The 57,671-nt window shown below is 57.4% G+C and carries 50 protein-coding genes (1 of these 50 only partly in view); 25 read left to right on the top strand and 25 right to left on the bottom strand.

All coding sequences use genetic code 11. The annotated features are described in order from the left end of the window. Positions 1 to 280 precede the first annotated feature (280 nt). On the top strand, positions 281 to 1,495 hold the full coding sequence (locus tag FHT29_RS24510) for a glycosyltransferase family 2 protein (protein WP_113119317.1): 1,215 nt from the start codon (positions 281 to 283) through the stop codon (positions 1,493 to 1,495). A 91-nt stretch (positions 1,496 to 1,586) separates the two neighbouring features. Here FHT29_RS24510 and FHT29_RS24505 read toward each other — a convergent pair whose 3' ends face one another. From FHT29_RS24505 to FHT29_RS24495, 3 genes are all read right to left on the bottom strand, one after another. Next, positions 1,587 to 2,327 carry a phosphodiester glycosidase family protein gene (locus FHT29_RS24505; RefSeq protein WP_047557947.1) on the bottom strand — a complete coding sequence of 247 codons (741 nt, stop codon included), beginning with the start codon at positions 2,325 to 2,327 and terminating at the stop codon, positions 1,587 to 1,589. A 28-nt stretch (positions 2,328 to 2,355) separates the two neighbouring features. Further along, complete coding sequence (locus FHT29_RS24500) at positions 2,356 to 3,048, bottom strand: 4Fe-4S dicluster domain-containing protein (RefSeq protein ID WP_047557949.1); 693 nt, start codon at positions 3,046 to 3,048, stop codon at positions 2,356 to 2,358. Positions 3,049 to 3,149: 101 nt separating this feature from the next. Next, positions 3,150 to 4,730, bottom strand: coding sequence for a trimethylamine methyltransferase family protein (locus tag FHT29_RS24495; protein WP_047557951.1), 1,581 nt, complete (start codon positions 4,728 to 4,730; stop codon positions 3,150 to 3,152). 262 nt (positions 4,731 to 4,992) lie between these two features. Here FHT29_RS24495 and FHT29_RS24490 point away from each other — a divergent pair, with 262 nt between their 5' ends. Beyond that, positions 4,993 to 5,694, top strand: a complete 702-nt coding sequence (locus FHT29_RS24490; protein ID WP_037202864.1) for a B12-binding domain-containing protein — start codon at positions 4,993 to 4,995, stop codon at positions 5,692 to 5,694. 66 nt (positions 5,695 to 5,760) lie between these two features. Here the strand turns inward: FHT29_RS24490 and FHT29_RS24485 are convergent, their stop codons facing one another. Further along, positions 5,761 to 5,919 carry an entericidin A/B family lipoprotein gene (locus tag FHT29_RS24485; RefSeq protein ID WP_037202590.1) on the bottom strand — a complete coding sequence of 53 codons (159 nt, stop codon included), beginning with the start codon at positions 5,917 to 5,919 and terminating at the stop codon, positions 5,761 to 5,763. A 70-nt stretch (positions 5,920 to 5,989) separates the two neighbouring features. Here FHT29_RS24485 and FHT29_RS24480 point away from each other — a divergent pair, with 70 nt between their 5' ends. The 7 genes from FHT29_RS24480 (at position 5,990) to FHT29_RS24450 (ending at position 12,260) form a co-directional block, all read left to right on the top strand. Further along, on the top strand, positions 5,990 to 6,577 hold the full coding sequence (locus FHT29_RS24480; protein WP_047557953.1) for a DUF1638 domain-containing protein: 588 nt from the start codon (positions 5,990 to 5,992) through the stop codon (positions 6,575 to 6,577). A 239-nt stretch (positions 6,578 to 6,816) separates the two neighbouring features. Then, a complete protein-coding gene (locus tag FHT29_RS24475) occupies positions 6,817 to 7,119 on the top strand; it encodes a virulence factor (protein ID WP_037202594.1) in 303 nt (100 codons plus the stop codon). Further along, the gene (locus FHT29_RS24470; RefSeq protein ID WP_047557955.1) at positions 7,112 to 7,690 is read left to right on the top strand and encodes a methylenetetrahydrofolate reductase C-terminal domain-containing protein; all 579 of its coding nucleotides are present in this window, start codon (positions 7,112 to 7,114) and stop codon (positions 7,688 to 7,690) included. The genes FHT29_RS24475 and FHT29_RS24470 overlap by 8 nt, the downstream gene beginning before the upstream one ends. A gap of 3 nt (positions 7,691 to 7,693) precedes the next feature. Continuing rightward, on the top strand, positions 7,694 to 8,800 hold the full coding sequence (locus tag FHT29_RS24465; RefSeq protein WP_037202596.1) for a methylenetetrahydrofolate reductase: 1,107 nt from the start codon (positions 7,694 to 7,696) through the stop codon (positions 8,798 to 8,800). A gap of 95 nt (positions 8,801 to 8,895) precedes the next feature. Next, positions 8,896 to 9,864: a methyltetrahydrofolate cobalamin methyltransferase gene (locus tag FHT29_RS24460; protein ID WP_037202598.1), complete on the top strand. Its 969-nt coding sequence runs from the start codon at positions 8,896 to 8,898 to the stop codon at positions 9,862 to 9,864. Between the two features lie 2 nt (positions 9,865 to 9,866). Then, positions 9,867 to 10,211: a hypothetical protein gene (locus FHT29_RS24455; protein ID WP_037202600.1), complete on the top strand. Its 345-nt coding sequence runs from the start codon at positions 9,867 to 9,869 to the stop codon at positions 10,209 to 10,211. Positions 10,212 to 10,256: 45 nt separating this feature from the next. Continuing rightward, a complete protein-coding gene (locus FHT29_RS24450) occupies positions 10,257 to 12,260 on the top strand; it encodes an ASKHA domain-containing protein (RefSeq protein ID WP_051964446.1) in 2,004 nt (667 codons plus the stop codon). An 18-nt stretch (positions 12,261 to 12,278) separates the two neighbouring features. On the opposite strand, the gene FHT29_RS24445 is transcribed toward FHT29_RS24450, so the two are convergent. Next, positions 12,279 to 13,220, bottom strand: a complete 942-nt coding sequence (locus FHT29_RS24445; protein ID WP_173410923.1) for a LysR family transcriptional regulator — start codon at positions 13,218 to 13,220, stop codon at positions 12,279 to 12,281. A gap of 79 nt (positions 13,221 to 13,299) precedes the next feature. On the opposite strand from FHT29_RS24445, the gene FHT29_RS24440 reads away from it, so the two are divergent. Further along, the gene (locus FHT29_RS24440; RefSeq protein ID WP_168600242.1) at positions 13,300 to 13,524 is read left to right on the top strand and encodes a hypothetical protein; all 225 of its coding nucleotides are present in this window, start codon (positions 13,300 to 13,302) and stop codon (positions 13,522 to 13,524) included. Here the strand turns inward: FHT29_RS24440 and FHT29_RS24435 are convergent. The 5 genes from FHT29_RS24435 to FHT29_RS24415 all read right to left on the bottom strand — a co-directional run bounded on the left by FHT29_RS24435 (position 13,521) and on the right by FHT29_RS24415 (position 21,462). Continuing rightward, positions 13,521 to 15,263, bottom strand: coding sequence for a hypothetical protein (locus tag FHT29_RS24435; RefSeq protein WP_168600241.1), 1,743 nt, complete (start codon positions 15,261 to 15,263; stop codon positions 13,521 to 13,523). The genes FHT29_RS24440 and FHT29_RS24435 overlap by 4 nt on opposite strands. 250 nt (positions 15,264 to 15,513) lie before the next feature. Then, the gene (locus FHT29_RS24430; protein WP_168600240.1) at positions 15,514 to 16,968 is read right to left on the bottom strand and encodes a hypothetical protein; all 1,455 of its coding nucleotides are present in this window, start codon (positions 16,966 to 16,968) and stop codon (positions 15,514 to 15,516) included. Between the two features lie 397 nt (positions 16,969 to 17,365). Further along, positions 17,366 to 18,322 carry an ATP-binding protein gene (locus tag FHT29_RS24425; protein WP_168596858.1) on the bottom strand — a complete coding sequence of 319 codons (957 nt, stop codon included), beginning with the start codon at positions 18,320 to 18,322 and terminating at the stop codon, positions 17,366 to 17,368. Between the two features lie 25 nt (positions 18,323 to 18,347). After that, on the bottom strand, positions 18,348 to 20,627 hold the full coding sequence (locus FHT29_RS24420) for a DDE-type integrase/transposase/recombinase (RefSeq protein WP_168596859.1): 2,280 nt from the start codon (positions 20,625 to 20,627) through the stop codon (positions 18,348 to 18,350). Between the two features lie 22 nt (positions 20,628 to 20,649). Continuing rightward, complete coding sequence (locus FHT29_RS24415; protein ID WP_168596860.1) at positions 20,650 to 21,462, bottom strand: hypothetical protein; 813 nt, start codon at positions 21,460 to 21,462, stop codon at positions 20,650 to 20,652. 157 nt (positions 21,463 to 21,619) lie between these two features. On the opposite strand from FHT29_RS24415, the gene FHT29_RS24410 reads away from it, so the two are divergent. Further along, positions 21,620 to 22,198: a hypothetical protein gene (locus FHT29_RS24410; RefSeq protein ID WP_168596861.1), complete on the top strand. Its 579-nt coding sequence runs from the start codon at positions 21,620 to 21,622 to the stop codon at positions 22,196 to 22,198. Between the two features lie 479 nt (positions 22,199 to 22,677). On the opposite strand, the gene FHT29_RS24405 is transcribed toward FHT29_RS24410, so the two are convergent. The 3 genes from FHT29_RS24405 to FHT29_RS24395 form a co-directional block, all read right to left on the bottom strand. Continuing rightward, positions 22,678 to 22,833 (bottom strand): hypothetical protein, encoded by a 156-nt coding sequence (locus tag FHT29_RS24405; RefSeq protein WP_168596862.1) that lies wholly within the window; start codon positions 22,831 to 22,833, stop codon positions 22,678 to 22,680. Positions 22,834 to 24,270: 1,437 nt separating this feature from the next. Continuing rightward, positions 24,271 to 24,480: a transposase gene (locus FHT29_RS24400; RefSeq protein ID WP_168596863.1), complete on the bottom strand. Its 210-nt coding sequence runs from the start codon at positions 24,478 to 24,480 to the stop codon at positions 24,271 to 24,273. 40 nt (positions 24,481 to 24,520) lie between these two features. Continuing rightward, on the bottom strand, positions 24,521 to 25,234 hold the full coding sequence (locus FHT29_RS24395) for a site-specific DNA-methyltransferase (protein WP_281408390.1): 714 nt from the start codon (positions 25,232 to 25,234) through the stop codon (positions 24,521 to 24,523). Here FHT29_RS24395 and FHT29_RS34980 point away from each other — a divergent pair. The 6 genes from FHT29_RS34980 to FHT29_RS24370 all read left to right on the top strand — a co-directional run bounded on the left by FHT29_RS34980 (position 25,224) and on the right by FHT29_RS24370 (position 29,527). Next, on the top strand, positions 25,224 to 25,349 hold the full coding sequence (locus FHT29_RS34980; RefSeq protein ID WP_281408391.1) for a hypothetical protein: 126 nt from the start codon (positions 25,224 to 25,226) through the stop codon (positions 25,347 to 25,349). The genes FHT29_RS24395 and FHT29_RS34980 overlap by 11 nt on opposite strands. Positions 25,350 to 25,459: 110 nt before the next feature. Then, entirely contained in the window at positions 25,460 to 26,536 is a 1,077-nt protein-coding gene (locus FHT29_RS24390; RefSeq protein ID WP_168600239.1) for a hypothetical protein, read from the top strand. Positions 26,537 to 26,849: 313 nt separating this feature from the next. Further along, positions 26,850 to 27,101 carry a hypothetical protein gene (locus tag FHT29_RS24385; RefSeq protein WP_168600238.1) on the top strand — a complete coding sequence of 84 codons (252 nt, stop codon included), beginning with the start codon at positions 26,850 to 26,852 and terminating at the stop codon, positions 27,099 to 27,101. Between the two features lie 152 nt (positions 27,102 to 27,253). Further along, positions 27,254 to 28,279, top strand: coding sequence for a PfkB family carbohydrate kinase (locus tag FHT29_RS24380; RefSeq protein ID WP_168596867.1), 1,026 nt, complete (start codon positions 27,254 to 27,256; stop codon positions 28,277 to 28,279). Continuing rightward, positions 28,276 to 28,872 (top strand): 7-cyano-7-deazaguanine synthase, encoded by a 597-nt coding sequence (locus FHT29_RS24375; RefSeq protein ID WP_168596868.1) that lies wholly within the window; start codon positions 28,276 to 28,278, stop codon positions 28,870 to 28,872. The genes FHT29_RS24380 and FHT29_RS24375 overlap by 4 nt, the downstream gene beginning before the upstream one ends. Beyond that, complete coding sequence (locus FHT29_RS24370; RefSeq protein ID WP_168600237.1) at positions 28,859 to 29,527, top strand: nitroreductase family protein; 669 nt, start codon at positions 28,859 to 28,861, stop codon at positions 29,525 to 29,527. Before FHT29_RS24375 ends, FHT29_RS24370 begins: the two co-directional genes overlap by 14 nt. Positions 29,528 to 29,533: 6 nt before the next feature. On the opposite strand, the gene FHT29_RS24365 is transcribed toward FHT29_RS24370, so the two are convergent. After that, positions 29,534 to 30,307: a hypothetical protein gene (locus FHT29_RS24365; RefSeq protein ID WP_168600236.1), complete on the bottom strand. Its 774-nt coding sequence runs from the start codon at positions 30,305 to 30,307 to the stop codon at positions 29,534 to 29,536. Between the two features lie 238 nt (positions 30,308 to 30,545). Next, positions 30,546 to 32,144 (bottom strand): reverse transcriptase domain-containing protein, encoded by a 1,599-nt coding sequence (locus tag FHT29_RS24360; protein ID WP_348644884.1) that lies wholly within the window; start codon positions 32,142 to 32,144, stop codon positions 30,546 to 30,548. A 267-nt stretch (positions 32,145 to 32,411) separates the two neighbouring features. Between FHT29_RS24360 and FHT29_RS24355 the strand changes: the two genes are divergently transcribed. After that, positions 32,412 to 35,300 (top strand): winged helix-turn-helix domain-containing protein, encoded by a 2,889-nt coding sequence (locus FHT29_RS24355; protein WP_168600235.1) that lies wholly within the window; start codon positions 32,412 to 32,414, stop codon positions 35,298 to 35,300. 24 nt (positions 35,301 to 35,324) lie between these two features. Here the strand turns inward: FHT29_RS24355 and FHT29_RS24350 are convergent, their stop codons facing one another. After that, complete coding sequence (locus FHT29_RS24350; RefSeq protein WP_168600234.1) at positions 35,325 to 36,245, bottom strand: MBL fold metallo-hydrolase; 921 nt, start codon at positions 36,243 to 36,245, stop codon at positions 35,325 to 35,327. A 333-nt stretch (positions 36,246 to 36,578) separates the two neighbouring features. Between FHT29_RS24350 and FHT29_RS24345 the strand changes: the two genes are divergently transcribed. Together FHT29_RS24345 and FHT29_RS24340 are read left to right on the top strand one after the other, a co-directional pair. After that, positions 36,579 to 37,166 carry a TetR/AcrR family transcriptional regulator gene (locus tag FHT29_RS24345; protein WP_168600233.1) on the top strand — a complete coding sequence of 196 codons (588 nt, stop codon included), beginning with the start codon at positions 36,579 to 36,581 and terminating at the stop codon, positions 37,164 to 37,166. 170 nt (positions 37,167 to 37,336) lie between these two features. Continuing rightward, positions 37,337 to 38,314, top strand: a complete 978-nt coding sequence (locus tag FHT29_RS24340) for an alpha/beta fold hydrolase (protein WP_348644883.1) — start codon at positions 37,337 to 37,339, stop codon at positions 38,312 to 38,314. Positions 38,315 to 39,577: 1,263 nt separating this feature from the next. Here FHT29_RS24340 and FHT29_RS24335 read toward each other — a convergent pair. The 4 genes from FHT29_RS24335 to FHT29_RS24320 all read right to left on the bottom strand — a co-directional run bounded on the left by FHT29_RS24335 (position 39,578) and on the right by FHT29_RS24320 (position 44,410). Next, on the bottom strand, positions 39,578 to 40,378 hold the full coding sequence (locus tag FHT29_RS24335; RefSeq protein ID WP_168600231.1) for a hypothetical protein: 801 nt from the start codon (positions 40,376 to 40,378) through the stop codon (positions 39,578 to 39,580). A gap of 224 nt (positions 40,379 to 40,602) precedes the next feature. Beyond that, positions 40,603 to 41,880, bottom strand: coding sequence for a c-type cytochrome (locus tag FHT29_RS24330; RefSeq protein WP_168600230.1), 1,278 nt, complete (start codon positions 41,878 to 41,880; stop codon positions 40,603 to 40,605). Continuing rightward, positions 41,877 to 43,793 carry a cation:proton antiporter gene (locus FHT29_RS24325; protein ID WP_168600229.1) on the bottom strand — a complete coding sequence of 639 codons (1,917 nt, stop codon included), beginning with the start codon at positions 43,791 to 43,793 and terminating at the stop codon, positions 41,877 to 41,879. Before FHT29_RS24325 ends, FHT29_RS24330 begins: the two co-directional genes overlap by 4 nt. Then, positions 43,793 to 44,410 (bottom strand): NAD(P)H-dependent oxidoreductase, encoded by a 618-nt coding sequence (locus FHT29_RS24320; protein ID WP_168600228.1) that lies wholly within the window; start codon positions 44,408 to 44,410, stop codon positions 43,793 to 43,795. The genes FHT29_RS24325 and FHT29_RS24320 overlap by 1 nt, the downstream gene beginning before the upstream one ends. 331 nt (positions 44,411 to 44,741) lie before the next feature. On the opposite strand from FHT29_RS24320, the gene FHT29_RS24315 reads away from it, so the two are divergent. Next, the gene (locus FHT29_RS24315) at positions 44,742 to 47,465 is read left to right on the top strand and encodes a winged helix-turn-helix domain-containing protein (RefSeq protein WP_168600227.1); all 2,724 of its coding nucleotides are present in this window, start codon (positions 44,742 to 44,744) and stop codon (positions 47,463 to 47,465) included. Positions 47,466 to 47,889: 424 nt separating this feature from the next. On the opposite strand, the gene FHT29_RS24310 is transcribed toward FHT29_RS24315, so the two are convergent. Together FHT29_RS24310 and FHT29_RS24305 are read right to left on the bottom strand one after the other, a co-directional pair. After that, positions 47,890 to 48,762, bottom strand: a complete 873-nt coding sequence (locus FHT29_RS24310; RefSeq protein WP_168600226.1) for an alpha/beta hydrolase — start codon at positions 48,760 to 48,762, stop codon at positions 47,890 to 47,892. Between the two features lie 21 nt (positions 48,763 to 48,783). Then, positions 48,784 to 50,175, bottom strand: coding sequence for an FAD-dependent oxidoreductase (locus FHT29_RS24305; protein ID WP_168596881.1), 1,392 nt, complete (start codon positions 50,173 to 50,175; stop codon positions 48,784 to 48,786). Positions 50,176 to 50,370: 195 nt separating this feature from the next. Here FHT29_RS24305 and FHT29_RS24300 point away from each other — a divergent pair, with 195 nt between their 5' ends. After that, a complete protein-coding gene (locus FHT29_RS24300; protein ID WP_246703093.1) occupies positions 50,371 to 51,189 on the top strand; it encodes an alpha/beta hydrolase in 819 nt (272 codons plus the stop codon). Positions 51,190 to 51,556: 367 nt separating this feature from the next. Here FHT29_RS24300 and FHT29_RS24295 read toward each other — a convergent pair whose 3' ends face one another. From FHT29_RS24295 to FHT29_RS24285, 3 genes are all read right to left on the bottom strand, one after another. Continuing rightward, positions 51,557 to 52,006: a (2Fe-2S)-binding protein gene (locus FHT29_RS24295; RefSeq protein WP_168596883.1), complete on the bottom strand. Its 450-nt coding sequence runs from the start codon at positions 52,004 to 52,006 to the stop codon at positions 51,557 to 51,559. A gap of 23 nt (positions 52,007 to 52,029) precedes the next feature. Continuing rightward, entirely contained in the window at positions 52,030 to 52,407 is a 378-nt protein-coding gene (locus tag FHT29_RS24290) for a cytochrome c family protein (protein ID WP_348644882.1), read from the bottom strand. A gap of 172 nt (positions 52,408 to 52,579) precedes the next feature. Then, positions 52,580 to 53,134, bottom strand: a complete 555-nt coding sequence (locus tag FHT29_RS24285) for an AraC family transcriptional regulator (RefSeq protein ID WP_168596884.1) — start codon at positions 53,132 to 53,134, stop codon at positions 52,580 to 52,582. A gap of 216 nt (positions 53,135 to 53,350) precedes the next feature. Between FHT29_RS24285 and FHT29_RS24280 the strand changes: the two genes are divergently transcribed. The 3 genes from FHT29_RS24280 to FHT29_RS24270 all read left to right on the top strand — a co-directional run. Further along, positions 53,351 to 54,121: an SDR family oxidoreductase gene (locus FHT29_RS24280; protein ID WP_168596885.1), complete on the top strand. Its 771-nt coding sequence runs from the start codon at positions 53,351 to 53,353 to the stop codon at positions 54,119 to 54,121. Positions 54,122 to 54,357: 236 nt separating this feature from the next. After that, positions 54,358 to 57,135 (top strand): winged helix-turn-helix domain-containing protein, encoded by a 2,778-nt coding sequence (locus FHT29_RS24275; RefSeq protein WP_168600225.1) that lies wholly within the window; start codon positions 54,358 to 54,360, stop codon positions 57,133 to 57,135. 167 nt (positions 57,136 to 57,302) lie between these two features. Then, a protein-coding gene (locus FHT29_RS24270; RefSeq protein WP_168596887.1) for an alpha/beta hydrolase crosses the window boundary here: on the top strand, positions 57,303 to 57,671 show its start. 462 nt of this gene lie beyond the right edge of the window; 369 of the gene's 831 nt are visible here — the first part of the coding sequence; the start codon lies at positions 57,303 to 57,305; its stop codon lies beyond the right edge, outside the window.

Below are 57,671 nucleotides of genomic sequence, written 5' to 3'. Positions count from 1 at the left end.
ACTAGATGGGCGCCGGACCTGGGGTATCGGCCATGCTATTCGCCTCAAGCTGCGTAACCGTCCTTCCGGCAACGCGACCTCGGCAAATTGCGATCGCCACCTAGCAAAACTCGCGGGACCGCTCCTCAAAGCATAGGGGTCGGAACTTGCACTGAACTGGTGCGTGGATGCCCTGCCCGATCGGCGGAGGACCGAACTATCCAGCCCCGCGAAAGCAAACCGGCTTATGCAAAAGGACAAAGTCCGCGCCCAGAATCGCGCCGATGCCGTGGAGAAATCGATGTCTTCTGCTGAAATCCCCGTCCTTTCGATTTGCGTTCCAACCTTTAATCGTCAGTTCTTGCTTGAACGGAACATAAATTTCCACCTGGACGCTTTTCGTAAGCTCGATATTCCTTTTGAAATCGTCATTGTCGACGATTGCTCGACCGACGACACCGCCGCCTATATCCAGTCGATCTCGCACCATCCGGAAATCAGCGCCTATCGCCGGGCACGCAATTCCGGCTTCATCAGCAACTACGCCTTTGCCATGCAGCGGGCTCGCGGCCACTTCGCGGTCTTCCTCGGCGATGACGATCTGCTGATCCCGGAAAAGGTCGTCGAATATCTCCACATCATGGTGGACGACAGGCGGATCGGCATGATCCAGGCGCCTTGGCTTCTGGTTGACGGGCGGCCGGGCGGCGGAGACATGCAGCCTTTCTATCACCTGTCCTACCCCTCGCGGCATACCAAGGGCGATTTCCATTCGATGCTGGAATTCATCCTGGAGCGGCATGTCTTCCCAGAATTCATGATCATCCGGCGCGACATCCTGGCGAGATCCATATCCAGCCCGACCCCCTTTATTTTCTGGGCCTTTCTTTACACCACCCGCGCGCTGGACAAGGCCGATGTGCTGTTCATGCCGGAACCCTTCGCTCGGGTGACTGCGGTTTCCGACGACCCCCGTCTGCAACAGGGCAACAAGGAATGCATGTTCCAGTGGGACAGCTACCGAGGCGGCCTCGAATATCTTGCATCGCAGGCGCTTCGCGACAACCGGCTGCCGCCGGAGTATCGCGGCTCGCTGATGCCGCGCATCACGGACTTCATGCTGCAGCGCCAGGCCGTGGCGATGCGCTTGCACGTCAATGCACAGAACTGGGTCGAAGCCTACATCATGTACCACCGCATGGCGGCTTATCATCCGACACCGCTGCCGGCGGAGTCCTACGACCAGATCCGCAAGCTGGCGGGCATCGCAACAGCGGCAACGGAGGCGATCGCATTCAATGGCGAGCCCGTCATCCTTGAGCCGATCATAGACGACGCTACAATCAATCTTCTCTCGCCCTCGATCCGGGAGCATCTCATCAGGGAAGAACCGCAGGCCGGCGGCTATGACAGGAAGCCAAGGGCATATTTGCGCTTTACGGAAAACTTTCCTGCCAATCCGGGGCCCAAGGACGGCATGTTCGACATTCTGACCTACATCGAACAGTTTGCCTGACGATCACTGCCGGGGACCGAAACTGGATCCACTGCCGGTGTCGCATTGCGAACGTCCGGTCCGAATCCTGGCTCGGTCGCCAGGCGTGCATTCAGCCGGGCAATAACTCGGTCACCGCAATGATGGGGCCGAGTGGAAACAGGCCGTCCCGCCTTTGCCATTCAGGAATGTCGAGGCTGGAAATGCTGCCGTCCAGAAACAGCGCGTTCGCGCAGCCGAGGTCGTCGCGGAAAAGCGTCGCAAAGTCATGAAAGCGGACGGGACCATCCGAAATCGCGAAAACGACCTTGCCGTCACTGGTGACACCAACCCCGTTTCGCGTCTTGAAGCTGGTGCTGTCGGCAAGAAACGACGGATGGAGCTTGCCGTCGATGACGAGCATCGGGCCGGACTGGGTCGCGTAGAACGGCTTGATGCCCGAGGTGGCAAAAGCCTTGCTTTCCATCACGCCGGCACGGCCCGGCAGGAGATAAAAGACGCCGTTCGGCAACAGGTGGAAATTGCCCCACCCCTTGTTGGTATTGATCCTCTTCAGCTCACGACCGTTTTCGACGAAGAGGCCGACGGGAGACTGGTCGTCGAGATACATGCCGCCGTTCATGGCGAAGCGGACATAGACGCGGTCCTGACGCAGATCGTTTTCCAAAGCCCGGAACGAACCATAGGGCTTGCCGCTGCGATCATTCTGGAAAAGTTGGATATCGTCGGTCGCCGGATCGAAGGTGCAAACCGTGTAGCCGTCACCGAGATGCTCGACCTTGCGGCAGGCCTCGCCGGCCGATGCCGCGGTGGCGCAGACAAGAACCGCGAGGATGATTATCAATCGAATCAAGCTGACAACTCCGGATGGATATCCGCACTTACAACTGGAGGGCCGCCATGTGAAAGGCAAGCTGCGCGGCAGGATAACGATAGCTGGCACCAACCGGACAGGCATTGCGCGCGCGACAGCCCGCCGCCATGCAGCCCCGTTGCCCTTCATCAGCCCGCAGATGCGTTCGACAGCGCTGAACGTCGAACCCGGCGGGCGCCACTGCATCTATGGGACAAGCATCGAGACAAGGCTTATCCAGGCAATGATCGCAAGGATGCGCGCCGCGCGCCGGCGCGCCGTCATCCACTAGAATATCGGCAAAACCCAGGGCGCCGCGATAGCCGTGCCAGAGGCCGTATTCCGGATGGATCAGGATGCCGAGCGGCGAGGCCTTCAGGCCCTCCGCCCGCATGGCCCATTGCTGGAAAGGCTGCCATGGAGGATCCGAGGGAAAATATGCCGTCGCTGCGAACTCGTCAGCGATCGGCCGGATGATCGCCTTCGACCAGTCGTCGAGCGGATCGCGGCGCAGCATATTCTCAGGCAATTGCCGCCAACGCGAGAAGGGCCGCCAGATGGAGCCGCCGACATTGCCGAGCAGGACGACGCTACGCGCTACCCTTCCGTCGGCCAGCACCGGCCCCTCGCCTGCGTCGAAAGACAGGCTGCCGCGAACGAAAACTCCGTGGACGCCGAGCGCCGCACGGAGCTGTTCGAATGTGGCGGGACCGCGGTTCACCGTGGCCCCTTATATGGATAGTGCGGCCGCCAGACTTCCTTCTGGATCAGATCGGCAACGCGTATCGCACCGCCTTGCTCCCTGGCGGCCTCGGGCTCTCTTCAAGTGAAGGCGTCCGGCATCGAATCCTTGCGCTTCTGGATATAGGCCAGCAGTGCCTCGTCGATCGCCGGATCGAGCGGCGGCGCTTCATATTGGTCGAGCCAGGAGCGGCAAAGCGCATTGGCGCGCTCCTCAACGCGCTTCTGCCCCTCGATTTCCCATTGCTCGAAGGAATTATTGTCGGCCAGAGCCGAACGATAAAAAGCGCTCTGGAAGTTCGCCTGCGTGTGGGCGCAGCCGAGATAATGGCTGCCGGGACCGACTTCGCGGATGGCATCCAGCGCCTGACCGTTTTCGGAGAGATCGACACCCTCGGCCATCTTCTGCATCATGCCGAGCTGGTCCTGGTCGATCATGAACTTCTCGTAGGAAGACACGAGACCGCCTTCCAGCCAGCCGGCCGCATGCAGCACGAAATTCGTGCCGGCCAGCAGCGTCATGTTCAAGGTATTGGCCGATTCATGCGCGGCCTGCGCATCCGGCACCTTGGAAGCGCAGAGCGAGCCGCCGGTACGGAACGGCAGGCCGAGACGGCGCGCGAGCTGGGCGGAGCCATAGGACACCAGCGACGGCTCCGGCGTGCCGAACGTCGGCGCACCCGACTGCATCGAGATCGAGGCGGCGAAGGTGCCGTAGAGAACCGGCGAACCCTTGCGGATCAACTGCGTAAACGAAGCGCCGGCAAGCACTTCGGCGAGAATCTGCGTCAGCGTGCCCGCCACCGTCACCGGGCTCATGGCGCCCGAAAGGATGAAGGGGGAAACGACCGAAGCTTGGTTGTGCCGCGCATAGACCTTCAGCGCGCCGAGCATGGTCTCGTCGAAGACCATCGGCGAATTGGCGTTGATGAGGTTGAGCGTAACGCAATTGTTCTCGACGAAATCGTCGCCGAAGACGATCTTCGCCATCGCCACCGTATCCTCGGCGCGCTCCGGCGCTGTCACCGAGCCCATGAACGGCTTGTCGGAATATTTGATATGGCTGTAGACCATATCGAGATGGCGCTTGTTGACCGGAATGTCGACCGGCTCGCAGACCGTGCCGCCGGACGAGTGCATCGAGGGCGCCATGTAGGCGAGCTTCACGAAATTACGGAAATCCTCGATCGTCGCATAACGGCGGTTGCCTTCGAGGTCACGGACAAAGGGCGGCCCGTAGACCGGCGCGAAGATCGTCGCCTTGCCGCCGACATGGGCGTTGCGGGCGCTGTTGCGCGCATGCCAGGTGAATTCCTTCGGTGCCGTTTTCAGGAGTTCGCGGCAAAGACCCTTCGGAAAATGCACGCGCTGCCCGCGCACGTCGGCGCCGGCCTCTTTCCAGAGCGCCAGGGCCTCCGCATCGTCGCGAAACTCGATGCCGATTTCCTCCAGAACCTTATCGGCATTGCGCTCGATGAGCTGCAGGCCCTCTTCGTCAAGCACCTCGTAAACGCCGATCTTCCGGACGATATAAGGAAGCGAAGGGCCCGGCCCGCCGCCGCTGCGCGACGCGCGCCTTGCCGCTGCACCTCTGCCCTCACCGCGCGAACGTCGTCCGCCGCCATCGCCGCCCGCAGCCGGTTGCTCGTTCATATCGTCCATGATGTTTCCTCGCTCCTGCGCATGAATGCGTCTATCCTCACTCTATGCTAGCCGATTCCGTCGGCCGGACGTTCCTTAATGCGCCAGCAATTAGCATAGGACAGACATGGCCGCGACGATATCGCCTCATTTCCGTCCGTCGCGATTAATCCGCGCGACGTCGCTTTCAAAAAGAATTTTGTCATCGTTGAGGTTTATCGCTTATTGAGGCAGTATTTTATACAAGCCTCTGATGCATTTGCACGAAAACGGGATGGAGCGCATGTCTGACGACGAAATCATTCTCTCGGAACTTTCGGACGAGGAACTCGTGCAGCAGATGCATGACGACCTGTATGACGGGTTGAAGGAGGAAATCGAGGAAGCGACCAATATCCTCCTCGAACGCGGCTGGACGCCTTATGACATTCTCACGCAAGCGCTGGTCGAAGGCATGCGCATCGTCGGCATCGATTTCCGCGACGGCATTCTCTTCGTGCCCGAAGTGTTGCTATCAGCCAATGCGATGAAGGCCGGCATGTTTATCCTGCGGCCACTCCTGGTCGAGACCGGCGCGCCGAAGCTCGGCAAGATGGTGATCGGCACCGTCAAGGGCGACATTCACGACATCGGCAAGAACCTCGTCGGCATGATGATGGAGGGCGCGGGCTTCGACGTCATCGACCTTGGCATCAACAACCCCGTCGAGAACTATCTCGATGCCATCGAGCGCGAACAGCCTGATATTCTCGGCATGTCGGCCCTGTTGACGACCACTATGCCCTACATGAAGGTCGTCATCGATACGCTTAAGGAAAAGGGCATGCGCGACGACTACGTCGTTCTCGTCGGTGGCGCGCCGCTGAATGAGGAGTTCGGCAAGGCCGTCGGCGCCGATGCCTATTGCCGCGACGCGGCCGTAGCGGTTGAGACCGCCAAGGACTTCATGAAGCGCAAGCACAACAGCCTGGCTGCACAAGCCTGATTGCAGCGGATTCCAAACTGGCGACAACCGAAAGGTTGTCGCCGACCCGTTGGCATCCCAAATTGGTTATTGGGCAGCCTTCTTGACGGTATGACCGGCGTCTTCCGTCGCGTTGACGGCATTGGCCGTATCCCTGCCGACGCCGCGAATTGTATTGGCGCATGAAGCAAGTACCATAAGGACGGCAAGCGCGGCGGCGATTTTGCTGAATGTCGGTGCAGTCATGATTTGGAACCCTCTCTGAGTGGATATCGATCAACAAAAAGCGGAGACAAATCCTCCGCGTGATAAACGCATGACAACGCGAAAAGTTCATGTGATCGCGTGCGGCGCAATCGCGCGCGAGATACTGGCGGTCACCAGAATAAATCAGCTCGACCACATCGATCTGCACTGTCTTCCCGCGATCTATCACTCCTACCCTCAGAAGATCGCGCCCGCATTGGAGGAAGCCATTGCGAATGCGCGCGCGCGGGGTTTCGAGAGGATCTTCATCGGCTATGCCGATTGCGGAACCGGCGGCATGATCGACAAGATCTGTGAGCGTGAGGGCATCGAGCGCCTTTCGGGGCCGCACTGCTATTCCTTCTTCAGCGGCAACGAAGCCTTTGCAGCGCGCGAGGATGACATCACCTCGTTTTTCCTCACCGACTTTCTCGCCCGGCAGTTCGAGTCCTTCGTCGTCGTGCCGCTCGGCCTCGACCGGCATCCGGAACTGCGGGACATGTATTTCGGCAATTACCGCAAGGTCGTCTATCTCTCACAGGAGGAGGATCCGGCTCTGCAGGAAAAAGCAAAAGCAGCGGCTGCCTATCTCGGTTTGGATTACGAATACCGCTTCACCGCGTATGGCGATCTTGCCCATGAATTGCTGACCGTCTGATTACGACATTCCACCCCATATCATTGCTTGCCGCCAACGTCGGGCTCCGCCATGTTGCAACGCGTTGAAAGCGTTGAATCGCGGTGGAAAACTCGGGCGTTCGGCATGACGGTGAAGTTTGCCGCTGGTTGCGGGATGTGCTTTCCGCGCCGCGTCGTTTTTTGGCATAGGCCGCGTCGTGGCGAGCGCAGTCTCCGGGTCGATGGACGTGCATTCTTGATTAAAGAGGAGAATTTTGCATGGCGGATCGCATTGTCGTCTATTGGCGGGACATTCCGGCCCAAGTAATCATCAAGAAGGGGCGGCAGACGGCAAAGCGCGAGCTCTCGCTGCGCTTCACCGAGGCGATCGACATGTGCGCGATGCGCACCGGCGCGGCCGAGACCGACGACTACTTGGCCGAATGGCGCAAGGCCGATCCCGTGCCTGTCTCCGACGATCTGGAAGCCGAGGCGGACAAGGCCGCAAGCGAACTCGAAGCAGCCTTTGACCGGGAGCGTCTGATTGCTCTGGTAAAGGCCGGAGGCCGCGACAATGGCTGACGCCATCCAGAAGCCGGGCAACGCGACGCCCGGAGCGAAGGCCGCTAGCGGCGCCTATACGCCCGCCGGCGTCTCGCCCAACCGCCGCGCCCGCCGCAAATACACCGTCCGTCTCTGGGCCGTGCGCCATTCACGCTTCCTCGAATGGTTCTATCATCGCTTCGCCGATGCTTTCCTCCTCCTTCATCCGCTCTGGAAGAAAATCGGCTACGAGCGCGTCGAACGGCCGATCACTTTCGTCGAGCGCAATGTGAAGGGCTTTCTGTTCGACTGTCGCATGTGCGGCCAGTGCGCGCTCTCGTCGACCGGCATGTCCTGCCCGATGAACTGTCCGAAGCAGCTGCGCAACGGCCCTTGCGGCGGGGTACGCGCCAATGGCAATTGCGAGGTCGAACCGGACATGCCCTGTGTCTGGGTGCAGGCCTGGAACGGTTCGCGAAACATGATCCAAGGCGATGCGATCCTGAAGGTGCAGAAACCGGTGAACCAATCGCTGCGTGAAACTTCCTCCTGGCTGCGCGTCACTGCGGAAGCGGCCGCTGCCCGTGAAGCAGCGAAAAAGGAAGCGTGATCGATGGCGCATATCGACGAAAATCCGCTCGGCGTCCACCTGCCGCTCGATCCTCTACCCGGCCATTCATCACTCGGGCGGCTGGAGCGCGTGCTGCGCCGCGGCGAATTCGCGGTCACCGCCGAATTGAACCCACCCGATAGCGCCAACCCCGAAGAAGTCTATGAGCGCGCCGCGATCTTCTCCGGCTGGGTTGACGGCATCAACGCGGTCGATGCCTCGGGTGCCAATTGCCACATGTCCTCGGTCGGCATCTGCGCGCTGCTGACGCGCATGGGCTATGCGCCCATCATGCAGATCGCCTGCCGCGACAAGAACCGCATCGCCATTCAGGGCGACGTGCTGGGTGCTGCTGCCATGGGCGTATGCAACATCATGTGCCTGACCGGCGACGGCGTGCAGGCCGGCGACCAGCCGGGCGCCAAGCCGGTCTTCGATCTCGATTGCATGTCGCTGCTCGAAACCGTGCGCATCATGCGCGACAACGCGAAATTCCTGTCGGGGCGCAAGCTGACATCGCCACCGAAGGTCTTTCTCGGCGCGGCCATCAATCCCTTCGCGCCGCCCCACGACTTCCGGCCCTATCGGCTGGCGAAGAAGATCGAGGCCGGTGCGCAATTTGTGCAGAGCCAATATTGCTACGACGTGCCCATGTTCCGGGAATACATGAAGAAGGTGCGCGACCTCGGCCTGAACGAGAAATGCTTCATTCTCGTCGGCGTCGGCCCCCTCGCCTCAGCGAAAACCGCTCGCTGGATGCGCTCCAACGTGCCGGGCGTGCACATTCCCGATGCCGTTATCAAACGCATCGAAGGCGCACAGGACCAGAAGAAGGAAGGCAAGCAGCTCTGCATCGACATCATCAACGAGGTGAAGGAGATCGAGGGCGTTTCCGGTGTTCATGTCATGGCCTACCGCCAGGAAGAATATGTCGCCGAGATGGTGCATGAATCCGGCGTGCTGAAGGGCCGCCAGCCTTGGAAGCACGAGGCCAACCAAACCGACGCGCTCATCGCAGAGCGCCTGGAACACATCCGTGGGGGCAAGGAAGAGAACCAGCAGGAAATGGCCGAAGCCGCCGCTCATCATCCGCCACACAAGACGCACTGAAATCGAGCAGCGGGCGGAGGAGCCCGGACGGCTTGTAACCCCCATCCCGGCACGATAGACCAGATCTATCGGGCCAACTGACCAGAGGATCAGACATGACGCGCACCATCGTTGCATCCGCCACTCGCGAAATCATCATCGGTTTCGACCAGCCCTTTTGCGTGATCGGCGAACGCATCAACCCAACGGGGCGCAAGAAGCTGGCCGCTGAGATGATCGAGGGCAATTTCGATACGGTTATCAAGGACGCGCTGGAACAGGTGGCCGCGGGCGCGACCATGCTCGACGTCAACGCCGGCGTCACCTCGGTCAACCCGAACGAGACGGAACCTGGCCTGCTGGTGCAGACGCTGGAAATCGTCCAGGGCCTGGTCGACGTGCCGCTCTCGATCGACAGCTCGGTTACGGCCGCCATCGAAGCTGCGCTGAAGGTTGCCAAGGGCCGACCGCTGGTCAATTCCGTGACCGGCGAAGAGGAAAAGCTCGAAGCCATCCTGCCGCTCATCAAGAAATACGACGTGCCGGTCGTTGCCATCTCCAACGACGAAACCGGCATTTCCATGGATCCGGACGTGCGTTTCGCCGTCGCAAAGAAGATCGTAGAGCGCGCCATGGACTACGGCATCAAGCCCCATGACATCGTGGTCGATCCGCTCGTCATGCCGATCGGCGCGCTCGGCGACGCCGGCCGCCAGGTCTTCGCGCTGCTGCACCGCCTGCGCAACGAGCTGAAGGTGAATACCACCTGCGGCCTTTCCAACATATCCTTCGGCCTGCCGCACCGCCACGGCATCAATGCCGGCTTCATCCCGATGGTGATCGGCGCCGGCATGACCTCGGCCATCATGAACCCTTGCCGCCCGCAGGAAATGGAGGCGGTGCGCGCCGCCAACGTGCTGAACGGCACCGACGCCAATTGCACCAACTGGATCATGACCTACCGCGACTACAAACCGGCCGAAGGCGGAGCGAGCGCTCCGGCTTCAGCGGCCCCCTCGGCTGGCAGCGGCGGCCGGCGTGGTGGGCGCGCGGCACGAGCCGGTGCCGGCGCGGCGAGGGAATAGAGATGAAGTATCCGAGCCGGAAGCTTTCCGATGATCTCGCCACATTGTGGATCCAGGCGCCAATGGTGATTGGAATGCGCCTGTCGCAAATGTGGATGACAGCGATGACCGGCGGCGGCGTCAACATGACGGAATTCAACCAGATGGTTTCGGAAAAGATGATGGCCGCGGCCGAAAGTGCCGTTGCCACCAATATCGCCATGACCCAGCAGAATATTGCGGCAATGACAAAGGGGGGCAACGCCTTATCGCATCGCGCCGTCGATGCCGTCGCCCAGGCCATGGTCAAGCCGTATAGCAAGCGCGTTCGCTCGAACGTACGCCGCCTTAGCAAACAGAAAGACTGATCCGTGGCCCAAGCCAGCGACAGCGCGAATCCCCTCGTCCTCTTCATGCCCTCCGGTAAGCGCGGCCATTTTCCGGTGGGAACGCCGGTGCTGGAGGCTGCGCGGCAGCTTGGCGTCTATGTGGAGAGCGTCTGCGGCGGCCGTGCCACCTGTGGGCGCTGCCAGGTCTCGGTGCAGGAGGGCAATTTCGCCAAGCACAAGATCGTCTCGGCCAACGACCATCTCTCGCCCATCGGCCCCAAGGAAAGACGCTACGCCGAGGTGCGCGATCTGCCTGATGGACGCCGCCTCTCCTGTTCTGCCCTGATCCAGGGCGATCTCGTCATCGATGTGCCGCAGGACACGGTGATCAATGCGCAGGTGGTGCGCAAAGCCGTCGACGAGCGCGTCATCATCCGCGATACGGCCGTGCATATGTGCTACGTCGAGGTCGAGGAGCCGGACATGCACAAGCCTTCGGGCGATCTCGACCGGTTGAAAGCCGCGTTGGCTGCCGATTGGAAATACGACAATCTCGACGTGGATTTTCACATCATTCCGCAAGTGCAGTCGATCCTGCGCAAGGGAGAATGGAAAGTCACCGCCGCGATCCATCAGGATCACGCCGATGACCATCCCCGCCTGATCGCGCTTTACCCCGGCCTCAAGAACGAGGCCTATGGCATCGCCTGCGATATCGGCTCGACCACTATCGCCATGCATCTCTCCTCGCTGCTGTCGGGCCGGACGGTGGCATCTGCCGGCACCTCCAATCCGCAGATCCGCTTCGGCGAGGATCTGATGAGCCGCGTCTCCTACGTCATGATGAACCCGGACGGCCGGGTCGCGATGACCAATGCCGTGCGCGAAGCGCTGAACGGGCTGATCGACAAGGTCTGCGCCGACGGCGGCGTGTCGCGCCAGGACATCCTCGATGCGGTCTTCGTCGGCAACCCCATCATGCATCACCTCTTCCTCGGCATCGACCCCACCGAGCTTGGCGGCGCACCCTTCGCGCTCGCCGTCTCAGGCGCGGTACACCTGAGGTCGGCCGAGATCGGCCTGCCGATGAATGCCGGCACGCGCGTCTACATGCTGCCCTGCATCGCCGGCCATGTCGGAGCCGACGCCGCCGCCGCCACCCTCGCTGAAGGGCCTCACCGCCAGGATGAGATGATGCTGCTGGTTGATATCGGCACCAACGCCGAAATCGTGCTGGGCAATCGTCAGCGCGTCGTCGCCGCCTCCTCGCCGACGGGCCCTGCCTTCGAAGGCGCCGAGATTTCCAGCGGCCAGCGCGCAGCACCAGGCGCCATCGAACGTGTCCGCATCGACCCCGTCACATTGGAACCGCGCTATCGCGTCATTGGCATCGAGCCTTGGTCGGACGAGCCCGGCTTTGACGAAGCCGCCGCCACCGTTGGCGTCACAGGCATCTGCGGCTCGGCAATCATCGAGGTGGTCGCCGAGATGTTCCTGACTGGTATCATTTCCGAGGACGGCGTGGTCGACGGCGGCATGATGGCGCGTTCTCCGCGTATCCTGCAGAACGGCCGCACCTATTCCTACCTGCTGCGCGACGGCGAACAACGCATTACCGTGACACAGAACGACGTCCGCGCCATCCAGCTTGCCAAGGCCGCCCTTTATGCCGGCGTCAAGCTGTTAATGGACAAGCAAGGTGTCGAGCATGTCGATCGCATCGGCCTTGCAGGCGCCTTCGGCACCTTCATCGATCCCAAATACGCGATGGTGCTCGGTCTCATCCCGGATTGCACCCTCGACAAGGTGAAGGCAGTCGGCAACGCGGCCGGCACCGGCGCGCGCATGGCATTGCTCAATCGCGGCCATCGCCGCGAGATCGAGGAAACTGTCAGCAAAATCGAGAAGATAGAGACGGCGCTTGAATCAAAGTTTCAGGAGCATTTCGTCTACGCCATGGCGCTGCCGAACAAGGTCGATGCCTTTCCGGAACTGGCGAAGGTGGTGACACTGCCGGAGCGCAAACAGCTTGGCGACGATGCCGGCGGCGAAGGCGGCGGCCGCAGACGGCGGCGCAGCCGCGAGTAACGCTTAACCGGCGGCGGCTCACGCGGCCATTTTTCGCCCGATCTCTATGAATGCCTGCCGGATGCTATCGGCAACGGCCTTCATCGGCCCCGTCATCTGCGATGCCGTCAGCAGGCGAATGTCGAAGGAGGTGAGTTCCGGCAGCCCCTCGTTCGGCCCGAGGATCTCCATATCCTCACCAATGTAGGACCGTGGGAACGGCGCGACCGCAAGGTCGGAGACGATAGCGGCGCGCTGCGCCATCGTGTGGGCGCTGAGATAGGAAACGCGGTAAGGCCGCTTCTGCCGTTCCAGCTGCGCCAACGCTTCCGACCGCCAGATGCAACCGTCTTCCCAGATGGAGATCGGCAGCGGGTCGCGCCGATAGGCCGTACCGCACTTGGCACCCGCCCAGACGAGACGCTCCGTATAGATCACTTCGCCTTCCGTCGGGAAAGGCCGCGTCGCGCAATTGATCAGCGCCAGATCCAGTCGCTGCTCCTCGATGCGCTTCTTCAGCTGGAGGCTCATATCCACGACGACATCCACCATGATGCCGGGATAGCTCTCCGAAAAGCTCTTCAGAATGGTCGGCAGCAGGCGCTCGCCGATATCATCGGGTGCGCCAAGCCGCACCACGCCGCTGAGCTCGGGCATGATGAAACGCGATACGGCTTCGTTCGACAAGGCCAGGATATTGCGCGCGTAGGAGAGCAGCATCTCGCCATGCTGCGTCAGGCTGACCGAGCGCGCGTCGCGCAGGAACAGCGTCACGCCGAGCTGCTCTTCCAGCTTCTTGATTTGCATCGAAACAGCGGACGGCGTGCGGAAGACCGCATCGGCGGCGGTGGAGAAATTGCCGGTCTCGGCAATGGCTACAAAGGTGCGCAGAACTTCATTGTCAAGCAACGGTATGGGCCGGCGGAACGGTACGGTCATATCGGCAACCTTCAATTTTTCTGATCCTAAGCACCATATCATTTCATTTGTCTGATTGTCAACGAAGCAGCATATTAGCCCTAATGAAACTGATACAGACAGCTGCAAAGGAGCAAACACCATGGCTGGCACGGCACTCGGCGAAGCCTCTCGCATCTTCACCCTTTTGCATATCCGAAAAATTCAACGGATGGCGCAGCATACGCTCGACGAGATTGCAGCGCGCTTCCCCGCTCACCTGATCGACGACGTCAATGCGCGCGGCCTCCCCCCGGATCGGACGCTGTTATGGCCGGAAAAATTACTTGATTCCCGAAATGGAAGTTATTTTGATTCCTCGCGCTAAACACTGCGAACGCCAGGGCGAAACGCCCTCAAATAGGCTTCAGCCTCCCCCCTTTCGTAGAGCCTGACCTCTGGCACAATCCGACGCAGGCCAGAGCTATCGAGGTCCCGCCCCAGAATACTCGGGAATTGCCGCATGCCGTTGACGAAAAGATGGGCCTTTATGTCTTGAAAGGTCATGTAGCGCTCCTGCAGGCCCCACAGGATCTTAAGGGTAAGCCTGCCACGAGGGATCACGCGCGCGCCTCGCAAAATCGCTCGCGAGGTGCGCATCATTCGAAAGTAGAATAGCAAGTCGTCAATAGATATCTCGGTGTCAGGGCTAAGGGTTGACCCGCGTGACTGACAGATTTTTCTCACTCGGGCTTCGTCCGTGGTGAACAAGCATTTTGAGAACCAGTTGCTGTTCCCCTTGGAAGGCTGCCACCTTACTTTGATTTCGCCGTTGAGGATGGCTGCGAAAACCTGCGCCCAGGGATGCTTTGAACTCCGAGAGGCATGCACCAGCTCGAAGATAGGTAGGCCTCTCGCCTCTACCGATGGCCTTCGCTTAAAGGACTCGGTGTTGAGCAGCGGTGCGTTCGCGGGTGCGCCCAACAGCAGCCCGAGCGACCGGTCGGGGCACTGGACGGACCCAATCTGGTATAGATTCAACACCTCGCATAATGGCAGCCCCAACTCTTTGCCCTGCAGTTTCACGGCTTTTGGATAGAAAATCGGCGGATGGTCACCTTCAGCAATGCTCGTGCCCGGATAATGAAATCGCACTCGCTTCCCTCTTCCAAATAGGATGTTTAGCTCCTTTCTCAGAAAGCGTCTGAGGTCTTTGAAATTTCGCGGGATGCTCGCCACCACCGGATGTGTTTTTGAGCGGCGACAATTCGTCACCCTGCTGTCTTCGATAGAGATCGCCATATCGAGGAACCCATTCGGCCAGTTGAGGACACTGTTGGCGGCCTCGAGAATGAAATCGTGCGGGATGATATAGTTTTCACCCAGTTTGGTGTCCTTGCGGCCTGTCGCCTGCAAGTTCAACAGTTTTGCAGAGTCCACAATGAGCGTGAACAATTCGCCCCGAGAGAACTGCCTCAAACCGTCGTCGATATTCCACTGCATCGAGCGATCTGCGCAAGGATCAATGAGAGAAAGGAAGAACTGGAGCGCCGCCTCATCGGCGATGTCTACGTTTGATGTCTCGAGCTCTCGCAGATCCGCGCCACAATAGTTGCAAGACGCTAGTACGGCGCTCCTCTCAAATGTGAGACGTGCTCCGCAGCTACATTGATCCACGAGCCTCTCGCGATTGTCCGGATCGAACGAAAAACAACGAAGACCCCAAATGGCTTTTTGATATCCTTTTTGCTTCAAGTAGGTCGGCGATACTTTCCTCGCACGACCGAAGCTGAAGGGCGATATTTTGGCACCGAAGAAATTGATCGGCCCGGGCTGTCGTCCGTACAGGAGCTCCTGAATTCTTTCTTCCCTCACGCCTAAAATTGTCGCGATAGCCACCGCGTCTATGGTCCGGGCCGTCATAGCGCTGTGCGACCACTGAGTATTTTCGGCATAGCCCAGCATTAGATTGATTGCTCGCATGCCGCTAAAGCCATTTTCAAATGTCGCCCTCATGAGCAAGTCTGGAACGCCTTCACCAGGTCTTGGCTCTACGGGAAATGCGAAGGAAGGAATGTCCATCGGAGTGGACACCAGTTTGTTTGCTTCCATGAGAAGTTTGCTCACAGCGTCTCCTTCAAGAAATCGTTCACGTCCGTTACTTTCCGATCGCGTAGTGACGCGAAACGACGATTTGCCGGGTATTGGGCAACAGCCCCCCCTGTCGGATTATGTTTCAGAAAGGATCGCTTAGCGGTAATACCTCGGACGCCAGCACCGCTCTGGCGTCGAATTCGGTCTGCAACTCGATACAGGCTAATCGATCAGACATCGAGAAACTAAACTTGGAACTCGGAACAAGCGGCAGATCGTCAAGCTAGGACAACTGCAGTCCAAGGCAAGAAAGCGCTTCATCGCGCTGCCAAAAAGTCACGTCTCCTGACCTCATGCATTTAACATCGAACGCTTTCAAGGTCCGAGAGAGATTTCTGGCCGGTCGGCGGCTCATCTCTGCAAGGGTATGCAACTCGAAGATGAATACCCACGATTGCCGCAATTGCGCAAACCTTCCGAGTGTGGACACGCCTTGCATCAGCCCGGAGTTCACAATGTTGGCGGCGACAGATTGTGATCGATCTATAGCCATCGAGATCTCTCTATGACTTATGGGAGCGTTCCGGTTTTCATCATTCGTTCGCTGCTTCTCAACAAGTGAGCGAAGCAGTGAAATGTCAGTCACGACAAGTTCCGACATGAGGCCGCGCGTTGGCCGCCTACCGCGCCACACCTCAAGCCGGCCCTCAAGCACCGCCCGCAAAATCGACGACCAGCTGAATGTCAGCGATGGGTCCAATGCAAAGCAACAGGATACGAGCCCTAGCGCGCCGGCTATCGTGCCGGGGCGGATTACCTTGGATACGCCGGCGATCAAACTGCCCTCGATAGTCGGGAGAGGAACCGGGCCAAGGTGGGCGACATCCGTTGCCAACTCAGGTGCCAAACCGCGATTCAGTAGCTCGCATACTACTGGAATCGACACGCCTAAGTCCTCCGAAAAACGGTGAACAGTCCGGATATCTCGCAACGCGGTCATGTAACGGTTGAAGTGCCCTTTTCCTGCGAGACAATCGTCCGCTTGAGCGCCTCGGCTCCGGATCAGACTCAGCACAGCCTCTCTTGGGCGCTTCAATCGGCTTGCCTCTGCAAAGTTAGTTGGATACGCGAAGCTCGACGACGTAGGTCCTCGCGAATTCAACGCCTCAATGCGCCGCACTGCATCAAGCAGGTCTTTGACTCTTGCCCTGATCGTCGCGGGCACTGTTGGATCAAACTGTAGTCTTCGGAGCGGCTTCCTATCGAACCAACCAAGCTCTCTGTTTTCCGGTGTCGGGGCAGTAACAGTTTCCACAAGCTCTATGAAGCCATTGGGCCAATCGAGAACGGCCCTACCCGCTCTTTCGAGATTATGGGGTTGGATCGCTTTTCGGTGATCAGCGGACTCAACACGCTCGCAAGTTTGGGCGATGCGCACGATCAGTTGAAATAGGTCACCAACGCGCTCGTCTTCGAGCTGCGATCCGGCCGGAAGCGAAAAGCGCCCATCCGGAGCTTCGGGATCGATGATGCGAGCAGCGAAATCCAAGGCCCGCTCGTCGCGGGGCTCGTAAATCCTAAGCGGACCATCTCGAAGGTCGGCCCCACATCGGTCGCAAGTCCAAGCGTCAACGGCCAATTCCCACCCGAGCAGCGCATCGCAGGGGCAGCGATCGCAAAGATACTCTCGGCTCACCGGATCCAAGGCTAAAGGTTTCAGCGACCAGATTGCTTTCATACTCCCGCCTTGGGCCAGCGTCTGTGGAGCGATACGGCGGGCACTAGAGATGTGAGCACGTCGCACGGCGTGACCGAAGAACATGACAAAATCTCGGCTGGCGTGGACAGGGAGTTTTTCTTGGATGAACCTGTCCTGGACGGTTGGGTCAATGCTGAGAACTCGAGCTAATTCCGCGATGTCGCCTCGGTTATCGCAAACTCCAAGCGCTGAGACCTTTCGAACAGACGTACAACCCGCAAGCTCAATGATGACTGAAGGACGAGGAAATCCATTCCATAACGAGGCGCGATGGAGAGCCTCCCTCATACCTTCCCCACTCCCGAGTTCGATACCCAATGCCAAAGTCGCAGTCTGGCACTGGGTATCGTGCGCCGCCCCATCTGTCCGGTAATGCTCAGGCACTTTGTCGCGCCGTCTTGGCCTTTGCTCTCTCTCTTGCCTCCCGTTCTCTAGTGAATGGGTTCAATGTTACGAAGCCGTGGGGAATGGCATAGAGGTCGGTGGCAGCCTCCAGATGTCTTACGTCGACACAATTAGCTCCTTCGTCGCGCGCTAGATATGCCGCGCGTTCCACCACGCGCGAAATTCGTCCAGGAAGGCCACCGGCAGCCTCCACTAAGCATGCGAGAGTATTCTCCACCACAAAATTGCTTCGGCACTCAAACAGGCCGTGCTCCTTCAATTTAATCCCAAGGGCTGAGCAGTATCGGACAAGCACGGCCGCATCTTTTGGCTTGGTGAGACTTAATGGCTCGAGAAGGACCGGGAAATCTATACTGCAAATCTGCCCGTCACTACCAATCCTCGCCTTGGCCTCATCGGTGCCGACGACCACAATTGGGCAACCGGCGAATTTTGCGAGACCGCGCAGAGTATTGTGTGTTCTCGTTGCGTCTTTATCGTTTGCGTTTCGCATTCTCAGGTTGTTCGACTCGTCAAACACTATCAAGTGCATGGGATGTTTCGCTATTAAACCGTGGAGTCGATCCAACATTTCAGCGGGCTTGCCCAGAAAGGGCAAGGGATCGCCCAGTCCTTTGAGAACTTGAGGCATGAACGCGCTTTGAGACGACTCGCCGTTTAGAGTTATGATGGCAACTTTCGTTTCTTTGACATTGTAATTGCCGCCCAGAAACTTTTCCACGTACCAGCTTATGATGGTGGTTTTCCCAGCGTGTGACGGAGCGAAAATCGTAACGCACCCCGCCTCTGCGCGTGTCGGGCGATTGTCGTTTAGAGCTGCCAAGCGACTGTTTTTGAGGCGATTGATCGCTTGATGCGCTTCGTCAACTTTGGGAAGAGGTATACGCATTTGACGGAACTCATTTGAGATATCTGGCAGTGGTTTCATCTTGCGTGGGCTCCACTTTTCAATTTCAGTGACGTGTCGCAGCCATTTCAGCTTCCAGCTGGTCGAGGAAAGCCTCGCTCTCCGCTGCCGACGAAAACACGTAAGACGGCTGCGAGGGCGGAGGCTGCCATTGCGGATCTGGCGACTTTGGTTCTGGGGGCTTGGATTTCGCTTTTGGGGCACTTCTCTTGGGCGTAGTGGGTGGTTCACGGCCCTCGTCGGCCGCATAAGCGAACGGGATGTCAACGTTCGAGACACCCAGGTTGGTGACGGGAATAGTGATATCAAATCGGCGCACGTCCGGCGGGATGACGATCGGCCGGCCGCCTTCCAGCAGCCTAGCTGTCGTTTTCCCAGCCTTATGGGTCTGTTTGGGCAACAACTGCTCAAGCCGCTCAAAGTATTCCCTCAGATATTTTGCTCGTTTCTCGGGCGGGTACTTCAGCTCGAATATTTTCGCGTTGGCCTTCTTCGCGGCGGCGGCGAAGTCGAACGAAACCGGGGTATTCGCAAAGAGTGGATCCACATTTCTCAATTCGACTGGCTCCTTTCCGCCAGGACCAATCACGCCGATCGAACTGCAGTCGCGGAGCTTCCATAAAATTGTGATCTCCACGCTGACGGGATGGCCAAGCTTGCCTTTCGTCTTGGCCGAGAATTCCTCAAGGAGGCGACTTACGAGACCTTCGTCATGGTAGCGATGCCCTTTAAACTCGACCCCATTCCTTGTCAGCGTTGCCCCCGGTTTTCGACGACGGAGCATAAGGTCCAATTGGCGCAGATCGTTGAGCACACCTCTTCCGTGTCTTTCCAAGCCGGACACAAACCGGGAACCAGGCGGTTCGTTCGTACCGGCATGGGGTCTCGTATGATGTTCGGTGACAAGCCTGTGCGTTACGAGTTCATCAATCTCATCCAGATCAAGCCGAGCGTATTTCCGGTAATCAGACGAGTTGATGTCCTTCTGGTTAATTGGGAACCCTCCTGGCAAAACCGCCATAACTCCTTTCACGGTTCCAATGGCACGCTCAACTATCGCCTTCCACTCGGGCGACGCCAGCGCGGCGTATTCGATGGCAATGTTCATCGCCAGCAAACCGAGCTGGACGCTGTCGGTGACGTGAACTCTCAGGTTGTCAAGTACAACTGTTTCTGGAGAACCATGCCCTGCTGTCGCGTCTGGTAGATCCGGATAGCGCCTCATCCAATCGATCTTAGGCGTCATCACCATTCTCAGGCACGCCATAAATGTGGCAATGGATGGCGGCTCGAAAGTAAGAATGAAGGCAAGGGTCTTTCTGCTAAAGACATCCACCGCGTAAACGATCTCCGGTCGTTTCGTCGTAAGAAGCTTTGGCTCTTCCTCACGCGAACTGGCATTCTGATCGACTGGATTACGCGGCAGCGCCCTGTTGACCAAGCTTTCGGAGCGGCTTTTAACAGCAGACCAAATGTTGCCGAGCGTCTGGTCAATAATCACGATTTGCAAAGGACGCACGGCGTCCTGCGGTTTGATCACACCCTTCAGGCTCTTGTTGACCTTACGAGCTCCGTGAAGTCGTACGAGGTTAGCTTTCTTGGACGCCTCGCTGAACCAATTGCGGAAAACGCGTTCCGTGGGCGGATCGGGACGCTTTCCCTCGATGCCGACGCCATCGTCCCTCTCCAAGTAGAATTGTCCAAAAAACCACTTGTATGCCTCCGCGCAGCTTGGAAGTTCGCGGCGGAAGACTCTGTCGATCGCCTCGTGCGCCAAGGTATAAGTCCACTGCGGCCAGATACCCCGTGCCCTTATAGCGGGATCCTTTCTCATGCAGTCGACCAAGCTCACATGCCTCGTCCGATTGCGGACAAGCACCCGAATGACTGTCGCTGAAGGTGTCCATTTGCCGAGGCCTAGCTTTCCGGCTTCTTCGTGATTATCCCTCATGAATTCCGCGAGATCGTCCTCGGTTTTTGTGTAGTCGAGATTGAAGCTACGCTGATCGATGTACTTGTTTCCATAGAACTGTTTGGTCCGTGCGTGGATTACCTCTTCCCATTGCTTCTCCCAGTCCTCCATCTCGCCAACGGTCACCATCCGTCCCTCCGGCTTGACCAAAGCCAGAAGGTGCCGAGCCGTCGATGCCCTCAGCTCTTGTCCCGCCTGGGCAGTTTGCCAGATGTCGCCGTTCGCGTACTCCAACGCGAACTCGGTCGCGTCTTTGACGAGAACTTCACCGTTGGGATACCGTTGCAGCGTTACGGCCTGGGTGTCCAAGCTGACGACCGAGAAGTCGCCGGGCTCGGGGATGGAAAGCAGCATGAACCTGTCGCTAAGGCAGATACTAAACATCTCGGGCGATTTCCGTCTGCTGTCTCAACCAAACCAGGGCGTCCGGCACCAGACCGTTTCGAAGATCGATCGACACGAATTGCTTGAAATGCAGCGCCTTCACGAGCCGTTCACCTTTAGGCTGCCCTCCCAATTCGTGACTGAGAGTGCCGTAGGTCAGGCACCGCTCTCGTCCGAATGCGAACAAACAACGGGACCGTTCGAGGTCGCCGACGGCATCTCTGGCTCCGGCTTCCAGGTGAGTGATGATGTGCATCTGCTCGAGATTGATATGTGGCCGCTCGGAGAGGATGAAGAAAGGTTGGCCAACGTGAGCATAGATCGCCTTCACCAAATTCATCTTCGTTTTGTTCGACGGTTCTTGAAGGCTTTTGTCGTTCGTCGACTTCATCTCAAGGACGATTGGCACGGCGTCGTTGGGCGCGATCGGGCCGTGGAACGGATCGGCCACCGCCTCGAACAACGGCCTGCCTATGGTAAGGTCATCAAGGAAGCTGCGCTCAACATGGGCTTCGATGTCCGGCGTATAACGAAATTGCCATCGGATCCCGCGCACCTTAAAAAACAGACTATGGGGCTGCGAGTTGATCCTCACCACCCGCGAACACGCGGAGAGCATCCTCAGCGCGTTCCGCTCGACGTTGCGACTTTCCCACGGCACGCCGAAGTGTTTACTTTTATTCAACGGCACCAGACCAACTGGATGTGTTCGACGTCCGCTTGCCACCCATCTAACTGGTGTGTCGTCCTTGGCTCGGGCGAAGGCGAAATAATCGAGTACGTATGGATCGTCATCGTTAGGCATCAAGACTCCTTGTCGGCTGTGACCGTTCGAAGTCCGGAATGAAAAAAGACAGATTCCGGCCTGCATGACAAAAAGGTCACGAAAAGATAGACTTAACTTCCGAGACTAAAACGCTTACTTAGAAAAGATGCGCAAGTTGCGACATTTGAAACAAGACATGATTCCAGACAAAGCAGAAGAAGGGAATCCTTTCTATCAACAGAAAGATTCCAAATCAGAAGAGTCGCAGCTCGACCTTGCGGGCTGGGCCGGCGAACTGAGACGCAAGATCGCCACGTCCGAAGAGCAGACTGCCGTCCTTCGCAGTCGGGCGGCTTCGTTGCGAACGCGGGCGGACGTAATGCTGGAAATGGCGCAGCAGGCTGACGCCGAAACCAAGGCACTTCGGGGCCTGCTTCAACAGGTCGAAACGACCGAGGTGTCGATCAAATCGCGCTCGCGCGCCTTGCCAAGGGAACTCGCTCGCGCGGAAAACTTGGCCTCCCGCATCCGGGCGCACACTAAAATCATCCTCAAGGCTGCCGGAAAGCCACTTGGAAGAACCGAAATACTCGCACAGCTCATTGAGGATGGCATAAGCGTGCCCGGGCGGAGTCCGGCGCAACGCGTTGGGAAGATATTGTGGGCTGCCGAGGAGTTCGAGTATCTGGGAAAAGGCTACTGGATCACGGGTGAACCAATTGCCGACCACCTCATTCCTTCGAAGCGGTATCGAGCGCCAAACCGCAGGAAGTAACTCAGATCGACGTATGCCCAGCAAGCGAAGCGGAGCGGCTTCTTTGAATATGGTAAGATGCCCGCGCCGCGCAAAAGTTTCGCGACGCTTTCCGTTATCTTGGATCATTTCTTCCTCCTAAAATAATTCCTTTTTGCGCTTACTAGGCGGCATTCGCATCTTTGATTTCATTCGCAAAACTCCTTACGTGGCCCACAGATGGGTCCAGGAATACCCGCGCCGAAGTCAGGACACTGAAGGAAAAGCCAGGAACTTGGGCAGCCGCGGCCAAATCTCCCCGGCGCGGTCATCACGCCGGGGAAAGTGTACTTTCATCGCCAGAAGACGGGCCTTGGCTCTCGCTCTGCGACGTAGACCTCCGACACGTCCGAACCCCGGTTATCCACGGCCTATCGCTGACCCAAAGACACGGGCGACCGCGATGGAATGCGGGTTCCGTACTTAATCGCAAGGGATCAAGCTGGGGAAAACGACGTGGACTAGTCGCTATCCTGACCGATGCGATCCATCCTTCGGAGAAATACTGAGCGGAGCGTGTCGACCAATTCCTCATACGAGTCGTTGAACGGTTGCAGGTCGAACTCGCGCACGAGCACTGGAATGTCTTTGGCAGGCGGGTTGTTGAACGGCTTCATTCGAATATCTCCATTGACCGCTCCCTTCCGGGTACGGCGTGCTTAACCGAGGTCACGGCGAATACGTCGCGGACCATGCGTTGTTGCATAGAGGTTCATTGAAAAGGCCGAGCTACGCGCAGTAGCTGCAGCTGCGCCAGCGATCAAGCCGAACGAGCATAATTCAGCTCGCTTGAGAGCCTGGTTCCGCTGCCGAAGTGTGGCAGTTTGGCCAATCCACCGACTTTTTCGCGTTGAAGCCGGATAGCCAATGCTCCCCGGTTGTTTCGGAGGGATGTTCGGTATAGAAAGATGCCAATGGTCTACTCCTATTCTAGGCCATTTGCGGCAAAACTGCGTGAACAGATTTTGCCGACCGATCGAGACGCACCGCACGCCAATGCGGTGCGTTCTCATTTGAGCCGATCGCGCCGTGAGCGGGGTGCTCACCGACGTTCGGCACGTGGAAATAAACTCCATCCGCGGTCAATTTCAAGCTCCTCTTTCCGAGGTAAATGTCGATTGCGTTTTGCGTGAATGGCGGTCCAAAAGTCCTCTTTACAAATGGCTGAAAGGAGTTCGCATACTAACCTCCGAGTCGGCGCTGCAACACGACATCGAACTTTCGATCGTTATCGAAACTCGCTGGAAGTGACCGCAAAAAATTGAACGCGGCGGCACCGAACTTTACTGAAGCCACCTTTTCCAGACCTCCCGGTGGCGTGCACAATTCCCAACCGCTCAGGCCAAATTGCAGACGCCGATTTTCAATCCACCCGCAGAAAACGATGAACACTCCCCGCTCACGGGAGACGTCTGACTCGGCCTCGCTTCGCCCGCCAAGAAGACTTCGGCATTGATCGAAGTCTTTCACCAAGCCAAAACGAAGTGAATTCAAGACGTGGGTTCGACAGCACGGAGCCGAACGACGAGCTATCTCTGCTCGCGATCGGTGGATTTGGCAGAGGCGAAATCGGAACCTTGAAATATTCCCGGACGGAATGGAAAAAGGTGCGCGTCAGAGATGTTTCTCCCGACGCGAGGAAGTAATGGTTCGTGTTGGATAGCTCGGTGTTTACGTCTGGGTCTTGCCGCTCGACAGCGGTGCGCCGATGCGCGTAGCAGCGCGCCCATTCATCCAAACGCTACTGGATCGCCGTCATAAAATTACGGCTTGATTTTTTCCTAGCCCACCTTCAGCCCGAGTCGAATGTTGCTTTTGGGACACTATAGTAAGAGGAATTTCGCAGCTCGTTTTAAGTTGCTCCGATCCGTAGACCCTCAGGAGGTCATGTTCGGGACTATGATCTCAATGCCCATAAGGTCCCACGCGTCTCCAATTTAAAGGGAATCAGCATGTCCAAACGTCGATCGATATCCATTTCACGCTGCGCTACATCCCCGCCCGCGAGCACAGGAACCCGATCACCACGCTCCGACACACCGACCACCCCATCCTCAGGCGCGGCCAAGCTTGCCCTGCCGTGCCATTGTTCGCCAAGTCGACAGATGGTTCGGCTTCAAGCCATGCCGCCGTGCGACCCCATTCACCATCGCGCCGGGCCGACGGCTCTCCGAAACGATTTGCGCCTTGACCTCGTCCGGCCAATGCCGGTGAACCTCATGTCCAGACTTCCTGGTCGTGAGAACCTCCAATGTATTCTCCATGGAGAAACTCCCGCTGCTCGTCCCTAGAAACCCTCCCCATTCACGAACCTTGCGACCCCACTCGAAGGCGACGCGCTGCCATTCGCACATAGTACTCCTCGCGCTCGACCAGGATTGCTGAACGCCCGAGGCGATTGCAGACTGCCCCGACGGTTCCCGATCCTGCGAACGGGTCGAGTACCCGGTCACCTGGCTTCGTCAACGAAAGAACAAGGCGGTCGATCAACGCCTCTGGAAACTGGCAGGGGTGATCCAACTCCTCGGGGTGATTGTATTTGACGTTCGAAATATCACTCCATACGTCACCAGGGTTATTGCCTTTGGGATTGCCGCTCAACTCGCCCTTCTTGGGTCCCTTGTAGTGGCGTTTTTGAGGATATTTTTGCGGCACCCGAATAGGGTCGAGATCGAACGTGTAGTTGTCCGATTTGGTCGCCCAGACGATGGTCTCGTGGCGTCCGGACAACCTGTTCCGGCAGTGCAGCCCATGGCCGGATGTCCAGACGATCCGGTTTCTGATCTTCATCCCCAGGTCGCGGAAAATGGGTATGATGATGGAGTCGATCGGGACAACCTCCCCGGCATGAACGTAGTTGCCCACCTGCCATGCCATCGCGCCATTGGGACGCAGTGCGCGGTGTGAGAGCCGATTGACGAATTTGCGATATCGACATTCAGGTAGGATCGCTATGAAATACAAAGTTGGGTAAAATCTCGACAACAAATGAACAGCAGTGAGCCTTATGCGGACCATCGAGAAGGCTGAACACATTCTCGTGGACGGCCGGGCCGATTTCATCGCGATCGGCCGTCCGATCCTTGAGCGCCCCCCCGCCGACTGGCGGAAATCCCGCGAACGCGCGGTGTAGCAGCGGCTTTCAACCGAACACCCCTGTGGATAACTGTCCCTTCGCCCCGGGAAGGAGCGCTCTTAGATCGCAACCCGTGTACTTTGCCTTGGACTGACGCGGGTTGGATCATGAAGCCGGATCGACTTGGGAACATTCTGGAAGAAATGGAGACGCGGATAACGCGGACCCAAAAAGCATCCTCGAACGCCGGCGCTCCGGAATTGGATGCGCTCAAGGCGGCTGTCAGAAGATGCCGCGCGAAGCTTGATAAGGTGAACATTGCCGACATTAGCGGGCTCGAGAAGCTCGTCGCGAACCTCCCTTATGAGGGCGACCGGTTACGATTCATCAACCTTATTGCAGGCCTGAAAATCGGCCTCAATCAGATAGGCCCTGACGATATCCTGGACGCCACGCCCGGACAAAAACTGGCAGCCTTCCAATTCGGGTACGAAGGCGAAGTGCTAAAAGTCGTCGATCAGCCGATCAAACCCTATGAGCGTGAGAAAGATATAGCAATGGCCGCGCTGGAAGCGGCCATTCAGAACGGCATCTATGTCAATGAAGACCTGCAGGCGACGAACGTTTCCCCGCGGGTCAGAGACGCCTTCGCAAGACTTCAAACGACGATGTCGTCATACACGAACATCGTGCAGATCGGAGCTGGCGCTCAAATCTGCAGTCGCTACGTGCAAATGGAAGCCGAAGAGCTTTCATCGTCGATAGCAGGAATGCTGATCGGTCATCTGGAAAGCGTTTTCGCTGCACTCTCCCAATTCCAGAATTGGAGAGAGTATTGTGAGAACGCCTATGGTTTGCATCTGGAGCCGGGATCGATAAAGCAGCTGACGGAGAGCGCCGCTCGTCTCGTGAAGCATCTTAGGGACATTCCGACGGTCGACCCGGCTGTGTCGGACGCTTTGGAAACCGTGGTCAGTTGGGTAGAGGACGAGGAACAACCGGATAAGCGTGACGTGCTGTCGCTGGGTCGAACGCTGGAGAACATATGGTCCGCGGTGGTCAAACAGACGCTTTCCTTCGCCAAAGACACTCTTGCCGCCACTCGAAAGCTTGTGATTAGCGCCATAGCCGGCGGGCTGCTCGTCTATGCCGCGACTATGGTTCCGATCATCGCGAAAATACCCGGTGCGCAATGGATCGAGATCGCCTACACGTACATCAAATCCGTTCGCGAAAAGCCGTAAGGCTTCCGGCCCACGAGAATTGGTTGCCTTCGAGCCCATTTCTGACCTGAAAACTCGATGCGTACGCCCGACTTCGTCTGATTCAGAAAGCAGGATCAACACCACAACTTTGGTTGTTGAAGTGCAACTTCTGACAATTGACTATCGTTTAAGTAATAATACTCTGCTTTACACGTAGTGGGGGAGCTATGACATGTCCGGGCCAGGTGACGATCGAAAATCCAACAACAACGAAAGCAGATGGACGCCGAGATCGACGACCGGAACACCCGTACAAGGCGGCGGTGGCGGCGATCCCGGACCAAACCCTTGCATGTTCACTGAGGTGACGATTCTTGCTTCTCCTAACATGACGGTGGTCAACACCCTATCGGTCAACACCTTGATGACCGTGGTGCAATCCGGCCCCCGTGTAGTTGCCCAAGCCGCCACCGGCATCGCCGGAGCGATCACCTCCGCACGCTTGCCCGAAATCATCCAGTGCATGAATGCTGGCCAGCAATACACAGCTCGGGTGACGCAGATCAGCGGCGGCGCGGTCACGGTCGAAATCTATCCCATATGAGCCAGATCGATATTGTCGGCGGCATCTACCGCGAGAAATGCGCCTTCCCGTATTGGGACCAATTATACGGGTCAGCAGGCCGTGCAGCAGCTGCTTTAGCCGGCCATGTCGGAACCATCCGCCTCCACAGCGCGCTCGCGGATGAGGAGCTCGTGAGCGCGAACGCTATCTTTGCGGACGAAGCGATCGACCTCAAGATCACATCTCGTCGACACCCAATCGCCTTCGAGTACCTCCACAGTCTTTCCGTTCCCAAGATCGAGCCACGCCACATTCAGCCGGTCAGTATGCCAGCGGTCGAAGGCGATGTTGTCGTCAAATTCGGCATGCTGGAATGCGACCCCAAGGTATCGGCCGACCATGTCGTCTACGATCCTCAATCGTCCTCCAATCCACGCGGGTTTTCCGCTTCAGGCTCAGAGGCCAAGCACCTGGCCATCATCGCCAATCGCGGCGAGATTCTCGGCATGGCCCGCACTTCCTCGGTCGATGAGGCGATCAGAACGCTCTTCGCGACCGAGAATGCGGAAGTGATCGTGGTCAAAGACGGCATCAATGGCGCAACGGTCTATGAGCCCGGAAACGCCCAGCATGTATCCGCATACGAGACACAGAACGTCTTCAGCATCGGTTCCGGCGATGTCTTCGTGGCGGCTTTTGCCTTGGCCTGGGCAATTCAGAAGCACTTGCCCGCCAAGGCTGCCGAGTTCGCCAGCCTTTCGACAGCAGACTATGTCGAAACGCGCGCGCTGCCGATCAAATCAGTTTCGTCGGAAACGACGCGAAAACCGGCGGCAAAGTCTGGCGGCGACATCTATCTCGCAGGCCCATTCCGGGAGCTGGGCCAGCGAATGATGATCGATGACGCCCGCGACCAGCTTACCGGCTTGGGGATGAGGGTATTCAGCCCGATTCACGACATCGGCCCCGGATCGGCGGACATCGTCGTCAAGCAGGACCTTGCTGCAATTGACCAATGCGATGCGGTCTTTGCGATCTTGAACGGCAGCAGCCCGGGCACTGTGTTCGAAGTCGGATACGCGCGAGCGCTCGGCAAGCCTGTCTTCTGCGTCACACAGAACATGCGCGAAGTCGATCTCAAGCTTCCACGGGGATCGGGTGCCCATCTCCACGACGACTATGTCAGCGCCCTCTTTCAGATAGCGTGGCGATCATGAGGCGGGCACTTCTGCTTTCAGGCGGCATGGATTCCACGTGTCTTGCTTATTGGCGCAAGCCCGATCTTGCGATCACCATCGACTACGGACACAAGGCTGCCGCCGGAGAAATTCGTGCGGCCACGGCTGTTTGCCAGACACTTGGCATCGATCACAAAATCATCCATTGCGATCTATCTGCCTTGGGGAGTGGCGATCTCGCCGGAGCAGAAGCCAACCCGCATGCTCCGGCAAGCGAGTGGTGGCCCTATCGAAATCAGATGCTGGTCACGATCGCGGCGATGGAATGCATCAAGCACAAGATCGACGTTCTGGAGATCGGCGCACTGCGTACCGACGGCTTTCATGCTGATGGCCGCAAGGAGTTCGTGGAAGCGCTGAGCGCCCTGCTTTCCATGCAGGAAGGCGGACTGCGGCTGGAGGCTCCCGCCGCCGCCTACTCCGCCGAGGAACTCGTCGAGGTGTCAGAGATTACGATGGATGTCCTCGCGTGGTCCCACTCCTGCCACAAGAGCGATTACGCTTGTGGTTACTGCCGAGGATGCGAGAAGCACTATATCACGATGAAGGCGATCGGCGTTGAGCCATATTGATCCAAGCCCGACGAGAATCCCGCCGCCCTCGTCTGCGCCGGAATGGCTTGCCCCCCAGGCGTTGAACCTCCCGCGCCTGATCGCTCCAACACGAAACTTCTTAGACCTACTACGGTCGAGGCGCTCCACGCGTGCTCTGGAATTGGCTCCGCTTCGCGAGGCGGCGGCCGTTGTGCGTGAGGCGCTCGAGGCCGATTTTCTCGGGAGCGGGTCGCATCTCGGTCGAAAGCGGAAGCGCGTAATATCGGCGGGAGCGCTGCACCCCGTGAAGTGCGTCGTCATCGATCCCGACGGCCTTGCGATCACTTACGATGACGACACCGACCAGTTCCTTGCCATCAAACCCAGAAACCCTGACCTGCTCGCCGCGGCCATGACGAAATGCGCGGCGGTTCTTCCGTCCGCGCATGGGCACGTCATCAGTCTGCTAGCGGATGTTCGAGCGCCGTCTACCGTCTACACCAATCCGGACTCACTGTTATGGCGCGATGCCGGCGCAGTCCTGCAAACGTTGGCGCTTGTTAGTGAGGCGTTCGACCTCGGCTTTTGTCCGCTTGGCATTCTCGGACAGGAATTCGCTGACGCCCTACTTCCCGTAGACCATCAATTCTTAGGGGTCGGCGTGGCGGTAATCGGCCGGAGCGCTTCCGAGTAAGCGACGTCACAAGGCCAACTGAAGCTGCGCGGGAGCTGCGACCTTCATCGGCTTCGAAGTCGGACCGATGCGTCTCATGAAGTCCCACATGACCGCATCGAGAATGCTGGCGCGGACCTTGATCGCATTGGCGAATTTCAGGAAGAGGTCCTCCAATCCAAAGTAGTCTTTGGCGGGATGGGAATCCGCCTCGAAGACATTCATCATCACGCAGGCCCGGTGGAGGTGAACGTCGATGATTGCGACTTCATCGGAATCGAGATGGTTTCGAACGACCCATGACGCCGTCTTTGGGCCGATGCCCGGCAATACCAATAGCTGCTCACGAAGCTGACGCTCCGGTACATCGACGGAGAAATCTCGCGCTCTCTCTAGCGAGCGAGCGAGATATGAAGCCTTCTGGCGAGCAAAGCGGTAGCGCCGCTGCTTCCCGCCGACCGCGAAGGGTTCGATGAGCCTGTCGTGCAAGGCCTGCTCGTTGGCATGGCCGTCTAGCAGGCCTTCGTCACGAAGGCGCTGAAACGCGATCATTCCCATTTCCGCAGGAATTCCGTAGCCACCCAAGAGGCATACTGCGATTTCCTCAAGTAGTGTTTCACCCAATCGATGATCGCGGTATAGGTTGCGGCGCATCTGCGCCTCGGACTGATACTTCCAGAAGGCCGGTGTGAAAAGCTCTTCCGGGCCGCCCCAGCACACGCCGGGCACGACTTCATCAATGCTCTCAGGAACGGTGTGTTCCTCGATGTTGCCGTCAATGTTTACCCAGAACCGCTGCATGTTGCCCTCTCGCCGCCGCTCCAAAAGCACTGCGCCTTACTACTGTCCACGGGAATCTCGGATTCCCTTCTCACTGTCCACGATAACCACAGCAATCTTGCGCGAGCGTTCAGCCGTGTCGATGGTCAGCTATGACGATGCAATCGACAACCGCCTCAGGCGGTCTCGTCCGAGATCTACCGCCTATGGCAACGTTCGTTTCAAACGCACCCTGAATCTGACCAGCGTCGAAAGCAAGCTATTTCCCAGCAGCCAGGTCAGTAAGCGCTTTGATGCCCACGGCGAAGTCGCGCGCCTCGTGTGGTCCGCCCTTGTGGATGACGCCCGCGACCTTGTCCTCGTCGTCCAAAACGGGGCCGCCGGACATTCCCTGTGAGAGCTTTTGAGTCACCTCGACCAATTGCACTGCACTTTTGACTGGCAGTGCGCTCACTTGGCCCGATCGAACATTGATCCCATCTCCCGGGCCGTAGGACGGATAGCCGATCGCCGCGACGCTGTCGCCAATGCCGGCAACACGCGTAGAGGCCTGCAATTCGTAAAACTCATTGCCGGGAATGCTGTGTTCGAGGATAGCGAGATCGCGCACGGCACAATACGAGACGACCTTCACCTTGAAGACGTTCGAGCGCTTTGTGGGGTGGTACACATCAATTTCCCCTTTGTTCGCTGCCTCGGCCACGCAATGCCACGCCGTTACGAGACCAACGTCTTCGAGAAAAAAAGCGCTCCCTTGCGCGCCGTTCCCTTCCCAATGCTCGAGCACCCAGACTGCACGCTCGCGGATTTCGGCCTGAGTCGCCAGGAGTTTGATACGGTTGGACGAGAACAAGAGGTTGAACCTCGATGCGAGACCACGGAAAACAGGGTCGGACCTGCCCTTCACGCTTCCGATCCACGAAATCTTTCCTTTGAGGTAGAGGTCGATTGAACTCGTTCCTCCGTATTTCTCGGCGTATTTCTGCTGGGCTACTGCCAAGCCGTCCTTCTCGACCGAGAAAAGCGCGCTCCGTATGTCCCGGATAAACCTGCGATCAACATTGAGTCCTTCGTTGATTTTGAGGCCAGTAACGATCCGCCTCGAATTCCTGTCTGCATAGTGAACCTTAGAGGCGTTGACTTTGAAGCCGTTGTTAAGGAACGACTGCTTCAGATGAGGCACCAACATATCGAAATCGAAATTTCCCGCTGGAGGTACCGCTGCCTCGAATAGCGAAGACAAGGGTTGGTAGCTCGAGAAAGTGATGTCGTCCGCATATCTAGTATAGATGCAGTGCACCTTCTTCGCGATCTGTTGGAGGTCTTTATCTAGCCGGAAGCAGATCATATTCGAGAGCACGGGGCTGCTGGGGGCTCCCTGTGGCAGGTGTCCCTTATTACAGCAAATCCGAGCGACGATTTCCGCTGCCCCTTCGTCGACGCCGAGGGCCTTCAAAAGTCCGATAACGCGGTTCTCGGATATCGAACCGAAGAAGTTCTCGATATCCAGATTTATTACGAACTTGCTTCTGAGGTGCGACGAAGCGTTGGTTCGCACTGACCGGTCGAGGACAAAGCCGTGAACCGGATTGCGGGGCTTGTAAATCTGGTCAAGCAAGTTGGCGATGTACCGCTGGAGCATCTTGAGGCGATCATCCGGCGCGTTGATCACTCTACTCTTTCCAGACGGTTTCGCGATTTCGAAATCGCTGTACATCCGGTGACGGAACCACCAAATCTTCTTCAACTCGGCAACCGAAACACCAAGATGGTGAAGAAGCGCGCCCTCGCTGGTCAACGCCGCAGGAATGGTCGCGCGAAATCTCACGCCGCCGAACACGGTCAATGGATGTGGCACGAGGTCTCCCTCCAATCACGCCAGGTGCACAGAGCATAGTGTGGCGCGCAACGATCTTGTTTAGGACTTGAGCTCTTACGCCGCAGTTACGACAGCGCGTATGCGAGGGGAGACCTCGTGCTCAAAGACGTAGCAATCAGCGGTCGCATCAGATAGCGGCAACTTGCAGTTATTCACAGACTTCGAGACACGTGAAACCCGACACGTCATTTGTCCTCGTGGCCGACCACAAAATTCGCGAAAGCCAGGCGCGATGAAATTGCAAAAATGGGTGAAATATTGGCACAAATGAACATTAAGGACACCTCCTTATTTTCGACTGCGGGTTCAGCTATTGCGATTCCAGCAGAATTTGCCCAAGTGTTTACTGGTAAATATCCCGAAAGAATTAATTCCTGCTCTGCGTGCCGTCCCGAGGTGAATGTGACTGTCTATCGTTTTGGCGAATTCGAACTGGATCCCGGTCAGCGCCGATTAAGCAGGGGCGAAGCAGCCGTACGTATCGGTGCGAGGGCTTTCGATGTGCTGACATGCCTGGTCGAGAAGGCGGGAACAGTCGTAACGAAAGAAGAAATCATCAAGACCGTCTGGCCGAGCACATATGTCGACGAAGCTTCCCTGCGCGTCCACATGGTGGCCCTTCGCAAGGCGATCTACGACGGTGAGCCAACTCTCTGTATCGAAAGCGTACCGGGGCTTGGCTACAAATTTGCAAAGCCGGTGTCTACGATCATCGATGATTCCTCCGCCAGTCCAGCGCCTACGACTCGCTACGGCCTGCCGACAACGATCGTGCGTTTGATCGGGCGAGATGAGTTCATCGCCCAGAGTGTAGAATTGATGCGCTCGATGCGGTTGATGACGATTACGGGACCAGGAGGCATCGGAAAAACCTCGACAGCAATCGAAATCGCCCGCTGCCTGGCCACAGAGAACACCAGTGTCGTCTTTCTTGACCTCGCAGCCCTGTCCAATGGAGAATTAATAGTCTCGCACCTGGCGTCGTCGCTTGGTCTAAGTGTCTTTTCGTCGGACCCCATGCCTGGCATCGTTCAGGCGCTGGGAAATTCGCGCACCATTCTGGTGTTTGATAATTGCGAACACCTGATCGATAACTGTGCCGGCGTCGTCGACAGGCTTTTGCAACTTACACCCGCCACCTCTGTAATCGCGACAAGCCGCGAACCATTGAGGATAGCTTCGGAAAAGGTCCGGCTCCTGCCTAGCCTGGACGTTCCGAAAAAAGACGATCTGCCGTCCGCCTGTAATGACTTTTCCGCACTGGAACTTTTCAATGAGCGTTTGATTTTCGCCACGGGCCAGAACGGGCTTACCGAAACAAAAGACATTTCGGTTGCCGCCGATATTGTACGCAGACTGGACGGAATCCCCCTCGCGATCGAACTGGCGGCATCACGCGTTGCAGGGCTCGGCCTTCAAAACACGGCTTCTTCCCTCAGCGATCCGATCAACACCCTCTGGCGCGGTCGCAGGACTGCCCCTCCCCGACAGCAGACCCTGAGAGCGACAATAGAGTGGAGCTACAATCTGCTGACGATTGAGGAGCAGCTTCTACTCAACTGCCTTTCGGTTTTCGCAGGATCGTTTACAAGCGACGCGGCTTGGTCGATAGCCGAGGATTTTCTCGATAGAGAAACGTTCTCAGACGCGCTCTCCGCCCTACGGTCGAAGTCGCTAGTCTCGACGTCCCGTGGCGACGGACGTCTTCGTCTACTGGAAATGACCCGCGCCTTCGCTCGCAGGCAGCTTAGCGCAAGCGAGTTCGCTGAATCCTGCAGCCTGTCACATGCTCGTTGGGTCTGCGCGGAACTCGAACAGGCGAAAGCTGAGTGGCGAAATCTCGATAAGTTCGAGTGGCTTCAAGCGCACGGGAACCTCATAAACGATGTCCGCGCAGCGCTCGACTGGTGTTTCGACACGGGTCAACGGAAGTTGTGTTTCGAAATTACGGCTGCGTCCCATATCCTCTGGACACAACTCGGCTTGATGAACGAGCAACTGAAGATCGTCGAGCGGGCTATGACGCTAATGGAGGGAACGGCCGACGTCGACCCTCTGATCGAGGCCCAGCTTCGCTCTACCCTCGGCCTCGTGCTCTTCCATGTGCGAGGGTTGCGTGCTGACCAACAAGCCATCCGGGAATTCGAAAAGGCGGCCGAGATCGCAGAGACGACCGGTGACCACGTAGAGATCGTCAGGGCTCACAGTGGACGCTGCGCAATCATAACAACGCAGGGAAGATACGCGGAGGCTGCTGATATTGCGCTTCAGCTGGAGTCCAAGTTTGGCAAGCTCGCTCATGGTGCAAGCAGCAGAATCCTTGCCATGAACACCCACTTCCTTGGGCAGCATGAAAAGACGAACCATCTTTGCACTGTTGCTGTCGAAGCCACCCGGGTGCCGATCGGCCGCACACTGACGAGTGGTGCGGGATATGATCAAAAAACGGTCGCATTGATGTTGATGGCCAAAACCGCCTGGATCCAGGGCTTCTCGCAACGCGCGATTTCTCTCGCGGACGAAGCTATCGCCGAAGCCCTAAACTTGGACGATGCGATATCAATATGCCTTGCGATATATGTTTCCGCATTTCCGGTGTATTTCGGTCTGGGCGAATTTCAAGTTGCACGACATCACCTCACGCTTCTTCGAGAACTATCGACAAAACATTCGATGCTCAGGTCGCTGCTTTGGGCAGATGCCTTCGAGCTGTTGCTCCCGGAATCAAACGCCACGACAAGGCAGTTTGAGACTGCATTCGTTGGAGACACCAACGGGGCTCGGCTCGAGACGGTGATTGCGCTCGCAGGAGAGCGTTGCGGAGCCCATCTGGTGGATTGGGCGCTCGCCGGAGATGCCGGCTGGTGCCGTCCGGAACTCCTCAGGATAAAAGGCGACATCGTTCGCCACAGCGATCCCGCAATGGCCCGCGACCTATATTCTCAGGCAATCGCTAGCGCGATCGCCCAGAATTCGCCGTTGTGGCAGCTGAGAGCCGCCAACAGTAATGCTGAATGGTTGCAGGATGATGGACCGTCGACCTCCAAGCGGATGATAGAGGCAGCGTTGAAGGCGTTCCCGGAGACACCGCCGAGAATAGAGCTTCAAACCGCAGAGCGCCTGCTCGCCTTATAACAGCTGGCATCTCCGAGTGAGGATCTAAGCCAGCTGGTTATGTATAGCTTCGGAAATCGTTGACGAGCTCTCGCCAAGACCAATGCATGCAAAACCCTTGGCGCTGTGGGAAACACAGCATGCACCACGTCCTGCGAAGTGCGCAGGCAACAAAACGCTGCCTCTATCGCATGCACGCTCAAGGACACCCTTACGCGTTTTCGTGGCTTGGTCAGCATCGAAGCAGAACGCGCTGTGCCAGTCGGGGTAATAGACCTGGATCGGGTGATGAACGATGTCGCCAACAAAGAGCCCTTCCCGATCATTATCGCGTAGTGCAAAAAGAAGATGGCCAGGGGAATGGCCAGGAGAGTCTTCTGCGAAGAGGTTATCTCCGATCTGAAAACCGCCGTCGACAAGGAGCTCCTGGCGATTTTCTATGACTGGAAGGATGCTATCTTCATAAAGTAGAGAACCCCAAGCCGCGAATGAACCGCTGCCACCTTCCGGCGAGAGCGCCTCATAGTCGGTTTTCGACATCACATATTTCGCGTTGGGAAACGTCGGAACCCAGCGCCCGTTGGAAAGGAAGGTGTTCCATCCGACGTGATCGGCGTGAAGATGAGTACAGAGGACGTAGTCGATTTCTTCCGGGCGGACTCCGGTAGACGCAAACCTATCCATATAGGGGGTGTTCAGCATGTCGAACAAGGGAGCTCCGCCTGGTCGCTGCTTGTGGTTGCCCGTGCAGGTGTCGATCAGTATCTTGTGATGTTCCGTCTCTACTAGCCAGCTGTGGCACGACATCACCAGCCTTCCGGTTTCCCGGTCGAGATAACGCGGCTCGAGCCAATTGAGATGCGGAACTACAGCGTCGGCAGACCAATCGGGGAGCAGGTCGTTGGGCATGAAAGCCGGACCACGATATTCCTCTATCCTTGTGATTTTAATCGAACCGATTTTCATTTTAGGCCTCACGGTGAACCGGACAGCAAGCGAACAGGCCGCCTCGCACAAGTATTGTATAATCCGGCATTTTAAACGATCCGATCGCGTTTTCTGTGTTTGCGCATCCGATGGGGCGTGTGTAGCGTTCAGCCGTGGTGGCGCGAGGGCTTCACCAAATCACCAAGCGTCCGCTAATTTACTTGCGCCTGACGGCTCGCCGCGCTTCTTGGAACGGTGAGATTTTTTTGAGAAGGCATCGGCTGCGCATCGAACACTAGGGCAAGCATTTCGCACCTCCGCGCACTGTTATTTATACCGATGATGCTTAATGACTGCGGGAAGGAGACGCATATGATGCCAACAACGAAAGAAAGGCTCTTCAACGCGGGGGCGGATCGTTTCCACGAACTGGGATACTCCGGTTGCAGTGTACAGGACATTGTCGATCAAGCAGGTGTCCCGAAAGCCACGTTCTACAATCACTTCAAAACCAAGGAAACCTTCGCGGTCGAGGTCGTCACGAACTACATCGCATCGACAAGACGCGACATACTCAAAGACCGGAGTGTCACTCCGCTCAACCGGATCGCCCAGCACTTCAGCCACTTACTGGAGAGCCACGAAAGAAACCGGTACAACCGGGGCTGCCTAATCGTCAATCTGACTGCGGAAACGTCCGATAGTATCCCCTTGCTTCGCGATACCTTGAATGCATCGCTGACGGAGTGGATTGATTTGCTCGCAGATACCATCCGGGAAGGCCAGCTCAGCGGAGAAGTCAACACCAAACATGAGCCGGATAAGCTCTCTCGCTTCCTGATAGATGGTTATGAGGGGTCGCTCTTGAGGATGAAGCTGACCAACACCAAGCATCCGCTTGAAAACTTCTACATCATCGCGATGTCGTTGTTGGCGGCTGGCCAATTGAATGCAAAGTAGGCTCGACATATCCGCGAGCGCTTCCTCGTAGGAACGTCCATTTTTCACCAGCAAGCCGATGTGCCGGATGTCCCTTGTAATGAAACCGCAATACGGCCGGATGTGACAATATCCGCATAACCGTTGCCACTACCTTCACTCCATCAACACTGACCGAGATGGAGTCTCCGGTGACAAACGATTTCAGCCTACCCCTTTCTCGTAGACAGACCTTGATAGCAGGCGCTGCCGCGTCGCTTGTGATGGCGGCACCCGGCCTTGCAGCCCAGAAACAATCTCAAATCCCCCACAATGGAGAAGTTCGGATGACCGACGGTTTCGTTAAAACAAAGGACGGCGTGAATATCTACTACAAGGACTGGGGTCCGAAGAATGCCCAGCCGATCGCATTCCACCATGGCTGGCCGCTCTCGTCCGACGATTGGGATGCGCAAATGCTCTTCTTCCTGGCGCACGGTTTTCGTGTGGTCGCTCACGATCGTCGCGGACATGGGCGCTCCAGCCAGGTCGCCGATGGTCATGATCTCGACCATTACGCCGCTGACGCCGACGCGGTGTACCAGCACCTCGATCTCAAGAATGCCGTCCATATCGGTCACTCGACCGGCGGTGGCGAGGTGGCACGATATGTCGCGAAATACGGCGAGCCTCAGGGCCGTGTCGCCAAAGCCGTTCTGGTTAGCGCCATCCCTCCATTAATGCTCAAGACCGCATCCAACCCCGGTGGCCTGCCGATCGACGTCTTCGACGGATTGCGGAACGCGTTGGCGGCAAACCGCGCCCAGTTCTTCTTGGACCTGCCGACCGGCCCGTTCTACGGCTTCAATCGTACTGACGCAGCGATCTCGCAGGGCACTATCCAGAACTGGTGGCGTCAAGGGATGATGGGCGGAGCCAAGGCCCACTATGACGGCATCAAGGCCTTTTCCGAAACAGATCAGACCGAGGACCTGAAAAAGATCACTGTGCCTACGCTTGTCATGCATGGCGACGACGACCAGATCGTTCCGATCGACGACTCGGCCAAGCTTTCAGTCAAGCTGCTCAAGAACGGCACTCTCAAGGTGTATCCAGGATATCCGCACGGGATGCTGACAACGCATGCAGATGTCATCAACCCCGACCTCCTGGCGTTCATCAAAGGCTGACGTTTCAACCTGCGATCAATCAGCGGCGGCCAGCATGTCCGCCGCCCTGACACCAAGACGAGCGCTAGGTGAGCCCGCCAACGGTTGACTTAACGTGAATGCTCCCGCGCCCGGTTGCCCGAAGGTGCTCCATGCGACTCCCAAAATCCCGAGAGAGCTTAGTGTTCTTTTTCGTACTCGGCCTTTATGGCCTGGGTATAGTATCGGCCCTCGCCTGCGCGACCGTAGATGTCCGTAGCGACCACACCGACGTCAATGCATATTCAGTTCAAGCCGTAGCACTTGGACACCACCTGGTTGCCCGCTGAAAATAGAGCCCTTTGCCGAAGATAGTCGAAAAAGATCGCAATTGCTCAGGGCTACAACCTCAGACAGAAGTGTCGCGGCGGCAGACAAGGATGGGCTATTGCGTAGTCAGGGATCGTCGCAGTGTCCTTCGGACGAAGTTTGTCCGGTTACTTTGACCTAGAAACAACAAATCGCAGCCCAGCCAAGATTTTGCGATCGACCAGCGCGGGCTGGGAGGCCGGAACGTTTTCCGAGATCATCCAAGACGAAAATAGCGATTCAGCCCGAGCGGCCGTGCGATATCTCGTATCGCGGCAGGCGATGCCCTCGCGGACGCGCGTGGCAGGTATAACGACCTGCCTAGCTTGAACCGACCTCAGCTCGTCAACCAGTCGAAAAATTGCGGCGCGTTACCCCACCCACGAAGCTCAGAAATCGCACTGCAGACGGTCATCTTGGCGCATGATCCTGGTGCCTTTGAACTCGTCCCTCGGCCGTCAGTGGCACGCCGCGCTGTCGCAATCATAGCTGGCGGGCGGGTCACCAAAGTTCTCAAGGGTAGCAGGTTGTGCCTTGCGCAGTAAACTTTGAAGGTCACTGTAACGAGGTGGATCGGAACAATGGAAACAAATCAACAGACCAAAGTTGAAGCAGAGCGAGACATATACGATCGGGGCTCTATTTCGTCTTTTTGTGACCGTGTAGCAGCTATCGTCGGCTCTGTAACAGCGGCCGGTATCAAGGCATACGAGGCAAGAGGCGGGAGTGTCATAGCCTGCGACATTGCTGGAAGCGAAGGATCAATAAGTCTAACGATGTTTCCTGACGGAAAAACGAACATACCTGGTGCTGCGGAGTTTACGGCGGGTCAGCTAGGCAGTGCTCCCAACGAATTCGAGCTTGAATTCTCGGTCAGAGATTACGCCACGGCGAGGCTGATATGCGCTCGCCTTGCAGACTCGCTGGTGTTTGACGTTATTTCAGAGGGCCAAGCATTATTACGAGATGCCGCAAGTCTTCCACAACCAAGTTCATTGACCTGCCCTTTGGACCAATTTCCAGTCGACCAAGCGCATATACAGTGAAATATTTCCGCAGTGCTCCGTCGTCGATTATGCCTCTCATGTATCGCCCAAAGCGGTAGTCATCTATCTGTTGCGGGCTTACGTAGAGATAAACGCGAAGTTCGTTTATTCGATCGTAGAAGCGCAACTTAAATCCAACACCATATCGACCTTCCAGTGTGGCTCCGCCAAATATCACCCTGTCACGCGTATAGGGGTCACAAAACTGAAGCGGCCTAAAGTAGTCAACTAGCTTGAGCGTTCCAACACCCGTCACATTCAGCATCAGTTCGTTTCTTTGCTCAGAAGCTAACCGCTCTCTAGTTTCCACAAACGTCTCGACGAGGCGGTGCAAGTCGCGTGTTCGAACGTCGCCTTGTCGATCGACATCGGGACGTTGTGCGCCTGGAACGCTATTGGCCCTAATGCGCCCTTCAACGCCATTTCCCTCGCCGGTCGCGATGGCCCTGTCGTCCGCAAGACGGGGATCGAAACCCGTGACGAGATCAGTAAGCTTTCTCCGAAGCCACCGCTGTACGGTCTGTTCATCTGTTTCGTGAGGATGCCTCACCTGTGCTTGCTCGGTATGCATCAACGAGACCCATTCGCAACCCTGCAGGTGCGTGTGGGCGGGGTTCTCGCGAAAGTGGGCCGCCACCTGCTTGGTGCCTTCTTCCGAATTGAACATGTAGTTGACAGCGGTGACCTTCACCTCAGCCGCCCTGCAAGCTGGACTTGAACATAGGAATCGGAACCGGCGAGGGCGCGGATCACAGGACAGGTATTCTCTCCGAGCTGCGTCGATAGTGATAACGTCATCAAGTTCTACGCAGTATGCTCGCGTGATCCGCATCAGTGGCAAACCTTTCGATTATCGATGTCTCGAAAACGGGAATTGAATGGCTTGCCTCAACGATGACTTTGCGAAGGACACCTTCACTCCCTCGCCTTTGCCACATCTTTCGCCGTTACTCTACCGTTCTTTCCGCTCAGCAGCCCGGTCACGTAGTTGGCGAGCGCGGCGACTTCCTCGTCGGAGTAGATCGCATGGAACGCAGGCATCGTCTGGCCCGGTAGACGCGCCGAGTTCGACGAACCTTGAAGGATCACCCTCACTAAATTGCTACCTTGGGGATCGTTCACCGCGTGCGAACCTTGAATTGATGCCCGGGCGTTCACAAGGCCGCTGCCGTCCTTTCCATGGCAGCTGGAGCAAGCACCTGCAAAGATACGTGCGCCGAGTTCTTCGGGGGGACGAGTAGATGCCTCCGGCATTGCGGGAACCACCTTCGATCCCGGATCGGTCTTAACAGCCGGAACTGTTCGCAGATAAGCCACGATTGCTTGGATGTCAGAAGGTGGGAGCCTGCTGAATGAGAGGTCGACCGCCTCCCGCATCGCGCCGCCCGCAGGGCCGTGGCCCTTAGCGTGACCGGTGGCGAGGAATCCTTTGAGGTCTTCATCGCTCCAGTTGCCAATGCCGGTGTCGGGGTCACTTGTAATATTCCATGCCTTCCAGCCGTCCACTTCGCCACCCGACAAGGCTTGCCCTTGCTTTCTCTGGAACATGAGACCCCGAGGAGTATGACACTCCCCGCAGTGTGCCAGGCCCTCGACAAGGTAAGCGCCACGATTCCACCGCTCATCCTTCGAAGGATCGTTTTCGAAGGGATGCGAGGGCAGGAACAGGAGGTTCCAACCGCGCATCAGCCAGCGTTGGTTGAACGGAAATTCGAGCGTGTTCTCGGGCGCAGCGTCCGAGACCGCCGTGACCGTATTAAGATAGGCACGAATGGCCAGGATATCGTCGGTCGAAAGCAGAGCGTAGGATGCATAGGGAAACGCGGGATAAAGGTTCTCGCCATGCTTGCCGACGCCCGATCTCACTGCGCGCACGAATTCCGCATCGCTCCAAGCGCCGATACCGTGTTCCTTGTCCGGAGTGATATTGGACGAATAGATAGTTCCGAATGGAAGCTTGAATGGCAGCCCTCCAGCGAACGGTTTGCCACCTTTCGCGCTGTGACAGGCGGCACAGTCGCCAGCGATCGTCAGATATTCACCGCGTACGATCAACTCCTGCCCAGATGGCTGTTTTGCGCTCGCAGTCACCTCCGGAAGCGAATGGGGGTAGAAGAAGAACAGTCCGGCTCCGGCTGCCCCCACCACGGCTAGGAAGCCCAGGCTCAACAGAATTTTCACGGAATACTTCATTGCCCGGCTCCTAAGGCTCGTTCGTCTATTTCAGGCTTTTGCGCGGTGAGGCTGCTTTCCAATTCCGGCGGGCTCCAACCACGCTGGACCATCTCATCGTATTTTTCACGCCGTCCCAGCATGGCTTCCTGGATGACGCGCCCGATGTCGTTGAAACCCGCGACAAAGCGCTCGTTGTCGGACACGCGCGTCGTCTCGTCGAGCAGCGCCCCCATTCGTGCGAGGCCCGCGAGATCCTGTTGGACGAACACGCTCTTTCGCTTCTCAACCTCGTAGGGATGCATGCCCATTGTCCTGAGAGCGAGGCCGCCTGCCTCCACCGAGCTTCCGAAAATCTCGCGGACAACATGATCCGCACCCGCGTCGACAAGCTGGTAATGATGCAGCCGGTCATAAGCGCGAGCGATAATCGTGATCCTGGGATTCGCCCGGCGAGCCGCCTCGATGATCTGTATGGTGCGGTCGGGGTCGTCGATCGCGACCACAAGCAGTACCGCCTCGGCTAGACCAGCCGAATGAAGCAGATCAGGACGCCCTGCGTCGCCGAAATACGATTTCACCCCGAATTTGCGGAGGTCGTCAACCACGTCCGCACGGTAGTCGAGGACAACGGGCACGAAGCCGTTGGCCAGCAACATGCGATTCACGATCTGGCCAAAACGGCCAAGGCCCGCGACGATGACCTTGCCGCTGCCGGGCCGCTCTGGTTCTACCGCGGGACCTTTTCTTCTCTCAAGCCGCACGACCATATGGTCGAAGAGCATGAAAAGCCCCGGCGTGATTATCATTCCCAGGGCTATGACGAGCACGCCGATGGATGCAGAGGTTCCGGTTATCAGACCCATGCTCTGACCGAGCGAGAGGAGAACGAATCCGAATTCGCCCGCTTGTGCCAGCCCTAACGCGAAGAGCCATGTAGCTGCGTCCCTCAGTTTGAAAAAACGACCGAGCGGAAACAGGACCGTGAATTTGATGATCACGAGCACAGCCGTTGCTTCGAGCACCACATCCCAGTTACCCACCAAGACGGAAGGAGAGATTTTCGCGCCGATCGTCATAAAAAAGAGGCCGAGGAGCAGCCCTTTGAAAGGCTCGATATCGTTTTGAAGTTCGTGCTTGAACTCGCTGTTTGCGAGCACGAGCCCTCCAAGAAAAGCTCCGAGCGCCGGCGATAGTCCGACCAAAGACATCAGCAGAGCGATTGCTACCACTACCAGCAATGCGAACGCCGTGAAGATGTCGCGAAGTCGGTCTCGCGCGATCGCGCGCATGATCGGACGCGAAAGATAATGGCCGCCGACTACGACCGCCGCCACTGCGCCCAGTGTCAGGAGTGCGGCTGCCCAGCCGGGAACAGTGGAGAGCCAGGTTGCCCCATCGTCGGTTCCAGACGTCTGGCCGCCGGGTGCCATCAGCGGAAGGCACGCGAGCATTGGAATGACAGCTAGGTCCTGGAACAAGAGAACCGCAAAACTCGCCTGACCTCCGTCCGATTCCAGCACCCCCCTTTCCTCCAGGGTCTGCAAGACTATTGCCGTCGATGACAGGGCGGTGACGAATCCAAATAGAGCCGCCTGCTGCCAACGAATATGAAGTAGCACACCGAGCGCGGTAACGGCCGCGACGGTCAAGACCACCTGCAAGCCACCCAATCCGACGAGCTTTGCACGCAAACGCCAGACCATCTTTGGATCGACTTCCAGTCCGATCAAAAACAGCATCATGACGATGCCCAATTCGGAGAGCTGTTCGAGATAGCTCGTATTGGCTTCCGAGAGCTGCAGAACCGGGCTCATCAAGGCACCTGCGACAATGTACCCGACGACCGAACCGAGGCCGAGCCTCCGTGAGACGATGACAGCGAAAACCGAGGACGCTAGATAGGCGAATGCCGGCAAGAGAAAGCCAGACATCAATCTACTCCCTGCTGGTCTACGAGCGCGGCAAGGTCGGCTGCGGTAACTTGATCGCGTCGTCCGAGCTCGCCAACGTCCAATGTCGCATCACGCAAGGCCCCAAGGAGCAAAGGATAAGACTCGATGTGGGTTCTTGCGGAATGTGAGTCCGTGTGGTTGGCCGCGTGGAGCACAAACGGCGGCAAAAAGGTCATTCCGCAGAGTTCAACGGTCTGTCGTAGCGGTAGAATGAACGCGGAAAACGGATGCTTGTTGCCACCGTCACATGAGTAATCTTGAACGCTGCCAGCGGTGGTTATGCAAGCGATCGCCAGCTTGCCGGCCAACTTTTTCCCGTGAGGCCCGTGTGCAAAACCATACTCTAGGACCAGATCCTGCCATTGCTTCAGAAGAGCGGGCGTCGAGTACCAAAACAGCGGGAACTGAAACACGATCACGTCGTGATCGATCAACCGCTTCTGCTCACGTTCGACGTCGATGTCGAACCGAGGGTATTCGGCGTAGATATCGACAAACGTGACCCCAGCAACCTGCTCGGCGCGCCTCGCCATCGATAAATTGATGCTTGTCGGCCGTTGCGCAGGGTGCGCGAACAGGACGAGAACTCGCGCCAAAGCCTTATCCTTCTTCTTTTGATGCTGCTCCCGCGGTCCAGAATCCGGAGGACGCGAGTTATTCGGACACGAGGATAATGGCTCGCAACATCAAATCTTGGATGATCTGGTTTCGATGTGTGGGAAGGTGCGTCCGGGAACGATATTGACAATAATCGTCGCCATCCGCGTGCTACGCAGGCCCATGCCCGAAAAGTCAGGAAGACTCTCGTGACCTCTTTCGGTCGTAAGCTTCAGTACCTCTTACGGATCGCACAAGATTAAATCAGATCGTCTTTGGGGGAAGACGTCGTCGGAATTTTTGGAGGAACACTCAAGAGTTGGGGACCCCATGACCGTACTTCATTTCGAAGGCTTCGAGCTGGATATTCAAAATCGGAAGCTAATGGAGGATGGTCAACAACTTAGACTTGGTGGCCGTGCGTTCGATATCCTCGCAATTCTTGCTCAACGTGCCGGCCAGGTGATCAGTAAGGACGAGCTCCTAGACGCGGTTTGGCCGACCGCCCAAGTCGAAGAAGGTACGCTGCGTGTATCGCTGGTTTCGCTCCGCAAGTCGTTGGGAGAGCGTGCCCGTGGCTTCATAGATAACGTGCCCGGCAAGGGGTACATTTTCGTGCCGCCGGTTCGCATCGACCGCGCCGCGTCCGTCACGACCAAGCCCAGCATGTCCTCAGCGGACCTTCCACGCCTCCCGAACAAGGTCATCGGCCGCGATGAGTTCATCGAAACAACAACAGACCTTTTACAGCAGTCGCGCATGATTACCATCACGGGCACGGGAGGCATCGGAAAGACGTCTGCCGCAATCGCCATCGCAGAACGCTTCTTAGGCCGAAGGAGAGTGTTGTTCATCGATCTCGCCTCTCTGTCCGAAAACGCAAGCTTAATGCCGTCGCTCGCCAGTCAGCTCGGCCTAAGCGTCTATGGTTCGGAACTGCTCCAGGCTGTGGCGACAGAACTGCGAAAAACTCCGACGCTTCTTGTTTTCGATAACTGTGAGCACGTCATCGAAGCAGCAGCCGAAGCAGCAGAATCGATTCTTCTCGAAGTTCCAACGTCCTCGATTCTCGCGACCAGCAGAGAGCCACTTAGGATACAGCTCGAGCGCATCCGTCGCTTGCCACCCCTCGCCGTCCCGCCAGAGGGGATAATCGCGGAAGAAGCGCTAGGCTATGCGGCTTTGGACTTGTTTTATAGAATGGCAGGTCTCTTCAAAGACGAGCGAGAGCTGAGGCAACCCCAGATAATCGAATTGTCTGCCGACATTGTGCGAAAATTGGAGGGCATTCCGCTCGCCATTGAACTTGCGGCGTCGAGAACCCTCGACTTGGACATCAGCGAGCTGCATCGCTCCGTGGCAAGACCACTTGCAGTTCTTCGTCGTGGAAGGAGAAATGCTCCCGCAAGGCAACAGACTTTGCAGTCGGCCCTCGACTGGAGCTTCCAAACATTGTCTCCGGCTGAAAAGGAGCTGCTGCTCCGCTTATCAACCTTTGCTGGACTTTTCAGCGCCGAGGATGCCCGCGCCATCGCAGGCGACCATCTTTCCGATAACGAATTCTACGAAGCGTTCGACGACCTCTTTCTCAAATCCCTCCTAAACGTCGCTTCCGAGGGCGGAAACTATAGGCTTCTCGTAACAACACGCCATTACGCCTCAGCGAAACTCGCGTCGTCGCCCCTCAAACGGGAGGCCCAGCACGCACATGCCCGCCATTGCTCCGTGAGGTTGAAAAAGGCTGAGACGGATTGGACTAAACTTGAAACAGATGAGTGGCTGAGACTGCATGGTGCCCTCATCCACGATCTGCGCATAGCCGTTGCCTGGGCATTTGCCCCCGATGGCGACGATTCCCTCGGAATAGAGCTTACCGCAACTTCGAACATTATCTGGACGCAACTGGGATTAATGACCGAACAGCTTGCCGTGATCGAAACCGCGCTCGCTCGGGCGTCTACCTCCGAAGCACTTGATCCACGTCACGAAATGCACCTGCGGCTGTCGCATGCAGGCACCATCTATCACATCAAAAGCTCCGAGCGGGATCCGCAGGCGCTTGCCGAATACCACAGAGCAATCCAGATCGCTAAAGACCTCGACGATCATATGAGCATACTTCGGGCGAGCGGCGGCATAACTGCGATCCACACAATGAATGCGGACTACATTGATGCGATCAGCGTTGCTCGTCAGTTCGATGACCTTTGCGGCGCAAAACTGCCGAACGCCGTGAGCCGCATGCTCGCCCACAACCTCCACTACATTGGCGATTTCGAAGGCGCTATGCGACATGCCAACATAGCCCTCGACATGGCAAAAGTGGGTGTCCGAGGAACACTGAATAACGGAGCAAGTTACGACCAAAGACTCAGTGCTCTTTCAACCGTCGTGAAGACCTTGTGGGTCCAGGGCGAACTACGAGCGGCGATGCAGCAGCTCGAAACCGTATTGGCCGAAGCAATTAACCTGGACCATGCTATCTCAACCTGTCTCTATCTTGCGGTATCGGCCTGTCCCACCGCCTTTGGCATGCGAGAATTCGAACTCGGTGAGCGCCTGCTTCGCCTCCTCATCGAAAAGGCCGGCAACAACTCCCTGCTCCGTTGGCAGGAATGGGCTTTCACGTTCGAGCAGGTTTCCATGTCCTTGGCATCCGACGACAAGGAGCGCTTCAACAAGGCGCTAGCAAATGCCAGGGGCGCGCGGTTCGAGAACTGCCTGATTGTAGGCGGTCACCTTGCGGACCGGGTAACCATAGACCGCGCGCTATCAAAAAACGCCGGATGGTGCCGGCCGGAGCTCTACCGTCTTAAAGGTCTGCAGCTCCTTGACGAAGACGCCAACGCCGCCCGGAAGCTTATCATGGAAGGATACTTGCTTTCGTCCCAACAAGGAGCGAAGTTCTGGGAACTCCGTTGCGCGACAAGTATGGTCAGGTTTGCGTCAGAGGAATCCCTCGGCGCTTCGAAGAGTCGCCTTGACCGAACGCTGTGCTTATTCGACGGAGAACTTGCGACTGCGGACCTCGTGGAAGCGAGAGCGCTCCTATAACGCTTGGCATTGAAGCGGAATCTGCATCGTTCTTTTAGCTGATGAACTCGGCTTCAGCCTCATTTGGACTGATATTGCACACGAGTGAAGCCGTGCTCTCAGTGACCGTCATTGCGGATATCAGCGCGCAATACTGCCGTCCATATGGAACATTCCGATGTTGCCAAAGCCAGCAAGAATGTTGCCATCTGGCCCCTCTAGGGCGGTAAACATGCCGGGCACGGCCTGAAGCGAAATGCGAGACGAGGCGGCGTCGACCCCGCGCGATTTCCTATAAACCCCGCGGGTATCAGCATCGGAGCAGCCGCGGCCGCGAGAGGTTCCGCAGCCACGCAGCATCGGCAGAAACCGCGATGAATGAGGCGAGAGAGGCTCACTATGTCTTGGTTCCCGAAAGGTGGAATTCGAATGTATGAAAGGCCGTTTACGGCCGCCCACTGACCTGATGGTTGCGGACAAACGACGCGATCACGTCAGCACAATAGTGCGGTTCCTGATGGTGCGGTCCGTGGCCTGCTTGCGGCAGCGTGACCAAGTGAAGCGACTTCCAGTCGCGCACCAGCTCTAGCCAGTTCTCGACAGGGCATGCGATGTCATGATCGCCCGAAATCACCAATAGCGGCACATCGCCACCCGACAGCTTTTTCATATGAGCCATTTCGGGGTCCGAGTAGATGGTCGACCTGTCTTTCGCCTCGCTGAGGAGCTTCATGAATGTCGCTTCCGGGATAGCAGGAGATCTGCCGATCTGGCGTTCGGCGATCCGATCATGGGAGCGCTTCGCGGCCGCCTTACTACCCTCAGATGCGGGCTCGAAGAACAGGATAAATTCGTCATCAAGCGTATTCACCGGGTTCACAGCGGTTTTGATGAAAAGTGGCTCTGCGCTGACTTTCGGATGTCCCGGAGGGGCCGTTCCGATCAAGACTGCCTGCGAAACTTTGTCCGGATAGGTCACTGCGAAAACCTGCGCGACGACCCCACCCAAGGACCATCCCCCCATGACAACTTTGTCAAAGCCAAGGAAATCGATCAAATCCCCCACATCCTTCGCCAGCGAGGCACGATCGTATGTAGGTGTCCCGGTCGATGCACCGAGCCCCGTGTAGTCGAAGATCACCACCGTAAAATTCTTGGCTAGCTCGTCAAGGAACAGCGGGTCCCAGGAGTCCATTGTTCCTCTGAACCGGACGGCCAGAACCAGCGGCGGCCCCTTTCCGAACTTGCGGTAGGCAAGCGTACGACCTTCAAGGTTTGCGTAGCTGGTTTCGATTGTCGAAGCATTCGCTATGGTCATCATCTAATCTCCGAACTCTAGTTAGTTGCCCTTGGTCGGAGCGCCGACATTTGCAAAGAGCATGTTGAGGCCTTCAGCGATCGTAGGATGGGCGAATATGCCGTCACGCAAAGCAGTGAAGGGCAATCCACCCTGCATGGCCACTTGGACGACGCTCATCACGTCGCCAGCGTTTACACCAAGCATGCTGAACCCAAGAACCGTGTCGCTGTCGCCGGCAATGATGGCCTTCATGAATCCTTTGCGCAGCGATAGAGTTCTCGCTCGTGGAACGACATCCATGGGAAGCTTGGCAACCCGGTATTCAATACCCTGTTTTGCCATGTCGGTTTCATTCTTGCCGATCCTTGCGAACTCGGGATCGATGAACACGCAGTACGGGATCGTCCGATCGTTGGTGGTGCGGTCCCCGCCGCTCGTGGCGCTTTTGACGATTCGGTAGTCATCGAGCGAGGCATGCGTAAACATCGGCGTTCCTGCAACTTCACCCATCGCCCAGACATCCGGAGCACTCGTGCGCAGTCGTTCGTCGACCCTGATGAATCCGCGTTCATCAACCTCGACCCCGGCAAGCTCCAACCCGATGTTGGCCGTCCTTGGCTTTCGACCCGATGCAACCAGGATATGCGAACCTTCGAACGATCGGCCATCGGCGCAACGAACCGTGACGCGATCGCCGGAGCGACCCGAAACAGCAAGGTCGTAAGCGCTGAGAGCTATTTCCACGCCTTCCGAATTGAGGATTTTGAGGATTGCTTCGCTGACGTCGACATCTTCGCGCGGAGCAAGCCGCGGCCCGCGTTCAACGATAGTGACCTCCGCGCCGAGACGTCGAAATGCCTGCCCCAACTCCATCCCGATGTACCCGCCGCCAATTATGATGAGACGAGTAGGCAACTCGCCCAGCTTCAAGGCGTCCACATGTGTAATCGGGTTCGCCTCGGCGAGCCCTGGTACATCCGGAATGTCTGCGATCGTCCCGAGATTGATGAACACTTTGTCGCCCGTGAGCGTCCGCACGCCGTTTTCGGTTTCAACCTGGATGGTCTTGGGCGCTACAAAGCGACCCCAGCCCAAAACGAGGTCGAGCCCGCTCGCGTTGAACCCCGCCTGGTTCGTCTCCACCATCTCGGCTACAACCCTTGCCGTACGATCTCTCACCAGATCGAAGCTATGACGAACGATATCGACGGAGATCCCGAACTCGGCGGTATTGTTGGTCGCGTGCGCAACCTCGGCGCTACGAATGAGGGTTTTGCTGGGAATGCAAGCGACGTTGATACAAGAACCGCCGATCATGCCGGCTTCTACAACCGCAACTTTTTTACCTGCCTTAGCCTGATCCATTGCCAGCGTCTTGCCGGCCTTCCCGCCACCGAAGATAAGGAAATCGAATTGTTCAATGCCGTTCATTGCTGCCTCGCAGTTTTGATTTGGCGGCATGGAACCACGCGACATCATCCCGATATTGTAAGATACGGCCGCCCGCAAAGTTGATAGGGAGCTGGATCGTCAAAGATCTGTGCGCGCTCCAAGCTTAATCTGACACCTAACCTCGCCGCAGCGGCGGGTGATCAGGAGGCTATTTCCATGACAAACGGTTTCAACATGCCTGAAGCGGCAGCGTTCACACTTGTCGACGACATCGCAGTGCGAACCGTCCGGACGAACGAAACTCAGGGCATTCCCGTCCTCCTCACAGCCCCGTGGCCTGAAAGCATCTTTGCGTTCAATCTCGTATGGGGTGGTATCAGCAAACTGGGACCATTGATCGCCATTGACTTGCCGGGCTTTGGCATGTCCGAAAGCCGGGCGGATCTGATGTCGCCCCACGCAATGGGAGACTTCCTCATTCGCATCATGGACGCCCTCAAGATCGAGCGGGCGCATGTTGTCGCACCTGATGTCGGCACGCTTGCCGTACTTTTCGCTGCTAGCGGCCATCCGAATCGCTTCGAGAGCATCGTGGGGGGCAGCGGCGGCACAAGCGAAGAACTCTTCGGAGATTCGCTGCGCCAGATCGCGGCGTCGTCAAAAAGTGACTTCGTTAATTTCGACAGCGGCCAACGCGTTTACGAGCTGGTAAAAAGCGCAGTTCGTGTTTCGATTCCCGAGGCGATCCTGCAAGACTACAAAAGCTCCTCCAGCGATCAACGATGGAACGAAGCTGCCGAATTTGTTCGAGCCTATAAGCGAGATCTCCCGATTCTCGCCGGCCTTCTGCCGTCGATCCCTACACCAACGCTGGTCATCTCGGGCGAGAGCGACCCGATCGTCCCACCTGCGAATGGCCAGTTCCTTGCGGATAGGCTTCCGCATTGCCGCGCCGAGATCGTCAACGCCGGACACTTCGTCTGGGAGGATGCGGCAGACCACTACGCCGATCTGGTATCGGCTTGGATTTCCGGTGGTTATAAAAGGGTTTGATGCCCAGTACTTTGGTCACGGCGACTTCTCCCGACTTCCTCGTCCCGATATCGAGACTAATCGACCCGCGGCTTCGGTTTAGGGGCGACTGATCGAAAGCAGCCGCCCTCGGACATTGCATCCGTGGGAAATGGGTTCTCGAACTTTCAGGCACGACGATTTAGAGACTGTTGTTTCGCAGAGCGTTCTCGATGGGTCGTCGTTTTTCGGGCCATGGGTCAGAGCCACGATGGCGGTGTTCATGTCCATAACCTTACGGCCACTTGGCAGATGTGCAGCCATTGGATAGCCAACGGAGACCACCCGCACTGAGGATGGTCTCTTTCCGGATATCCATCTTGAGCGCAGGTTCTTGATCAGGGGGGTCTCAGGCCGATACTGAGTGGATCGCCTCGCGGATGCGGACATATGTGCCGCACCTGCAAATGTTGCCCGCCATCGCCTCATCTATCTCGGCGTCAGTCGGTGTTGGATTGGCAGCAAGCAGGGACGTCGCCGACATTATCTGTCCCGACTGACAATAGCCGCACTGCACGACTTCTTTCTCAAGCCAAGCGGCCTGTACTTTCGCACCGATCTCCGATTTTCCGATACCTTCGATTGTTGTGATTTTCTGACCATTGATCATGTCAATCGTCGTCTGACATGCACGGACGGCCATATCGTCGACATGGACCGTACAAGCACCGCACTGGGCAATGCCGCATCCGTATTTGGTACCGGTCATGCCGATGATGTCACGAAGCACCCAAAGGAGTGGCATGTCGTCCGGAGCATCGACCTGGTGGGTCTCGCCATTGATAATGAGAGTTTTCATGTTTTCGCTCCTCTAGTGCCGAATTAATGCGCGGTGAGTGTTTTCAGATAGGCGATGAGATCGCCGCGATCCTGGTCTTTCGGGACCAAGATCGCCATTCGCGTTCCCTTGACGACGCCCGAGGGCGACCTGAGGAATGCGTCGAGCGTTCCTTCGTCCCAGATAATGCCCGATGATTTCATCGCGGCCGAATAGCTGTAACCTTCCGCCGTTCCCGCGGCCCGTCCGACCACGCCAAGGAGCCCGGGGCCGACCTTGTTCTGTTCGGTTGCAGCATGGCAGGCGCTGCAGCGCGTGAAGAGCTTCTGTCCCCTATCCGGATCGCCATCGGCCCACGCGTTCGAAGCTGCGGGCGCGATCGCCATCCAGCCCAGCGCCAAAAGACAGAGATATTTCCGCACAGTACCCTCCGCTGAAAGTGCGACAACCCGGCGGAGCTGAATTGCTTCGCCGGGCGCTCGCAAACCGAGCCATGGGCTGCATGCTCGAACTTCGAAATCGGACAGCCGACGCCGTAGCGTAGCAAAACACTCCTCGCCTTGCGAAAGCGTAGCTTGAATGAGTACCATCCCCTTAGACCGCGATGGCACGTTCAGACGACTGCGCAAGCCTTGACCATGAGTGCGATGCGGTCGTGATAGTCGATCCGTTTGCGTGGCGTCGCCGCCAATTCAACGGCGTAACCCCAACGAGTCGCTTGAACACCTTCGAAAGATGGGCCTGATCGCTAAGCCCGCATGCCTGCGCAATCTGACTCAATGGTTCGTCGGTAGAGGCGATGAGGAATTTGGCCGCCTCGATCCGTCGGGCGAGGACGTAATCATAGGGAGACTTGCCGAACGAGGCCTTGAATCCCTTCGAAAAACGGCTAACGCTGAGCCGCACCTGAGCCCCCAGCTCCTGCACCCTTATGCAGCTTTCGACATTATCGTCGATGTAGCGCGCGATCTTGTTTTTTTGCCATTCGGCGAGGCCAGCAACCGTCCTGCCGCGAGGAAACGTCGGTGTCTTCGTCGGAGCTGATACGGGTGTCGGAAAATGCGCCGTGAGGCCGTGAGTATTCAAACTCCATACCACCGCCTGATTATTTGCTAGACGTAGCTGAGCGGATGAAACTTGGTTTTGCATTGGCGTAACTCTTTGCTTCGGATGCCTTGGAACCTAGTCTCGGCATTCGGCGCTAAGCGAGTTAAGCGATGTTAAGTCTGGTTAGCAGTGTTACGGTTTGCGCTGCGTAGGTTTGCTACCCAATTTTACAATACGGGTATCGACCCTCCCCGTACGGTGGAGCGATGGGCGAAGCTGGGAGTAGGCTTCGTTGCCGTAGTTCTGAAGGAAATGCCTGTGCCAGAATCGCCCCACGACAACCTACGCCCGCTCGCAGGCCGAGTGGCGCTACTAACGAACGCCGACAAGGGCGTAGGGCGTGCCACTGCAAAACTGCTTGCCATTGCGGGAGCCGACCTGGCGCTAACGGTCGATGCCGGCGAACTTTCTCCCGATTTCATCGTCGAACTTCAGCAGTTTGGCAGTCGAGTTATGAGTTTTGACTGGCCAAACGACGGATCGGGAGTGGAATGCGCGCGACTGGCGCGGAAGGTCATCTCGGCACTGGGTCGAATGGACGTGCTCATTGCGAATGCACATCACCGCGCCCATTGGCAGATCGATGACGTGGACATGGATGAGGACGCGCTCGAGGCGCAGTATTCGGGTACCCTTATGGCGACCTCAGCGCTTATCCGCGCCTCCGTCCGGTTCATGGAAAACGGAGGACGGATAATCGCGCTCAGCGCAAGCCTCGCGGACCGGGTTGGAGCACCTGGGCTGGCGGACTATGCGGCCACCCGAGCGGCAATCACAGCTTTCTGTCGCGGCGCGGCCCACGACCTCGGGCCGCGGGGGATCAATGTCAACGTGGTCCAAATCGGGTCGATTCAGGCCGAGCTCTCCGAGGCCTCGAGCGAGATGCTTGAAGCCGAGAAGCAGTCAAACGTCCTCAAGCGACTGGGAACGCCTGAAGAAGTCGCCCACGCGATACTCTTCCTCGCCGGGCCGAATTCCTCGTTCATCACCGGAAGCGTTTTGAACGTCGACGGCGGATATAACGCATAAGGACAAGCTCAGATCTCGCTCGCTCAATGGTCCGTTGCATAAACTGACCGGTTGGTCTATCTCCCTAGCAAGACCAAAGGCGAGCCTGACGTGGGACAAGACCGCTTACGAATTTTTCCTGTCGGAGCTTTGCGCGCCGCGCCAACGTGGGCGACCGCGCCCCTATTCGGCTGTCCTGACAATCACCCCTCATCATTCGCGTGTTATCGCGGCTCTAACCCGGCCGGATGCTTCCAATGACCGTACTAAGGTTTGGACGATTTGAGTTGGATACCGCCCAACGCAAGCTGACCGAATCCGGCAACGTACTTCGGCTCGGCGGCAAAGCATTCGACATATTGGTCGTACTTGCAACTTCGGCTGGCGAAGTGATCAGCAAGGAAACCCTGCTTGCAGCGGTTTGGCCGGATACGACCGTAGAAGAGGGCGCGCTCCGCGTGCACCTGGTCACACTCCGAAAGCTTCTGGGTGACCGCACGAGCGGGAGATACATCGAGAACATACCGGGCAGAGGTTACGTTTTCGTCATGCCGGTAGAGGGCTCCGGAGTCGAGTCCCTCAATCAGGCAGAGGCCAAACCGCAGGTTCTACAGCAGCGTTTCCCACGGCTGACCGAACGCCTCATAGGTCGAGACGACTTCGTGGCCGAAACCGCAGGTTTGCTCTCGACGCATCGTCTGGTGACGATTTCGGGAGCAGGCGGCGTTGGCAAGACGTCCGTCGCGTTGGCGGCTGCCGAAATCATAAGCGCTGCTCGCGAGGTCTTGTTTGTCGATCTCGCCTCGTTAAGTGACGAAAAGCAGATCGCACCGACGCTGGCGAGCCTGCTCGGACTAAGTGTCGTCATCGACAACGCGGAACATGCAGTACTGGAAGCTCTGGCCGAACGTGACCTCCTCCTCTTACTCGACAACTGCGAGCACGTAATTTCGAAAGCGGCTGTTATCGTCGAGGACATTCTGGCGACCACGAGGCTGGTGACTGTGCTCGCCACAAGCCGCGAACCCCTGCGCATTGCGGGGGAAAGAATACGACAGTTACCTTCCCTTCCTGTGCCTCCGGAAGACAGCCCCCAATCATCGCTACTGAAATATCCTGCGGTCGAGCTTTTCGTTGACCGGGTTATGTTGTCATCAGAACTGGAGGACTTCAACAACCCGGACACGCTGACGGCGGCTGCGTCTATCGTTCGCCGTCTGGATGGTATCCCACTGGCCATCGAACTTGCCGCATCCGGCGTCGCCAACCTCGGACTTATCCACCTCGTCGGATCGCTAAGCGACCCGCTCGCCGTTCTACGTCGGGGACGGCGAACAGCGCCTCCGAGGCAGCAAACCCTGAGGGCAACACTCGATTGGAGCTTTGATGGGCTGACGGATAAGGAACGCCTTCTGTTCGAATATTGCGCGATGTTCGCCGGCGCTTTTTCAACCGAAGCCGCCCTAACGCTCAGTGCGGGCGTGATGGCGGAGGAGGATTTCTACGAGGCCTTCGATGGCCTGTTCCTGAAATCACTGTTCTCGGTGAGCGGCGACGGGAAATATCGACTTCTTCAGACGACAAGAAGCTACACTCTGGAGAAGGTTAGGAGAGGAGACCAGGCCCACCGGCTACACGCGTCTCATGCCGACTACTGCGAGAAGGCGCTTACCAGCGCCACGCGTGACTGGCCAACACTTCTGACTGCCGACTGGATGCGGCTCTATTCAGATTTGATCCACGATATCCGCAGCGCGATCCATTGGTCATTCGAGTCTGTCGAATCGGAAGAATTGGGAATGCGCCTCGCTGCCAATTCCAAAGTTCTTTGGGTTCAGCTCGGATTGATGAACGAGCAGATACAGGTCCTTGACGAAGCTTTGAAACGCATCCCTGGGTCGGCGCATGAGGGGACGGAAACCGAACTCGACCTCCGAATTTCCAAAGGAAGCGCGCTATACCACGTTCAGGGATACTCGAAAGACGGCGATGCACTCCACGAAATTGATCGGGGGATCGAAATAGCGAAAGCGATTGGCAATGTAAGCAAGCGTATCCACGCAAATGCGGCGAGAACAGCCATCCTCTGCTCGCATGGCAGGTACCAAGACGCGATTAATGCCACGCTCGCGCTCAGGGACGAGAATCCACAAGCGCCATCGCATGTGTTTAGTGCCATGCTCGAGCACAATTACTTCTTCAACGGCGATCTTGCGCACGCGAGAAAGGAACTTGAGGGTTCGCTGGACGACGGCAGCGGGTCGATCAGGAGGACCGCGAATCCCGGACTGGGTTTCGACCAACGGATCACGGGCCTGGCGGTCCTGGTGTTCGTAGAATTCCTCGAAGGCAACATAGCCACCGCCATGGATCGCCTCGAGAAGTCAGTACAGGAAGCGGAGGATTTGGGGTATTCGATCGCTTCATGCCTCCTTCTCATGCTGAGTGCGTTTCCGATGGCTTCGCTTGTGGGACGACACAGCCAGGCAAATGAATACCTCAACAAAGCGGAAGGCCTGGCGAAACAACAAAGATTGATCCGTTGGCAACAGTGGATTTCGTCGTACCGGAACGGGTTGTCCGAAGCAGACAACCACGATGCTTTGGAGAAGGCGCTTGCAGGGCTGGCTGCACTGAGGCTGGAATACTTCCTGATTATCTGCGGAGCGCGTACGCCAACAGCTCATGTCGAACGCGCACTTCAGGGCGAGGCCGGTTGGTGTCGTCCAGAATTGCTCCGCCTGCTGGCGGTCGCGAAGTTCCCGACAAATCCGGAGCTAGCGAAAAACATCGCCGCTGAAGCGGTTGCGCTCTCCCGTAAGATGAGGGCGGTGTTCTGGGAATTACGTTGCCTGATGACCGCTTATGAACTCTCGCCGCGTTCTGACCAACCCACCATTGTCGATGACATCGAAGCGGCGATCGCCAAATTCGAACCGGAAAGCAAGACCGTGGATCTCAGCGCGGCAATAGAGCTGGTACGATCGGCTCCCTGCCGCAGCGACCTAGCGCCAGCGAACGTTTCCTCTTCCTAATCCGACGTAGGTAGAGATCAAGTCAGTTGCGGATGATCAAAGTCCGCGGGCGGGACTTCTGTTTCGAGCGATAAACCAACTTAACACCGATTAACTCGCATAACGGCACCTTAATCGGCACTTTCCTTCACACCAACATGGACGTGATGACAAGGAAAGGATGCCTGATGTCCGTCAAACTTGAGGAAGCCGAAACAAGATATGTCGAAGCCTACGGAATTCGCTATGCGTACCGTCGGCTAGGCCGTGAAACCGGGACCCCCCTGGTTTTTTTGCAGCATTTCACCGGAACGATGGATTCATGGGATCCGGCCGTAGTGAACGCTCTCGCGGTGAATCGGCCCGTAATTGTTTTCAATAACGCCGGCGTCGGAACATCGGGAGGCAAGACTCCCGACACGGTCGATCAGATGACCACGGATGCCGAGAGCTTCATCGCGGCGCTCGGTTACGAGGAGGTTGATCTTCTCGGCTTCTCCCTCGGCGGGTTCATCGCACAGCTTATGGCTGCTCGCCCGGCCGTCAAGGTCCGCAAG

Origin of the sequence: Rhizobium sp. SG741 (genome assembly GCF_012275435.1) — a bacterium.
GTDB classification, from domain to species: Bacteria; Pseudomonadota; Alphaproteobacteria; order Rhizobiales; family Rhizobiaceae; genus Rhizobium; species Rhizobium lusitanum.
This window is presented reverse-complemented; position numbering and strand designations above follow the sequence as displayed.

Coding starts and splice junctions, on each gene's coding strand:
- FHT29_RS24490 (WP_037202864.1), top strand. CDS start 4,993: ATGTCTGACGACGAAATCATTCTCTCGGAACTTTCGGACGAGGAACTC.
- FHT29_RS24440 (WP_168600242.1), top strand. CDS start 13,300: ATGGCTGGCACGGCACTCGGCGAAGCCTCTCGCATCTTCACCCTTTTG.
- FHT29_RS24375 (WP_168596868.1), top strand. CDS start 28,276: ATGAGGCGGGCACTTCTGCTTTCAGGCGGCATGGATTCCACGTGTCTT.
- FHT29_RS24420 (WP_168596859.1), bottom strand. CDS start 20,627: ATGCTGCTTTCCATCCCCGAGCCCGGCGACTTCTCGGTCGTCAGCTTG.
- FHT29_RS24325 (WP_168600229.1), bottom strand. CDS start 43,793: ATGTCTGGCTTTCTCTTGCCGGCATTCGCCTATCTAGCGTCCTCGGTT.
- FHT29_RS24355 (WP_168600235.1), top strand. CDS start 32,412: ATGGGTGAAATATTGGCACAAATGAACATTAAGGACACCTCCTTATTT.
- FHT29_RS24365 (WP_168600236.1), bottom strand. CDS start 30,307: ATGCAGCGGTTCTGGGTAAACATTGACGGCAACATCGAGGAACACACC.
- FHT29_RS34980 (WP_281408391.1), top strand. CDS start 25,224: ATGCGGACCATCGAGAAGGCTGAACACATTCTCGTGGACGGCCGGGCC.
- FHT29_RS24315 (WP_168600227.1), top strand. CDS start 44,742: ATGACCGTACTTCATTTCGAAGGCTTCGAGCTGGATATTCAAAATCGG.
- FHT29_RS24350 (WP_168600234.1), bottom strand. CDS start 36,245: ATGAAAATCGGTTCGATTAAAATCACAAGGATAGAGGAATATCGTGGT.
- FHT29_RS24310 (WP_168600226.1), bottom strand. CDS start 48,762: ATGACCATAGCGAATGCTTCGACAATCGAAACCAGCTACGCAAACCTT.
- FHT29_RS24510 (WP_113119317.1), top strand. CDS start 281: ATGTCTTCTGCTGAAATCCCCGTCCTTTCGATTTGCGTTCCAACCTTT.
- FHT29_RS24405 (WP_168596862.1), bottom strand. CDS start 22,833: ATGAAGCCGTTCAACAACCCGCCTGCCAAAGACATTCCAGTGCTCGTG.
- FHT29_RS24395 (WP_281408390.1), bottom strand. CDS start 25,234: ATGGTCCGCATAAGGCTCACTGCTGTTCATTTGTTGTCGAGATTTTAC.
- FHT29_RS24485 (WP_037202590.1), bottom strand. CDS start 5,919: ATGACTGCACCGACATTCAGCAAAATCGCCGCCGCGCTTGCCGTCCTT.
- FHT29_RS24480 (WP_047557953.1), top strand. CDS start 5,990: ATGACAACGCGAAAAGTTCATGTGATCGCGTGCGGCGCAATCGCGCGC.
- FHT29_RS24385 (WP_168600238.1), top strand. CDS start 26,850: ATGTTCACTGAGGTGACGATTCTTGCTTCTCCTAACATGACGGTGGTC.
- FHT29_RS24470 (WP_047557955.1), top strand. CDS start 7,112: ATGGCTGACGCCATCCAGAAGCCGGGCAACGCGACGCCCGGAGCGAAG.
- FHT29_RS24345 (WP_168600233.1), top strand. CDS start 36,579: ATGATGCCAACAACGAAAGAAAGGCTCTTCAACGCGGGGGCGGATCGT.
- FHT29_RS24330 (WP_168600230.1), bottom strand. CDS start 41,880: ATGAAGTATTCCGTGAAAATTCTGTTGAGCCTGGGCTTCCTAGCCGTG.
- FHT29_RS24390 (WP_168600239.1), top strand. CDS start 25,460: ATGAAGCCGGATCGACTTGGGAACATTCTGGAAGAAATGGAGACGCGG.
- FHT29_RS24460 (WP_037202598.1), top strand. CDS start 8,896: ATGACGCGCACCATCGTTGCATCCGCCACTCGCGAAATCATCATCGGT.
- FHT29_RS24300 (WP_246703093.1), top strand. CDS start 50,371: ATGCCTGAAGCGGCAGCGTTCACACTTGTCGACGACATCGCAGTGCGA.
- FHT29_RS24445 (WP_173410923.1), bottom strand. CDS start 13,220: ATGATATGGTGCTTAGGATCAGAAAAATTGAAGGTTGCCGATATGACC.
- FHT29_RS24295 (WP_168596883.1), bottom strand. CDS start 52,006: ATGAAAACTCTCATTATCAATGGCGAGACCCACCAGGTCGATGCTCCG.
- FHT29_RS24430 (WP_168600240.1), bottom strand. CDS start 16,968: ATGAAAGCAATCTGGTCGCTGAAACCTTTAGCCTTGGATCCGGTGAGC.
- FHT29_RS24275 (WP_168600225.1), top strand. CDS start 54,358: ATGACCGTACTAAGGTTTGGACGATTTGAGTTGGATACCGCCCAACGC.
- FHT29_RS24455 (WP_037202600.1), top strand. CDS start 9,867: ATGAAGTATCCGAGCCGGAAGCTTTCCGATGATCTCGCCACATTGTGG.
- FHT29_RS24465 (WP_037202596.1), top strand. CDS start 7,694: ATGGCGCATATCGACGAAAATCCGCTCGGCGTCCACCTGCCGCTCGAT.
- FHT29_RS24410 (WP_168596861.1), top strand. CDS start 21,620: ATGATTCCAGACAAAGCAGAAGAAGGGAATCCTTTCTATCAACAGAAA.
- FHT29_RS24285 (WP_168596884.1), bottom strand. CDS start 53,134: ATGCAAAACCAAGTTTCATCCGCTCAGCTACGTCTAGCAAATAATCAG.
- FHT29_RS24495 (WP_047557951.1), bottom strand. CDS start 4,730: ATGGACGATATGAACGAGCAACCGGCTGCGGGCGGCGATGGCGGCGGA.
- FHT29_RS24425 (WP_168596858.1), bottom strand. CDS start 18,322: ATGAAACCACTGCCAGATATCTCAAATGAGTTCCGTCAAATGCGTATA.
- FHT29_RS24475 (WP_037202594.1), top strand. CDS start 6,817: ATGGCGGATCGCATTGTCGTCTATTGGCGGGACATTCCGGCCCAAGTA.
- FHT29_RS24400 (WP_168596863.1), bottom strand. CDS start 24,480: ATGGAGAATACATTGGAGGTTCTCACGACCAGGAAGTCTGGACATGAG.
- FHT29_RS24415 (WP_168596860.1), bottom strand. CDS start 21,462: ATGCCTAACGATGACGATCCATACGTACTCGATTATTTCGCCTTCGCC.
- FHT29_RS24305 (WP_168596881.1), bottom strand. CDS start 50,175: ATGAACGGCATTGAACAATTCGATTTCCTTATCTTCGGTGGCGGGAAG.
- FHT29_RS24450 (WP_051964446.1), top strand. CDS start 10,257: ATGCCCTCCGGTAAGCGCGGCCATTTTCCGGTGGGAACGCCGGTGCTG.